The sequence below is a fragment of the Aquisalinus flavus genome, assembly GCF_014640095.1.
Classification (GTDB): domain Bacteria; phylum Pseudomonadota; class Alphaproteobacteria; order Caulobacterales; family Parvularculaceae; genus Aquisalinus; species Aquisalinus flavus.
The window spans coordinates 2024173-2080350 of record NZ_BMGH01000001.1 but is presented as its reverse complement, the minus strand read 5'-3'; the positions used below and the strand labels follow the sequence as shown (position 1 = coordinate 2080350).

Below are 56178 nucleotides of genomic sequence, written 5' to 3'. Positions count from 1 at the left end.
TGCGGCGATGTTCAGCAGCGCCTGCTCCTGGCCAACATGGCCATGCATGTCCCAGATACCGGCCATCAGCGTGCCACCGGCCCCGTCAATGACAACGGCATCATCATCGAACTCAGTCGCGGCAGTATAGACGCCGGTGATCGTGTCGCCTTCGACGACGACATCCATCAGCCCGGTTAGCGCCATCGCCTCCGGCTCGAACAGGTGCACATTCTCGATGCGGACGGGTTTTCCATAATCATGCGCAACCCGGGCCTGGATATCGGCATAACGTTGCGCGGAAAGGTCGGTGGCAAGCGCGTTCAGCATTTCCAGGTTCTGCTCATAGCCCTCGCGGATGATCAGGAAGTCCGGTGTGAACACGCCGAAGAATTCGTCGTCATCCATCAGGAAATAGGTCGGGTCCAGATCGGTGCCCATCAGTGCATAGGCGGTCACGTCCTTGTCGTTGACGTCGTCCTCATTGACCGTGACCGTCTGCAGTTCCTCCAGCCGCAGCGTGCCGCCGGGCAGGGCCGGCATGGACATATCCTCGTCCTGCATCAGCGCATTGGCATAAATCCACAGGGCAAACGGGCTGCCTTCCTGCGCGACATAGATCGTCGGGCCGTCAAGGTCGCCCAAGGTGACCTCGCTGGAGCCGGTTGAATCGGTCCACGACACGATGCCATCGGCAACGGAAAAGCGCTCCTTGACCGTGTTGCCGAAAGTGGTGTTGCCGTCGATCTTCCACATGACCGGCAGGCCATTGTCCTCGTCGATGCGGATTTCTTCCAGCATGGTCGGGCCACGGCCATTATTGCGGTATTCGTAATCGACGGTGAAGGAGCGACCGTCATCGGTCTCCACCACCATGTCGCCAACGACATTGCCGCCATAGATGACGGTCCAGGTTTCGCTTTCGGCCGCTGCAAGTCCTGTCAGCGAGACAGATGCCAGCAGGGTGGCGGCAAGGGTGGTCTTGATGAAGCGCATGATGTTCCCTCCGGTGCGTTTCCAACACTATGGCATGGTGCCGTGTGCTGCGCCATGGTTTAGCGTACCGGGCGTTCCGGCCTGGAGCCGTGTTTGGGTGTGCCTCAATCCTCCCTGATCCGGCTTCCCTTCGGGATGGTGTCGACATTCTCCGGCTTGTTGATCTGATGCGCCAGCGCCCAGCCGCGCCACATCAGCGCGTTCTCGTCGTCAGCGTCCTCTGGTCTGTCGATAGGTCACAAAGACGACTAACGGGCCAGAGGGCTTGAACGTTCAATTGGCGTCCGAGCCTACTTCGCCACGGTCTCCAGCGCGAGGGCGTGGAGCTCGCCGCCCATCCGGCCTTTCAGCGCCTTGTAGACAAGCTGGTGCTGGGCGACGCGGGACTTGCCTTCAAAGGCGGATGAGGCGATGCGGGCCTTGTAATGATCGCCATCGCCGGCGAGATCCTCGATCTCGACATCGGCGTCGGGCAGGGCTTCCTTGATCAGCCTGGTGATATCGTCGGCGGCCATGGGCATGGTATTTTCCTCCGTATGCGGTACTGCCATCAGCTCCGGCAGCGTGTTCTCGTGCAAATCGGCAAGGTCTATCAGGCTCAGCGTGTCGCCGCCGTCGAGGATGATGTCCTCGCCGCCGAAGATGCCGAGGCGGGTCGCCTGGATGCCGGCCATGGAAGCCTTGAGCACGAGAGTGTCTGCTTCCTCCGGCGCGATGGAAACGAGATAGCGGCTCTGGTCCTCGCCGAACCAGTATGCCGCCTTGCGGTCCTTGACCGGCGTCGTCAAAGCCAGGCCCTCACCGGCGCCGAGCGCCATTTCAGCAGCGGCGACGAGGATGCCGCCATCGGCGACGTCATGCACGGCGGTGACCCGCGTCTCCCGGATGATCTTGCGGATGAACTCGCCCGCCATGCGCTCGGCCTTCAGGTCGACCGGCGGCGGTGCGCCCTCGGTCGAGCCGAACAGGTCGCGCATATAGAGCGACTGGCCAAGCCAGCCGCGGGTCACGCCGAGCGCGATCAGCGCGTTTCCGGCGAGCGCCGTGTCCATGCGCGCCGTGTGCTGAACATGATCGATGATGCCGACGCCGCCAATCGCCGGGGTCGGCGGGATGGCGATGCCGTTGGTCTCGTTATACAGCGAGACATTGCCGGAGATGACCGGATAGGACAGCGCCTCGCAGGCCGCTGCCATGCCTTCGATACAGCCGACGAATTGCGCCATGATTTCCGGCTTTTCCGGATTGCCGAAATTGAGGCAGTTGGTGATCGCCTTGGGCTCGGCGCCGACGGCGGAGAGGTTGCGATAGGTCTCGGCGACGGCCTGCTTGCCGCCCTCGAACGGGTCGGCCTTGCAATAGCGCGGGGTCACGTCCGTGGTGATGGCGATGGCCTTGTTCGTGCCGTGAATGCGCACGACACCGGCATCGCCGCCCGGCGCGATGACCGTGTCGCCCATCACGGTGTGATCATATTGCGTCCATATCCAGCGGCGCGAGCACAGATCCGGCCCGGCCATCAGGCTGGCGAGCGCGGTCAGCATGGAATCGCCGCCGGGCTGGTTGGCGAGAGATACCTTGTTCTCGGTGACGTCGGTCTCGGCGCTGTCGACCATGCCGGTTTCGGCGAGGTTCGCCGCAGCGGTCTTCAGTTCACTGACTTCATCCTCGCTGGCGTCCGGCTTCAGGCGCACATAAAGCATGGCGGTGTTGTCGATAACGGTCCAGCCGGCAGCCTCGACGCCCGACATGGCGCAAATCCTGTCGTCGACCAGCGCGTCGGCAATGGCGGCCATTTCCTCGAGCGGCTTCTTCGCGCTCAGGGTGACGAGCGCCTCGCGGATCGTGACCTGCGGATCGGCGAGGGGAGCAGGCTTCGGGCCTGCCTGGTGCGGGCGGTCATAGTTCGGGGCGTCGTCAGCGAGCGGCGGGACAGGAATATCGGCCTGCAATTCGCCCTTGTGGGAGATGCGCAGATGGCCCGAGTCGGTGGTCACGCCGATGACGGCGAAGTCGAGACCCCATTTCTCGAAGATCTTGCGGGCTTGTGTCTCGGCTTCCGGCTTCAGCACCATCAGCATGCGTTCCTGGCTTTCCGACAGCATCATTTCATAGGCTGTCATGCCTTCCTCGCGCTGGGGCACCTTGTCGAGGTCCATGTCGAACCCGCCGCCGCCCTTGGCCGCCATCTCGACGGAGGAGGAGGTGAGGCCCGCAGCGCCCATGTCCTGGATCGCGATGATCGCGTCCTCGGCCATCAGTTCAAGGCAGGCTTCGAGCAGCAGTTTCTCCGTGAACGGATCGCCGACCTGGACGGTCGGGCGCTTCTCCTCGGAGGCATCGTCGAATTCGGCCGAGGCCATGGTCGCGCCATGGATGCCGTCGCGGCCTGTCTTGGAGCCGACATAGACCACGGGGTTCCCGGCGCCGCGGGCGGCGGAATAGAAGATCTTGTCTTTATCTGCGAGGCCGACGCACATGGCGTTGACGAGGATATTGCCATTATAGCCGGCGTCGAAATTGGTCTCGCCACCGATGGTCGGCACGCCCATGCAATTGCCATAGCCGCCAATGCCGGCAACGACGCCGGAGACGAGGTGGCGGGTCCGGGCATGATCCGCCGCGCCGAAGCGCAGCGCATTCATGTTGGCGATCGGCCGCGCGCCCATGGTGAAGACATCGCGCATGATGCCGCCGACCCCGGTCGCCGCGCCCTGATAGGGCTCGATGAAGGACGGGTGGTTGTGGCTTTCCATCTTGAAGATGATGGCGTGCTCGTCGCCCGCATCGATGACGCCGGCATTCTCGCCCGGCCCGCAAATCACCCAGTCGGCTTTCGTCGGCAGTTTCGACAGGTGGCGGCGGGAGGATTTGTAGGAACAGTGCTCCGACCACATGACCGAGAAAATGCCGAGCTCGAGCAGGTTCGGCTCGCGGCCCATGCGGGTCTTGATCAGCTCATACTCGTCCGGGGACAGGCCGTGTTCCTTGACGATCTCGGGGGTAATGGCGGTGTGTTCTGTCATGGGCGCTGTCATGACATGTCCGCCCGTTTTTGCAAGCCCTCCAATGGTCGGGGGAGGGCAATGGGTAAAATGCCGGGCCCTGTCCGGTCCCCTTGGGCTAGGGGATGGTGGTGGGCAGGTCGGACAGGGCCCGGCGGTCGGCGGAGGGGCAGCCCATACGGGTGACCCCCGGGTAGAGGGGCTGGAGACTAGGCTGTCAGCCCTCCGTCGATATTGATCGTCGCGCCGGTGATGTAGCTGGCATCAGGTCCGGCGAGGAACGCGGCCAGACCGGCGATTTCCTCGGGTTTTGCATAGCGTCCGAGCGGCAGCAGCGGCGTCATCCGCGCGGCGATGTCGCCGTCCGCAGGGTTCATGTCGGTATCGACCGGCCCCGGCTGGATGACATTGACGAGGATGCCCCGCCCTGCGAGGTCACGGGCCCAGCCTTTGGCAAGGCCCGCCACGGCGTGTTTCGAGGCGGCATAAATGGCAAAGCCTGGCATCATTGCCTGCTCGCCATTGACCGAGCCGATGATGATGATACGGCCATTGTCGCCCAGATGGGGCACAGCGGCATGAGTTGCGGCGTAAACGCCGTCGACATTGACGGCAAAGACCTTCCGCAACAGACCCGTATCGGCCTCCCCGATCGGGCCGATTTCTGCAATCCCGGCATTGTGGACGAGGATGTCGAGCGGGCCGAGGGCCTCCACGGCGATGGCAACGGCATTGGCAGCTTCCTCCGGGTTACCGGCATCGGCCCTGATCGGCAGGGCGGTGACGCCGAGCGCCTCGATTTCGCTGGCGAGCGCATCGGCCTTGTCCTTGGACGAGTGATAGGTAAAAGCGACATTGGCGCCGTCGGCGGCATAGCGCCGGACGATGGCTGCGCCGATACCGCGCGTGCCGCCGGTGACGAGGGCATTCTTGTCTTTGAGTGTATGGGACATTCGGGTCTCTCCTGTTGTCGGGTGCCCCTGACGGGCGGCCCGGGATAGGGCGGCTCCGTCATCGAAGCTGACAGGCAAGTGGGGAGACATTTCAATAGTTCAAGATATTCGAACAGTTGAAATTTTCTGATGATTGCACCATATTTTCTGACATGAGCACGATGATGCACCCGAGAACCGAAGACCTGACGCTGCCGGCGGTGCTGTATGCGCTTGGCGACCCGGTGCGCCTGCAGATCGTGCGCTCCCTGCAATGCGGCAGCGAGGCGTGCTGTGGTGCGATCCTTGAAGGCGACGACGTGCCCAAAAGCACCCAGTCGCATCATTTGCGCATCTTGCGGGAGTCAGGGGTGATCCGCTCGCGCAAGGAAGGCCGTCAGTACATGAACTGCCTGCGCCGGGACGATCTCGATGCCCGCTTCCCCGGTCTGCTGGACGCGGTGCTGGCGGCACCGGAATAACCTCCCGGTTATCCCTGCGGGGCGGTAGCCAGCTGTGAGGCGAGCACTTTCCACTCGCCATCGCGCCAGATCCAGGTTTCGGTATAGAGCATGCGCACATCGGCGCGCTGGCCCCGGCCGGGGCTGACGAAGGTGCCGGACAGGATCGCCGTGTCGCCATTGATGGTGATCGTGCGCCCTTCCGTATAATGAGAAACCTCGCCGGCTTCGCGCCCTTCCATGTTCATGCCGTTGATCAGGTCCTCGCGCGTGTCGCGGCGGCCATTGGGAAAGGTAATGGTAAACCCGTCGGCGAGGATATCCTCCATGCGCGTCGCGTCGGCATCGCCATAGGAGGCGAGCCAGACCGTTTCGCGCTGGCCAAGCAGGGCGCGGTGATCTTCCTCGCTGAGGCCGGAAGCGTCGCTGTCCTGCCCGTTGCAGGCTGTGAGAATGGCGATCAGTCCTAGAATGGCGGCTAGACGAAACATGGCGGGTCCTCCCTCGAAATTTAGGCGGAAAACGATTGTAGTGATTCCCCGGCTAGTCTGCACAAAGCTGAGAAGGTATTCTGAAAACTTGGCGACAAATTCCGTTCGACGTCAATGTGAGGGGCAATTGTTCTTGCAATAGTAATCTTTTGATTACTAACAATAATCTCTTTCTTCAACAACGCATCGAGTTTTGGAATTGGAGACTGAATAGTATCCGGCTCGCGATACGGCATGTGTCGCTGTTTGTGTGAAATAGCTTTGTCAGCAAGGTTAGCGTCCTCAACAGCCTTCAAGTCTCCTAGAAACCAGCTTTCTAACTCTTGGCACACAATCCTGACCTTACAGTGCTCATGCTTGTTTGCTGCCTCACATAGAGCGAGAATTTTGTTTTTTCGAACCATGCAGTCCGCGGTGTCGTTATCTCGTAAAATAAGAAACCTAGCATGCGGATTTTGCCAACCTTTCAGCTTCCGAGGAATGGATCTTTCAAGGTCTGAAGCGCCTTCATGGACGATACATTTTAAGCTCACTTCTGAACTGTCGGGAACCTTTCCCCATATTTTAAGGATGACCTCTTTAATAGAAGGTTCCTCGGTGAGGACGACAACTTCTGGATAACTCATCACCCAACCTCAGCGAAGAGGCCTTGACGCCACAGAGCTCCTGGCAAATCCCCTTCCTTGTAGAGAGCAACAAGCTGCTCGTCATCAGCCGCTTTTTTAACAGTTGAATATCCGTTCTCTTTCTCGAACCAATAAATTGCATCAAGAGGGACGGCATTCAAGAAATCGGGAGAGTGAGTGGTCACAAAAACTTGGCCTTCTCCCTTTCGACGCTCAGCATATGAGCTAAATTCTTCCGCCAGTACTTGTAAAAGACTCGGATGCAACTGATTTTCAGGCTCTTCAACGCACAATAAAGGGTGAGGCTCAGGATCATGCAAAAGCACCAAATAAGCGAACATTTTGATAGTGCCGTCGGAAACTGCTTTTGCGATGAAAGGAGTATCGAAAGAACCATCTTTGAAACGCAAAATTGTTCGTCCGTCATCCATCGTTTCCGACAATACTTCGCTTACACCGGGGACCCTTTTCGACATCTTCTCAATAATGTTTGCAAAAATTTTCGGATGGTGTTCTTGCAAATACTGAGTAACGAGCGGGAGGTTGTCGCCAGAAGAGCTCAAATGTTCGGCGTATCCATGTTCAGGCGTGTTTCTAGCTTCTGTGATATGAAAATCGCTCACAGACCAATTTTCGATTAAATCCCGAAGTTGACTAGCTGCTTCAAATTTTTTGAATTGTCCAAGGCCTTTGATAGCTAAAATGTCAGGGGAATCCAAGCTCTGGGATTCGCGAACTATGCCCGTATCATCTGTTACATTATCAAAATTTGCTAATGTTTCGGGAGCTGCTTCACCTGCGCCCTCTCTGAAGTCGATAAAATGAAATGGTATCCCATATTCCCCACGTCGATAGGCCAAGATTTCTCGTTTAACAACCGGTCTGTTTGGTTGGTTTTCCTTGGTTCCTATTTCGATTGAATAAGTGACTGTTCTAGATTTGCTTATTAAATCGAGCTGAACCTTAAGTTCAATTTTAATAAGTTCGTTTTCATGACCGCGTGAAACGACTTCTCGAAATCCTCCTCTTTTTTGTAGTGCACTTCTTACATTATCTTTGAGGCAGTCTTTTAAAAAGTCAAAAACCCCTACTAAAGTTGATTTTCCGGTACCGTTGGCTCCCAGTATTACGGCGAACCCGGGGATATCCTTAAGCGTGACATCCTGTAATGCCTTGTAATTTTTGACGGTAATCTGCTTTATTCTCATTAGATATCTCCTACCTAATTAAGTGCCTCGATGATGCCCTTGAAGAAGGCAGCGCCGTCGGTGCCGCCGAGGATCGGGCTGATCACCCGTTCCGGATGGGGCATCATGCCGAGCACATTGCCTTTTTCGTTGACGATGCCGGCAATGTTGCGGGCCGAGCCGTTGGGATTGGCGACATAGCGGAACACGACGCGGCCCTCGCCTTCGAGCCGGTCGAGGGTTTCCTCGTCGGCTTCGTAATTGCCGTCATGATGGGCGACGGGGAAATCGACATAGGACCTGCCCTTGAGACCGCCGGTGAATTTCGTGTCGTCATTGACGACCTGAAGCGTCTGCATGCCACACACGAAATCGAGCCCGGCATTGCGCATCAGGGCGCCCGGCAGCAATTGCGCCTCGGTCAGCACCTGGAAGCCGTTGCACACGCCGAGCAGGGGCACGCCGGCCTCCGCCTTCCTGATGATATCAGCCATGATCGGCGAGCGCGCCGCCATGGCGCCGGAACGCAGATAATCGCCATAGGAAAAGCCGCCGGGCAGGACGATGAAATCGGCATCGGGGACTTCCGTTTCGCCATGCCAGACCATGTGCGGCGCGGTGCCGGTTGCCTGTTCCAGCGCGGTAGCGGCGTCGCGGTCGCAATTGGAAGCGGGAAAAACGATGACGGCGGTCTTCATGGGGCAGGTCTTTCAGGCGGTGGTGCCCGAAGGCACTTTTAAGCAGCGGACGTGAATATCGGCCAGGACACGCCGGTCATGGCTTCCGACATGGCCCATAGCCGACGCCCGGCCTCCTCGTCCAGTGCCTGCCGCTTTATTTCCGCGCGGTCGACCCGCCCGCCCATGCTCTGGAAGCCGGTCGGTCCGTAATAGCCCCGTGCCGGACCGATCGGTTCAGCCTCTGCGGCCGCGGCGGCGAGCACGGTCGGGATCGCGCCGCGCGCGGCGGTCTGGGCGAACAGGGTCATCACCGGCATCATGGCAAAGCGTGCCAGCTGGGACGGCCCGGTGACGGCGATATTGGTGTCGGCAATGCCCGGGTGGCAGGCATGGGACGTCGCCTTGCAGCCGGCGATTTCCAGGCGGCGTTGCAGGTCGACCGCGAACAGCAGGTTCGCCAGCTTCGACTGGGCATAGGCGAGGATGGACGAATAGCGGTTCTCGGCATGGGGATCGTCGAAGTCAAAGTTTTTCATGCCATTGGCGGCTTGCGAGGAAACCGTGACGAAGCGCCCGCCGCTGGCCTCGACCAACGCGCTCAGCTGCGGCGACAGGGCGAAATGGCCGAGATGGTTGGTGCCGAAATGCATCTCGAACCCGTCCCTGGTCAGGGTTCGCGCCGGCACCAGCATGATGCCGGCATTGTTGATCAGCGCGTCGATGCGGTCATGCTCGCTGCGCACTTTCTCCGCCGCGCTGGCAACGCTCGACAGGTCGGCGAGGTCGCATTCGATGGCGGAATAATCGCAGTTTGCGGGCGAGGTGCGGCGCAGATCCTCGATCGCCTCATTGGCCCGGTTCAGGGAGCGGCACAGCAGCACGACGGTCGCGCAGCGCCGGCCCAGCATGCGGGCCGTCTCAAGCCCGATACCGCTATTGCCGCCGGTGATGACAAAGACCTTGCCGTTCTGGTCGGGCAGGCAGCCAGGCGTCCAGCCATATTTGCCCCAATCGTCGCCATTGGGGCCCTTGCCGGTGAATTGCCTGCGTGGTGGTGCCATGTCTCCCTCGTCGATCCCGCTCGATGAATATCGTCCGGTTTTTTACATGGCTATCCGGCCGGCAGATTTCCAGAGTCGACTGGTTGCAAGGGGTGGCTGGCCGGGAGAGGGGCGCTAAGCGCTCAGTTCGATCGTATAGTTTTCCATCACCGGATTGGCGAGCAGCTTCTTGCACATCGCCTCGACCTGTTCGCGGGCCCTGGCCTCATCGGTCTCGTTGACCTGCAGCTCGATCACCTTGCCCTGACGGACCTCGCCGACGCCGTCGAAGCCGAGCCCGTGCAGCGCACTGGCGATGGCCTTGCCCTGGGGGTCGAGAACGCCGTTCTTGAGGGTAATGTGGACTTTCGCTTTCATGGCCGGGCCTTGATGTTTTGAGTGAGTGTCGTGAGTGAATGACAGGTTGCCTCGCGTCTTAGCGGATGTTTCCCGGCATGCCTAGGGGCAAGGCCCTTGCCGGTGAAAGCCTGCAATTGTGAAGCAGCACGGGCAATGATAGGCAGGAGGGAGACCAGAAATGGAGGAGTGTTCATGGCTTTGTTCCTGTTCAAGCGGCCGGCCGCGACGGCCTGCCTGATTGTGTCCGGCCTTCTCGCCGCGTGTTCGGGCGAGCTGCCCGCGGATGAGACAACAGCCGCGACGGTCGATGACGCCGCGTGCGACGCCGGGATGATCGGGCGCTTCGACACTGGCGCGGACCTGTTCATCGCGCAGTTCGATGCGAGGCCCGATGTCGACGATCTGCACGCCATCGCCGCCGTTTCCACCGTGCTGGCCGACGAGGCCTTTGCCTGTGTCGACCATCTCGCCGTTGCCGGGGCCTATGGCCGGCAGGGCGGTCTCTATATTCCCGCACCCGAGCTGTTCACCCTCGCCTTCGGCGATCACTGGCTCGAAGCCCATGACCGCCACGAGGACGCGGCGGCGGAGCTGGCCGGCCTGATCGTCGAGCGCCTGCAGGCCGGCGGCGATGTCTGGATCGCCGAGGCCGGGCAGTCCGACCTGACGGCACTGACGATCCGCGCCGCGCAGGACATCGCCCCGGATCTGGACTTCGCGCAGCGCGTTCACCTGGTCCAGCATTCCAGCTGGAACGAGAGCCAGACCCGCGCCGATGCGCTTGCCTGGGTCAGGGAGCACACGGACTATATACGCATCCCGGACGGCAATGCCGCCGGCAATGGCAGCCCCGGCTTTCGCACCGAAAACGGGGCGCTGTGGCCGCGCATGCTGGCCGACGAGACTGTCGGCGCGACCTGGGCCGAGGCGCAGCGGATTGCCGATGCCAATAACGAGAAAGCCGGCTATGATAATCCTGCGGTGCGGGCCGGCGGGTTCGATTTCTCCGACGTCGCGGAAACCGCCTATATTTTCGGCTTCGAGGACATGGCCGGTGTCGAGGCCTTTGCAGAGCGGTTCATATCAGCCCCGTGACCGGCGGGGACAAGCGCGAGAGGGACACATCATGACGATGGAGCAGTATGAGCTGGCGTTCCGGCTGATCAATCTGGGTGTGCTGCCGGGCTGGCTGTTGCTGATGGTCGCGCCGGGGTGGAAGGGCACGAAATGGCTGGTCCATTCCTCGATCCTGATCCTCGTCTTTGCCGGGCTCTATGTCTTGTGGCTCGGCTGGGCGCTGGTGGGCGGGCAGAACAATCCGGACGGCTCGATGGGCTCGCTCCAGGGCGTGATGGCGCTGTTCGCCCATCCGATGGGCGTGCTGGTCGGCTGGACGCACTACCTCGCCTTCGACCTTTTTGTCGGCGCGTGGATCGTGCGCGACGCGGCCCGCCGCGGGGTGATGCACTGGGCCGTCATCCCGTGCCTGATCCTGACGCTGATGTTCGGCCCTGTCGGGTTGCTGACCTACATCATCGTCCGCGCCGCCAGCGGCAAGGGCGGGCTGGGGCTGGAGGAGGGATAAATCAATCGTTCGTGGTCTGACTGGCAGCGGTTTCTATAAGAAATAACGCCATGCTACCCGCCATATTGACTGCCAATGCTGCATGCCTGGGGGCAGGTCTGACCGGTTTTCTCCCCTGTCCATGGGCATCTCCCATTCTATTCCTTAGAGTACTAAGGCTTTCAACAATAGAAGCGGCACCACCAAGTATTCGTTTGAATGCGTCCTCTGTGTGCTGTGAAGGGGCAATATTGAGTCGCTCTGAAGCAAGTTTGTATAACTTTGGAAGGTCGTCGTTGGGGCTGTAACCCAACTTTCCAGACTCGTCTTCAAGTATGTGTTTGCAAACGCTTTCCAAAAGCGCACGAGCTGATGTGACGGCTCCTGAGGGGTCTGTGTCGCGGCGTTCTAATGCTTTTCCCCATGCCGCCTTAACTTCTTCGGCGCTATAAGCTGACAGGGTGTCCGTAATAACTTCCTCAGCAAAAGGTTTTTTGCGTTCAAGAGCGTCAATTAAGTTATGAAACTCTGAGCGTACAAATTTTCTTCTTGGTTCCCATTGAGGATTGTAATCTTTTAGGAAAGACCATACGGAGTCGGTGTCTTGAGAGGCTCGAACAAACTGGGGCAATAGCGACACTAACGAAGCGTCAGCCATAAACTCACGACGCAACAAGCTGTAATGCTGATTGTTCATTTTGCCGCTACCTTCACACAGAGCGACTAGGCCGTTGCGCAAAAACATTGCACGCTCTAATTTGTCCGTAGGCAAATCTACAGAATAGCGATTTTCTAAGCTGTCAAAAAATGCATCCATTTACGATGCCTGTTTTGAAAAAGTTTTGATTACTTTATCAATCCTCGTCGTTGTTCGACACCAGCACCGGGCCCATCGTGTCCGAGGTTTCCTCATTGTCGCGGATGATGCCGAGGCGGCGGGCGACTTCGCGATAGGCGTCGGTCAGGCCGCCGAGATCCTTGCGGAAGCGGTCCTTGTCCATGCTCTCGCCGGTCGCGGCGTCCCACAGGCGGCAGCTGTCGGGCGAGATCTCGTCGGCGAGCACGATGCGCACCATGTCGCCTTCATACTGGCGGCCGAACTCGACCTTGAAGTCGACGAGGCGGATGCCGACACCGGCAAACATGCCGCACAGGAAATCGTTGATCCTGAGGGCATAGGCCATGATGTCGTCCATCTCCTGCGGGCTCGCCCAGTTGAAGGCGGTGATCATGTCCTCGGAGACGGGCGGGTCGCCCAGCTCGTCGCTCTTCAGGCAGAACTCGACGATGGAGCGGGGCAGTTGCTCGCCATCCTTGAGGCCATAGCGCTTGGCCAGCGACCCGGCGGCGACATTGCGCACGATCACTTCCAGCGGCACGATCTCGACCTGGCGGATCAGCTGCTCGCGCATGTTGAGGCGGCGGATGAAGTGGGTCGGGATGCCGATCTGCTCCAGCCCGACCATGACGAATTCGGAAATGCGGTTGTTGAGCACGCCCTTGCCGTCGATGATGGCATGCTTGGCGCCGTTGCCGGCGGTGGCGTCGTCCTTGAAATACTGGATCATCGTGCCCGGCTCGGGGCCTTCATACAGGATCTTGGCCTTGCCTTCGTAAATCTGCTTGCGACGCGCCATGGCGGTGCTCCTTCAGGGCCAGCCGGCGGCGGTCTATCGCGCTCTTGATGGCTGGCGGATCGTATAAAACTGACACTCTGCACCGGTGGAATCAGTCCCGTAGGGGCAGAGACTTGCGTTAGCACGCGGGCGCGGGCAGCGCAAAGGGTTCGTTGCCGACCGGCGATCCTGTCGAATCCCCGCACAAGGGGTTTGAAACGGCGGGCAAGACGGCATAGATCAGGGGTTACAACCATTTCCAGCAGAGGTGAGGCCCATGAGCACGTTCGAAGACCGCGAAGACCGTTTCGAGCAGGAGTACAAGCACAATGCAGACGTGCAGTTCAAGGTCGAGGCGCGGCGCAACAAGCTGCTCGGCCTGTGGGCGGCGGAAAAGCTCGGCATGAACGCCGCCGATGCGGCCGAATACGCCAAGAGCGTGGTGCTGGCCGATCTCGACGAGCCGGGCGAGGAAGACGTGTTCCGCAAGGTCCGCGCCGATCTCGACAAGGCGTCCACCAAGGTCACCGATGAGGAAATCCGCCAGCAAATGGCCAGCCTGATGCCGATCGCCAAGGAGCAGGTCCGCAAGGGAGAGTAATGGCTTCTGCCCTCGCGGGGGAACGGAACCGCAAACAGCCTCCGTATGGACATGCGGAGGCTGTTTTCTTGTGCGCGGCAGGGTTTAGGGGGCGGGATATCCGTCAAGGTCGAGTTCGACCGCGAAAACATAGTCGCTGCGCATGTCGTCAGTTCCGTTGTCGAGGGGCAGGAATTCGAACTGACCCACGAAATCAAGCACGGTCGGGTTCATGCAGGGGATGGACGACCGCACGATCCTCGCATCGCTGACACTGCCATCGGTCCTGATGTCGATGGAGACGACGACTTTTTCCTCCAGGGGATAGTCGAGGTCGGCTGTGATGCAGTCCGGCGGGTAGCTAATATTGAGGTTTCCGACCGGCATCAGGTATTTTGGGTCGAGGTCTGCCGTAGCCCCTGCTCCGGTTATCACAGTCGCAAGGGCTGTTCCGGTCGCTGACAGGGTCAGGCTCGCCGCCACGATCAGTCCGAGGGCGGGTTTGCGAGCCCTCGGGGCTCGGTCTAGAATATTCATTACTCTCATTTTGGCACTCCTTTCTTCGCTCAAGGTGAGAGCCGCGGACGGGCATGGCACTGCCCGTCCGCGGATACGCGACAACTGGTTGACCAGCAGTTCCGCATACTCCTTGCGTTGCTGCGGTGTACTCTGTGCGAGGATATCGGCATCGACGGCGAGTTCGGCCGACAGGCGCCAGCGGCGCACCAACGCTCTGAGCGGAAGATTGATCCACAGCGCGGCGCAGATCACCTCCAGTACGAGCGTCATCTCCGGATCAAAGCGGACAAGGTGGCGCCGCTCATGGGCAAGCAGGAAGTTACGCTGTGAGTCGTCAAAGCCTGCCGGCAGGATGATGGCGCGCAACGGCCACGGTGTTGCGACCGGGGGAACAGGTTCGGTTGTCTCTATCACGGGCTGGCGGTGGCGGTCTGCAACCTGCCAATAGCGGGCATGGGCCAGCAACAGCCGTGCGAGGATGATCGCGGCGACCGCGATGTAAATCGTGAGCAGGCTAGCCAACAGCCATTGAGCGCCAGTGCGTCTGGAATCGATCCGTTCAAGGAATACAGTGGCAACCGGCAGGTTCATCCCTGCGGTGATCGTTGCTATCGTTCCATCCGGCAAGGTGAGAGCAAGTGGAACAGGCGTCAGGCAGGCCACGATCAGGCACAGCCAGATGCGCGGCCAACAGGAATATTTCTGAGGCAGAAGACGGGCAAGAAGCCAGATGAGGGTGGCCCAGACAGTCATCAGGGCAATGGCTGTCAGTATGACATCGCTCATGATTCGGAATCCTCTTCGAGCAGCTTTCTGACCCGCTCCAGTTCTTCCTCATCGAGGATCTGACTGCCGGTGAAGGCTGACATCGAAACCGGCCGGTCCAGCTCCAGCACGCGGGCAAGAAAATCCTGGGTCAGTCTTGCCAATGTACGCGCTTTCTCCACGGCGGGAATAAAGTGGGCGACACCCTCCCTGCGCTCCATCGTCAGCAGCCCCTTGTCGATCATCCGCTGCACAGTCGTACGCGACGAGGACAGGGACCAGTCCAGTTGGCTGGCACAAGCTTCGTGAAGGGCCCGCATGGGCAGGGGGCCATGCCTCCACAGGGCTTTGAGAACAATGAGTTCTGTATTGCTCGGTTTCAGGTCTTGTGACATGCGTCACACGGTGTGACACATGTCACATGAAGTCAACCCCAAAACCGAAAAGGCGCAGCGTGGTGGTCACGCTGCGCCTTTTCTTTTGCTGCCGGCTTTCTGCGGTGGTCGCAGGAGGGGCGGCCGGCAGTGGAGCGATGGCTTTGGCGGCTACTGCCTAGTTGCACACATTGCGGTTGGCATTGTTGTTCATGGTACACTTTCGAAGGCACCTCAATCAACGCCCCGAACAGGGGCTCAGGGCGAAAGTGTAAGTGTTTTCAAGCAGTCAGGCTCCCCCGTTCGGGGGAAGGGCAGCTCTGATAGCGAGTTCAATCCGGCCTTTCAGGGCGGCCATGCTTGCGCAGGATCTCGTTGATGCGGTCGTCGCGTTGTTCCTGGCGGCGGCGGGCGATGTCGCGGTCGGCTGCGGCGAGGGTGGTGTCGATCTTCTCGTGATGGAAGCGGAAGAGGTCGCGCCTGAGGGCGAGGCGGTCGCGTTTGATCCGCAAGCGGACGGATGCGGGAAGGGGGCTGGAGGCGTGTGCCTTGGAGTGTGATTTGCGGGGCATGGGGTTTCCTTTGGGTAGCGGCGGGTGTCGTGCCGGCATTTCGCTGTCAAGGCGGCACCCGCTTCGCGGCGCGGCCTTAGCCCGCGGCCTTGACAGCGAAACGCCGGTAAGACAATGGGCAGCCATGCCTGTAAGGCACAATGTGCCTTACAGGCACTTGGCGAGACTCTTCTTTTTCAAATCTCGCCTCGTCCTTCGTGGCTCCTTCGGAGCACCTCAGGATGAGGCCTTTTCCTCCTCACCCTGAGGTGGCTGCGCAACGCCCCCGAAGGGCAAGCATCGATATTGCCGCCACTTTTGAGAGTGCGAGCGCTTTGATCTGAGGGGGTCCGTGTGTAGCGGCCATTGCCTCAAGTAAAATAATAATGACTGGCATAGCTCTCGCTACACACGGCGGCGTTCGATGCGGGGCCAAAGTGCATAGCTCTCCCGCCCGGGGGCTACCCCGGGACGCCGTTCCGCCGGACGGTGCAAAGCTGTACACACCCTCAACTGCCGGCAGAAACCTGATACGCCGATGCTCCGTGCAGGTCACACTTTGCGGTCGGCGCCTCCGCCGGATCCTCATCCGGCCTGGGGGAAGTTATACTTGCCTTTCGGACGGCGGGGATAAGTTTATGGAAGGATGTATGGGCAGATTGCGATAAAATCGGTATGCTTGCCTAACAGTGATCCCGTCGCCCACCGATGAAAATGTCTGATACCGCAAAGCCGCACTCCTTCGATCCCGCCCGGCAGAGTTTCGCGCCTTACGGGCTGACCTGCGTGCGCTGGCAGCCCAGCGTGATGACGAGGCCCGATCATCATAACGAGATCGAGGTCAATTTCCTCACCTCCGGCAGCGTCAGCTACCTGATCGGCGGGCGCAAGTTTATCGCCGAAGCGGGGAGGCTTTGTGCGTTCTGGGCGTCCATCCCGCACCAGATAACTCACTATACAGATGATTGCGCGTATCTGGTAGCCACGATTCCCCTGCCCGATTTCCTGTCATGGCGACTGAGAGAGGATTTCGTGCAAGGCCTTCTGAAAGGGGAAGTATTCGTCGAGCCCAATGCGCAATCAGCACCGCTTGACCTGTTGCAGATGGAGCGATGGGTCGTCGACCTTGGCGGAGAGATATCGGAACTGCACGAGACAGTGCTGCTGGAAATGCGCAGCCGGCTGGCACGGCTCGCGCTCGGTGTTTCGACCGGTGCAGGTCGGATATACCTGTCCGGCTTGCCGGATGGCGGCATGAACAAGGTCGAGGCGATGGCATGCTTCATCGCCCAGCACTATGGCGATGCACTGACAGTGCAGGATGTCGCCGATCATGTCGGGCTTCATCCCAATTATGCGATGACGCTGTTCCAGAAGGCGTTCGGGGCTACGCTGGTGCGTTACCTGACGCATTTCAGGGTCAGTCATGCTCAGCGCCTGCTGATCACCACGGATTTGAGCATCACCGACATAGCGCTCGCCTCGGGCTTCAATTCCATCAGCCGGTTCAATGAAGCGTTTCACCAGCTTTCCGGCGTCAGTCCCCGAGCGTATCGCAAGCAAAATGGCGGTTCGGTTACTGCGACGCGTGGGCCTTCTCGATCCTAGAATCCCGGCAATTCCGACGGCTCTGACGGAAGAATTCAGAGCAACGTCGCGCTAGTATGGCGACAGCAAACGATTAAACGCGAGGAACGAGGAATGGGAAAACGATATCTCAAGGCTTTTGCCAGTGGTCTGCTGCTGGTGACGGGCATATCAGCGGCCGTACCGGCTGCCCCGCTAATGGCAGCGGAAACGGCGAGGGAACAGCACCGTGTCATCGTGCTGACCGACATGGAGGCCGACCCGGACGATACGCAGTCTCTTATCCGGCTCCTGCTCTATGCCAACGAGATCGATATCAGGGCCTTGGTCGCGACGACATCGGTCTGGCGCAAATCCGATATCCGGCCGGACTCGATCGAGCGGACGATCAATAAATATGGCGAGGTCCATGACACGTTGAAGCAGCACGCCCCTGGCTATCCGACGGAACGGCACTTGCTGTCGCTGGTCCTGGACGGGCAGCCGGGATACGGCATGGAAAGCGTCGGCGAGGGGCAAGACACTGAAGGCTCAAACGTGATCATCCGTGAACTGGAAAAGGATGACGATCGCCCGCTCTGGATTTCCGTCTGGGGCGGGGCCAACACGCTGGCCCAGGCCCTGCACACGATCCGCGAGACGCGCGGCGCCGGAGAGGCAGCGGAAATGATCAGCAAGCTGCGCGTCTATACGATCTCCGACCAGGACGACAGCGGCATCTGGCTGCGCCGCGAGTTTCCTGACCTGTTTTACATCGTCAGCCCCGGCGATTATGGACGCTCGACATGGGTCGCGATCAACGGGCCGAAAAAGGATTTCGATATCTACGGCACGAACCAGTGGCTGGCAGAGAATATCCAGCAGGATCACGGGCCGCTCGGAGCCCATTATCCGGACACCGTCTGGGGGATGGAGGGTGACACGCCTGCGTTCCTGTCGCTGATCCCCAACGGGCTGAACACGCCGGACCATCCTGACTGGGGCGGCTGGGGCGGCCGGTACGAACTCTATACGCCGGGTGCGGAGGAAATCGGGGCCGGTGACGGGACTACCGGCCCGGGCGGCGTGCCGCTGGAGCCGGAACCGCGTCCGATCTGGACCGATACACAGGATACCTACACGCCATGGGAGCCAAAATCAGGCGGCCGTGCCATCGGACCGGGTGAAGAAACCTATACCGGCAACGACATGACCCTGCTGCGCTGGAAAAACGACTTCCAGCTCGACTTTGCCGCCCGCATGGACTGGACGGTGATGGATTACGAGGAAGCCAATCATCCACCCGAGGTCGTGCTGGCCCATGACAACCGGCTCACCGTCAAGTCAGGTGGCTGGGTATCGTTGAATGCGTTCGGCACGAGCGATCCGGATGGCGACAGCCTCAGCTATCACTGGTTCGAGTATCCGGAAGCCGGGACGCTGGATGAGCCCGTCGAGCTCGGTCATGCTGTCAACGACTACGATGTTGGCGTGCGAATGCCGCAGGTCGAGAAGACCGAGACGGCGCATTTCATCGTGCGCGTGACCGACAAGGGCGAACCGCCGCTGTCGCGCTATGAACGGGTGATCGTGACGATCGAGCCGTAGCCGGATTTACGCGTCCACGGACCGTGCTTCCAGGTCCAGTTTCTTCATCGCCTTTTGCAGCTTCTCGAAGGCGCGGACCTCGATCTGGCGGACGCGCTCGCGGCTGACGTTGAATTCGGCCGACAGCTCTTCGAGCGTCCTGGGGCTTTCGGTCAGGCGGCGCTCGGTCAGGATCTTCTGTTCGCGCTCGTTGAGATCGGCCATGGCCTGTTCCAAGAGGCCCATGCGCATCTCGAACTCGTCGGACTGGACCAGCTTGGTCTCGGCGGAGACGGCGTCCTCGTCGATCAGCCAGTCCTGCCATTCGGACGAGCCCTCGGCATCGTTGCGCATCGGCGCGTTGAGGGAATTGTCGCCGCCGGCCATGCGCCGGTTCATGGACACGACCTCGTCCTCGGTCACGCCGAGCTTGGTGGCGATATGCTCGACTTCCTCGGGCTTCATGTCGCCATCGTCGACGGCGTCGATCTGGCCTTTAATCTTGCGCAGGTTGAAGAACAGCTTCTTCTGGGCGGCGGTGGTGCCGATCTTCACCAGTGACCAGGAGCGCAGTATGTATTCCTGGATCGAGGCGCGGATCCACCACATCGCATAGGTCGACAGGCGGAAGCCTTTCTCAGGGTCGAATTTCTTGACCGCCTGCATCAGGCCGACATTGCCCTCGGAAATGACCTCGCCGACCGGCAGGCCATAGCCGCGATAGCCCATGGCGATCTTGGCGACGAGACGCAAATGGGAGGTGATCAGCCGTTGCGCCGCATCCGGGTCCGCATGCTCCTTGAACCGCTTGGCGAGCATGTATTCCTCGTCCCGTTCCAGCATCGGAAACTTGCGGATTTCGGACAGATAACGCGACAGGCCGCCTTCCGGCGACAGGGCGGCACCACTGGTCGTGGTCAGTGCATTGGCCATGAAAAATCTTCCTCGTCTTTAACGCGAGGCACAAAGATACACCCGCGCCCCAAATACCTCGCTTTAAAAATGGGACATGATTGCCGTATTTGAAGAGGCAGCGGTCAATTTCCTGCTCACGAACGGCGGAAAACGGCCGTGAGTTCGCGAAAACACGCCGGGATTTGTCTTATCCGGCACATTTGGGACACAAACGCGCCTAGAGTGTGTTTGCAGTTTTCCCGATAGACGGGACCTGCCTTGAGATGGTTGTATAGGACCATCTATCAGTTTTGGGAGTATGACATGGCGAAACGTTTCCGGCAGGCTTTGCTGACATCCGGGTGCATTCTCATGGCCAGCCTCGTGGCTGGCTGCGGCGGCGGCGGCGGCGGCGGCTCCTCCAGCGGCGGCGGCACGACCGGGGGTGGCGGCTCCGGCGGCGGTGGTGGGGGCAGCGGCTCCAGCGGGCCGACCTATACGCCGGGCGTGTTCGAACCGTCGTCGCAATTCGTCGATCGCTGCGCCATGCCGCGGCCCGGCACGTCCGACCGGAGCGGCTCTGTCGTGCTGGAGAATTTCTGGCTGCGCTCGTGGAGCAACGAGCTGTATCTGTGGTATGACGAAATCCAGGACCGCAACCCGTATAATTACAGCGACAAGCTGGACTATTTCGCGCTGCTGAAGACGGACGAGCTGACGCCATCGGGTGCGCCGAAGGACCAGTTCCACTTCAGCTACGATACGGCCGAGTATCAGCAATTGGTCAATTCCGGCGAGGATGTTCAGTATGGTGCAGAATTTGTCATCATTCGCGGCACGCCGCCGCGCGATATCCGTATCGCCTTCGTTCAGGAGAACTCGCCCGCGGCGAATGCCGGCCTGACACGGGGCACGCGAATCCTCGCCATTGACGGGGTCGATGTGGCCAATGGCAATGATGTCGATACGCTGAATGACGGCCTGTTCCCGTCGACCGCTGGCGAAAGCCATACCTTCCTTGTGCGGGACCTCGCCACGAATGCGGAGCGTACGGTCACGCTGACGGCACAGACCGTTGCCGTGGACCCTGTGCAGCAATCGACCGTCCTCGACGTCGATGGCGACAAGGTCGGCTATCTGCATCTGACGACGTTCGGGGTCGTCACGGCAGAGGAGCAATTGATCGAGGCGATGCAGGACTTTTCGGACGAGGGCGTGACCGACCTCGTCGTCGACCTACGCTATAATGGCGGCGGGTTCCTCGATATCTCTTCAGAGCTTGGCTACATGATCGCCGGGCCGGACCAGATCGGCAACGCGTTTTATGAGCAACTGGTCTTCAACGACAAATATCCGAATACGAACCCGGTCACCGGGGAGGCGCTGACACCGACGCCGTTCCATTCGACGTCACAGGGCTTTTCGGTCAACCAGGGCCAGCCGCTGCCGGACCTCGACCTGGAGCGGGTCTATTTCCTGTCCCAGGCCGGAACTTGCTCGGCCAGTGAATCCGTCATCAATTCCCTGCTCGGGATCGACGTGGAAGTCGTGCTTGTGGGTGGTACGACCTGCGGCAAACCCTATGGCTTCTATGGCACGGATAATTGCGGTACGACCTATTTCTCGATCCAGTTCCGCGGCGAGAATGCCAAGGGCTTTGGCGATTATGCCGACGGGTTCATCCCGGTCACCGGGGCGCCGACACGCCAGTCCGAGATTCAGGGCTGTGTCGTCGGCGACGATTTCGGTCATCTGCTCGGTGATCCCGACGAGGCGATGCTGCGCGCGGCCCTGAATTACCGGGCCACGGGCTCGTGTTCCGGGGCGGCGACAACGACGACTGCCTCCTCCCGCCTTGCGCCGGAGAGCGTCGAAGACCCGCAGCTGTTCATGGCTGGCGTCGACCGCTACAATCTGCGCGATCCGAACTCGCTCTACGCGTCGGAGGCGTTCCGCGAGCGGCTGGTCCGCAAGCAGCTGCGCGAGATGACGCTGAACCGGCCGCTGACGGCTGAAGAAAAGGAGCGCCTGCAATGATCGGGCGCCGCCATCTGGGCGGGGCGGCGATGCTGGTCCTGACCGGCCTTGCTGCCTGCGCCGGGACCGGCAAGGCCGTGCCGGCGGTGCTGGTCTCTCCGGATGCAGATGATATTCGCGAAGTCGAACGGGCGGCAGAGGCCCTGACCGGGGCCGGCGGCGTGACCCTGCCGGGCGACGTGCTGACCGCCAGTCCGGAGCTGGTGCTCGACCGGCAGTTCCCGCGCTCGATCGAGGGCAATCCGGCAGGCGGGCGGATCATGGAGAGGCCGCCGCGCCTGAGCCTGGTCATGAAAGGCGAACAATGCATTCTCGTCCATGAAGACAGCGGCAAGAGGGAAGTGCTGTCCGGCGTGACCTGCGCGGCGTTCGCGGGCTGATGCGCGCTACAGCCGCCTGAAGCTCGCCAGCAGCCTGGCAAAATCCTCCGGCGGGTCGGTCTCGAACGACATCTCCTCGCCGGTGATCGGGTGGATGAAGCCGAGCTGGCGCGCATGCAGGGCCTGCCGGTGAAACGCCGCGAGCGTCGCGATCGCACTGTCGCTGGCCGGCGTGCCCGGCTTGAGGCCGGCCACACCGGTGCGGCCATAGACCGGGTCGCCGAGCAGGGGATGGCCGAGATGGGCCATGTGGGCGCGGATCTGGTGGGTCCGCCCCGTCTCCAGCCGGCATTCGACCAGCGAGGCGATGGAATCGCCCTCGAGCCTGGCGAGCCCGGTCCCGAATTTTTCCAGCATCTTGTAGTGCGTGATCGCGTGGCGCGCGCTGGAATGCGCCTCGGCATCGACAATGCTCATCTTCTTGCGATCGGCCCCGGCGCGGGCCAGCGCCGCTTCGATGGTGCCGATGCCGGGCCGCGGCGCGCCATGGACGATGGCGTGATAGACGCGTTCTATGTCGTGGACGGAGAATTGGTCGCGCAGGCCGTGATGGGCCTTGTCATGCTTGGCCACGACCATGACGCCGGAGGTATCCTTGTCGAGCCGGTGGACGATGCCGGGCCGGGCGACGCCGCCGATACCGGATAACGTATCACCGCAATGATAGAGCAGGGCGTTGACCAGCGTGCCGGACCAGTTGCCCGCGGCCGGATGGACGACCATGCCGGCGGCCTTGTCGATGACGATCAGGTGTTCGTCCTCATACAGCACGGTCAGGGGGATATCCTGCGGCTGCGGCGTCGCGTCTTCCACCGGTGGCGGTATGAGGGTGTAGGTCTCGCCCTCGCGGATCTTCCACGACGCGTTGGTGAAGGTCTCGCCGTCCTTTTGCAGCGCCCCGTCCTTTTCGATCAGGGACTTGATACGGGCGCGCGACAGCTCCGGCAAATGCAGGACGAGCCATTTGTCGAGACGCATTTTCGCCTCGACATCGCTGACCGTCACGGTTACCGGGTCGCCGCCAATGTCGTCATCTGTTTCTGTGGACTTGTTGTCTGCGCTCGATTTCGTCATAAGCACTGCCTGACCGGTTGTCCCGAGCCTGTCAACAAGTTCAAGGATTTCGCATGACCGACGCAAACAAGCACAACACTTCCCCCGCGCCCCAGCCGCAGCCGCAGCCATCTGACGGCCAGCCGCAAGGGGAAGAGGTGCCCGTGGATAACCTGCTCGGGCTGAAACTGCTCGTCGTGTCCATGGGGGTGCTGCTGGTCGTCGCGGCGATCACCTTCGTCATCCTGCTGGTCGTGAAATCGAACGAGCCTGAGGAGACTGTCCCGGCGCCGGTCACGACGATCGGCCAGACGGGGGAAAATGTCCCCGCCGTGCAGCTCAGCCTGGAGCCCGGCGAGGAGATCGTCGACATGGTGCTCGATGGGCGCAATCTCGCCTTGCACCTGAAAACTGCGGATGGAGAGCGCATCCTGATCATTGATCCCTACACGTCCGATCACAGGGCCGTGATCGATATCGCGCGGGACTGAATCATTACCGGCAGATAACACTATTGTAACCAGAAAAACGCAGGGCGGGCCTTTTTTATCTCCGGTCACGCGCCATCTATTAATCAAGGCAGACGGAGCAATTCCGTTTGCTGGCGGGGTGCCGGAAATATCCCCTCGTTCCCCCTCGACGGCACCCCGCACTTTTATCTCTCGAAACTCCCCCCTTCGTTATCGGTTAACCATGGCTCCCTGCCTGGCAGGGACGTCCGTGGGTTGATTGCCGGGCGAATATACTTTAAAATACAAAGTATATAGTCGCGCTTCGAGAAAGCGCCTTCAGGGAGCTTCCGATGACGATCCATGGCGAGCCAATCACAGCCAAGAAACCGAAAGCCGTAGCGGCGGCAGGTCCGGGCAGCGCCCGGGATGATCTCGCCTATATCAAGGCGATTGCCGAAGAAGGACGCAACACGCCGCTGGTCGGCGGGCGGAATTTCTTCGTCTGGGGCGCGCTTATCGGGACCGCCGCGCTGGCCGTTTTCCTGATGGAGACCGGCGCGATTCCCGCTTTCAACCAGATGATCCTGTGGAGCGGCGCGCTCGCAATCGGCTGGGTCCTGAGCTTCGTGATCAACAGCAGGTCGAGTGAACGCCCCGGCGCGTCCTCGCTGAGCAACCGGACGGTGAATGCCGCCTGGCTGGCCTGCGGAATCTTCGTGACCGTCTACTGGCTCTCGATCGTTGCCGCGTCGCTGCTGGTGCAGGAGGGTGGCTATCCGGTACGGTTCCTGTTCGCGACCATGTTCCCGGTTGCCTTCGGGCTCTATGGCCTGGCCTTCTTTGCCACCGCCGTCGTCGCGCATCAGCCCTGGTATCGCTGGGTATCGGTCGTGTCCTGGGCCATCGCCTGTGCATTGCTGCTGAGCCTGGCCGTCTGGCCGGTCGCCTATATGCTGGTCGCCGCCATCGGCACCTATGCCGTGGTGCTGGCACCGGGCTATGTCATGCTGCGGAACGAGCCGAGCGATATCGTGTAAGCGGGACGACAGGAAAACGTCAGTGGCGAACGATCCACACGAAGAAAGCTACGATTACCGCGAGATAGACGATGTCATTCATGGCCGCGTCCGCCTCGCGCTGATGGCGTTCCTGTCCGGCGCGGGCTCGGCCGATTTCAGCGATCTGAAAAAGCGCATCGGCGTGACCGATGGCAACCTGTCGATCCATATCAAGAAGCTGGAAGAGGCGGGCTATGTGCGCGTGACCAAGCGCTTCAACAACAAGCGCCCGCAGACGATCTGCCATCTGACCGATGCCGGGCGCAAGGCGTGGATCGTCTATATCGCCCGGATGGAAGCGCTGCTGACCCCGCCGGCAGCGGAATAGCTATTTCTTGCGGCGATTGAGCAGGAAGACGACGAGCCACACAGGCACGACTATCAGGGCGCCGAAGATCACATAATTCAGGATCAGGCTGATCGTGCCCCAGCCGATGGAAAACAGGGCGGCGAAGAAATCGCGGACGCCGTCGACGATGCCGCGCCAGAATTCGAGCGGGGCCATGCCGATCAGGTCGAGCAGCACACCGGCAAGAAAACTCGCCAGCACGAGGAACAGGACCGTGCGGATGATGCTGCCATAGCTGCGCCTTGCGCTGCTCTTGCGGCTCGCTGCGCCTGTCTGCTTGTCGCTATCGCTCATGACATTATGCCCTTTCATGGCCTCTCGGCGGAGGGGGACGATGCCATCCCATTATGGCAGTACCGGGGCAGGAAAGGGGGCGTTCGCCCCCTTGCGGCCCCTCTAGGCAGCCGGATCGATCGGCGATTCCGGGGCGGTTTCCGGCGGCAGGGCCTCGGGACGCGGCTTGAACCGGGCCTGGTACTCGATCGTGGTCGGGAAGGGAATGCCGACGCCCTCGCGGTCGAAGGCTTCCTTCACTTTCTGATTGAGCTCCCAGCCCAGTCCCAGATAAGTGCTGCTGTCGCACCAGACGCGCACCGTGATGTTGACCGACCAGTCGCCGAGGCTGGCGACGCCCATGGCAGGGGCCGGCTCCTGATGGAAGCGCTCATCGGCATCAATGACCGAGCGGATCACCGCCATCGCCTTGTTGATGTCGGCGTCATAGGCAATGCCGAAAATCGCCTCGATCCGGCGGGTCGTGTTGGCGGAGAAATTGGTGATCGGCGACTGCCAGACCATGCCGTTCGGGATCATCACGTTCTTGTTGTCGAGGGTCGTGATCTCTGTCGTGAACAGGTTGATGTCCTTGACCGTGCCCATTTCATCGCCGGTGGTGACGAAATCGCCGATCCGGAAGGGCCTGAACATGAGGATCATGACGCCGGACGCGACATTGCCGAGCGTGCCCTGCAGCGCGAGGCCGATGGCAAGACCGGCAGCACCGATCACGGCGGCGAAGGAAGCGGTCGGGATGCCGAAGCGGCCGATCACCATGATGATCACAAGCGCCAGGGCGATATAATAGACGAGGCTCGACAGGAAGCCGGCAAGGGTCTGGTCGATGCGCTCCGACTTGCTCAGCCCCTTGCGGATCGCCCGCTTGATCCAGCCGGCGACCAGCAGCCCGACGACGACGATGACCAGCGCGGCCAGTATGTTAAGGCCGAGCGAGATCGCCTTCTCGCTGAGTTCGGCGATCATCTGGTTGACCGCGACCTGGCTCTCATCGGTCGGTGCGGCGGCAACGACTTCCGTCGCGCCAGCAGTTTCCCGGGCGTCCTGCATGTAAATCCCTCCGTGATTGTATGAGGCGGCATATAGGGCGGCCTCTCCGGATGGCACCCTTAACCGCATTGCCCCCGGTGTCGCAAGGCATGGTCGGCGAGCGTGCAGGCCATCATGGCGATGCCGACCGGCACGGCGCGAATGCCGACGCAGGGGTCGTGGCGGCCCTTGGTGACGATTTCCGTTTCCTCGCCGGTGCGGGTCACGGTCTGGCGCGGCGTCAGGATCGAGGAGGTCGGCTTGACGGCAAAGCGCACGACGATATCCTGGCCCGAGGAAATGCCGCCGAGAATGCCGCCGGCATGGTTCGACAGGAAGCGCGGGCGGTTGGCATTGTCCGCGCGATTGCCGGCGCGCATCTCGTCGGCATTGTCGATGCCGGACAGGGCAGCGGCGTTCATGCCCTCGCCGATCTCCACGCCCTTGACGGCATTGATCGACATCATCGCGGCGGCAAGCTCGGTGTCGAGCTTGCCATAGACCGGCGCGCCGAGGCCGGGGGGCACGCCCTGTGCCACGACCTCGATCATCGCGCCCATGGACGAGCCGTCCTTGCGCGCCTGGTCGAGAATGGCTTCCCATTCCTGCGCGGCGACCGGGTCGGGGCACCAGAACGGGTTGTCGCCGACACTGTCCCAGTCGATGCGCTGCCGGTCGACTTTATGCGGGCCCATCTGGACCATTCCTGCACGGATCTTCACCGCGCCATCGAACAGCCGGTCGAGCACGCGGGCAGCGACGGCCCCGGCGGCAACGCGCGACGCGGTCTCGCGGGCGGAAGAGCGCCCACCGCCGCGATAGTCGCGCACGCCGTATTTCGCCTCATAGGTGTAGTCGGCATGGCCGGGACGGTATTTGTCGCGGATGTCGGAGTAATCCTTCGAGCGCTGGTCGACATTCTCGATCATCAGGCAAATCGGCGTGCCGGTGGTCACCGGGCCTCCCGTGCGATCATCCTCGAACACGCCGGACAGGATGCGGACCTCGTCCGGTTCCTTGCGCTGGGTGACATATTTCGACGTGCCGGGCTTGCGCGTATCGAGTGCGGACTGGATCATTTCCGGCGTAAGCCGCATGCCCGGCGGGCAGCCATCGATGACGCAGCCAATGGCCGGGCCGTGGGATTCCCCCCAGGTGGTGACGCGGAACAGCTTGCCAAAAGTATTGTCAGACATAAGGTTGAGGTATAGCGGGGCTTTGCGTGGGGAGACAAGCGGGTATAAGACCCGCTGGAGAGGTAATCGCGTATGGATAACGAGAACGAACAATCCGGCACGTCCGGTGACGGGCGCGGGGATGAGACCATCATCCCGGCGACGCCGAGCGATGATGATTACGTCCGCGAGGCGGACGCACAGTCCGATATCGAAGCATCCGAGGGCGGCGAGGCCTTCGCGGTCGATGACGACCAGGGCGAGGTCTTCACCGAGGAAGATCCGATTCAGCTGTTCCGCAACTGGCTGGCGCTCGCCGGCAGGCACGAGGTGAACGATCCCAACGCGATGGCGCTGGCGACGGTCGACCGGGCGGGCATGCCGAATGTGCGCATGGTGCTGCTCAAGGATGTCGGCACGCGCGGTTTCACCTTCTATTCCAGCGCCGAGAGCGTGAAGGGGCTGGAGCTGGAAGGCACGCCGAAAGCGGCGTTGTGCTTTCACTGGAAATCAATCCGCCGCCAGGTGCGCGTGCGCGGCACGGTCGAGGCGCTGTCGGCCGAGGAGAGCGATGAGTATTTCGCCTCGCGCTCGCGCGGCTCGCAGCTTGGCGCCGTCGCCTCGTTCCAGTCACGGGTGCTCGATGAGCGCGAGACGCTGGAGCGGCGCATCGAGGATTATGACGCAATCTACAAGAACCGCGACATTCCGCGCCCTGATAATTGGCATGGTTTCCTGATCCAGCCGGTCGAGATCGAGTTCTGGGTCAACCGGCCCTATCGCCTGCATGATCGCAAGCAGTTCACCCTGGGGAAGGGCGGCGGCTGGAAGAGCGTGAACCTTTACCCCTGAGCATCCGTTTCCCTCCTGACGCTGTGCGTGCGACACCTTGGCAAAAATGCTGGTGCCCCGCCGGTGAAGGTTTTACATAGCGCATGGAACTGTTGCGTCTTTTCGTTCTGCCAGAGCCGGGTATATCCCGCACGTCATCGAGGGAGACGGGATCATGACCGAGACGACAACGAATACCCAGACACATCAGCCAAGCGGCGCCCCTGAGCCGGGTGGAAGAGGCCTGACCGGCGCCGCTGCCGCGCTGGCCTATGCCGGTGCGCTGCCGCTGATCTTCATCGCCGTCATTATCTGGGCCCGGCCGCCGGGCGAGGATGTGCTGCTGCGCCAGCTCGCTGCCCTCTATGGCGGGCTGCTGCTCGCCTTTTTCGGTGGCGTGCGCTGGGGCATTGCCGCGATGCGGCGCCAGGGACCGGATTTCCGCAGCCTTGCCGGGGCTGTCGCGCCGCTGTTGCTGGCGATCCCGGTCTTCCTGATGAGCATCGACCCGCTGCGCATCGCGCTGATCGCGGTGGCATTGCCGGTGCTGCTCGTCGATGACCTCGCGGCGACGAAGAAAGGCTCGGGCGCACCGGGCTGGTATCTCGCCGTGCGCATCCCGCTCACCGTGATGCTGGAACTGGCACTGCTCGCCATCGTGATCCGTATACTGCTCTACTGAACCAACACGGCTAACAGGTCGCCGATCAGCGAGGCGCCGCGGCCATATTCTTCGACCAGCTCGTCGATACGCTCCGGCTCGCCGAAGAAAAACAGCTGCATCCGCCTTCCCGGCAGGAAGGTGAGCGCCCCGGCGATGATCAGGGCGCCGATATAGCTGCCGATCAGCGGCCCGCTATGGGCGCGGCGATCTTTCTTGACGAGGATGCCCCACAACCCGCCGAAGATCCCGAACAGGGTTAGCGGGACGAAGATGTGGATCCAGGTCATGCCCTTCAACGACAGATAGTCGAGCCCGGAGACATCGCCGCGGCGCACGAAGAAGGCGGCGATGGCGGTGGTGATCATCAGCACGGCATAGATGGCGCCCATGGTCTTGTGCGGCACCGTGCCCTTGGGCAGGGAGAAGATGATCAGCCCGAGCAAGAAGGCGATCGTCGCCGTCGCCCAGTGCAGCTGGATCTGCAGGTCGGACAGCTCGGTGAAGACTTCCCAGTTCGGCGGCCACTGCATGACATTTCCCCCTCGATCCCCTAGAGAACTTTACAAAGCAAAGCATACCCCCGGCGGAGGGCGCTGAAAAGAGGGCGGGAGCCGATTTTTTCCGGCCGAGGCCAGTTTTCCCGCAGCAGGGCCAATCTTTCCCGCGGCGGAGAAAGGGCCGGCTCGCCAATGGGAGGATAGCGAGCCGGCAGGTCCCTCTGCCCTGGTTTGGTACGACCATGGGTTTCCAGAGGGATGGGAAGCAAAGAGAGCCGGCGACGGGCCATGGACTGGTGGGGCATAGGCCCGCCGCCATCTCGAGGGTCGTCTGCCGGGGCTTCCGGGGTAGGGGCTGTTGCGCCCGGCATTGCCCCTTCAACGCGGCTGCGGACGCTGACCGTCTGTGCCTTTCCGAAGTTTAATCCGGCCGCTGCAACGGCCTCTAGAACATGCCCATGGCGAGGCCTGCGCCGAGGGCGGCGCCGAGATCACGGCAGCGCTGCAGGTCAGTATCGGGGATGGTCTTGGGGGCGAGGATATCTTTTGGCGACTGGGCATGGGTGCAGACGATCAGCGGTTCCTGCACCTGCTTGAGGCGCCAGCCGGTGGCGATCCGCGCGGCCTGGCGCACGGCGTTTTCGCCATCCGACCCGGCGCAGACCATGAGGCCATAGGGCCGGCCCTCCAGCTTGCCCAAAACCGGATAATAGCAGCGGTCGAAGAACTCCTTCATCGCCCCGGACAGGGCGGCAAGATTTTCCGGCGCGGCGAAGAGATAGCCATCGGCGGCCAGCAGGTCGTCCGCTTGCGCCTCGTCGGCGCGCAGGCAGGCGACATCGCATTCCACGCTGGCCGCGTCCTGCGCCGCGCGGGCCATTTGCTGCGTGCCGCCGGTGCGCGAATGCCAGACGATGAGGAGTGTTGCCATGGCGCCGAGGATAGGGCGGTGGCTCGCCTCCGCCAACCGTGCAACCGCTTGTCGCATTTTTTCAGGGGGACTGTTGCAATGCAGCAAAAGCCTCCTCTAGGGTGGGTGCTGGAACGATATACACTGTGGAGTAGCTTCTGATGAATTACGTGATTGCCCTGGCCGCCGGCCTTCTCGCCCTGTCCGCCTGCGCCACGCCGCCGGCCGAGGACGCCATGGCCAGCGAGACTGCCACCCAGACCACCGCCGGGGAAAAATCGGCAGAAAAAGAGACCGGGGAAGAAAACTGCCAGCTGGTCAAATCGGCCTGGTCGAACCGGACCGAGAAGGTCTGCGAATAGATCTTTCCGGCCTGCCTGGAAATTCGAGCGTCGCACGGGATATCCCGGCGGCGTTTTTTATTGGCCGGTTGTTCTGCGGTTGCCTGCCAGTCTAAACTGGCCGGGAGCGAGGAGGATAACATGGGTGATCACAGGTCGAGGCTGACACGGCGCAGCATGCTGGCCGGGACCGGCGCGATGATCGCGCTGACGACGGGCGCGCGGGCGCTGGCGGGACAGCCCGCTTCTTCCCAGGCCCCGTCTTCCCGGCCTCTGCCGCCGCCATGGCGGGCGATGACCCCGCTGCCGCTGGCGGTGCAGGAAATCTATCCGGCGGTCCACCAGGGCCGCATCCATGTCGCCGGCGGCATCATGGCCGAGGGCATGATGGCCGGGGAGGGGCAGATTGCCGGCGCGACGGCGCGGCATGTCAGCTGGGCGTCCGGTGAAGACAGTTGGCGCGAGGAGGCGCCGCTGCCGTCTGCGCGTCATCACCCGAACCTCGTCAGCGCCGGCGGAAATCTCCTCTCGCTTGGCGGGTTCCTGACCAGGGCGGGCGGGCTCGACTGGACGATGACGGATCAGACCCTTGCCTTTGACGCCGAAAATGATGCGTGGACGGAGGGTCCGGCCGCGCCCGAGCCCCATGGCGAGACGGTGTGCGTCGCTGTTGGCAACATTGTCCACGTCATCGGCGGGCGCACGCCGAAGGGCGAGGCCAACATGACCTGGAACGACCATGTCGACAGCGACCGGCACCTGGTGCTGGATGCGGCGGCCGGTACGTGGGAGCGGGCAGCCCCGGCACCGACGAGGCGCAACTCCGCCGCAGGGGCCCTGCTCGATGGCGCGGCCCATGTCGCCGGCGGGCGCACGGTCGAGGGCGGCAATGTGCGGGTCCACGAGGTCTGGGACACCGCCGAGGATCGCTGGCGGACGGCGGCGCCGGTGCCGGAGGTGCCTTATGGCGGGCAGGGCGGCCTCGCCGCGGCCGTGACCGGCGGCAGGCTGGTCGCCATGGGCGGGGAATATTTCGCCGATGGCGGCGGGGTTTATGCAAATGTCTGGATCTACGATCCGTCAACGGATGAGTGGCAGGCCGGGCCTGACATGCTGACACCGCGCCACGGCCTCGGCGCGGTGGCGATTGGCGAGACCCTGTATGCCATTGGCGGCGCGGTCAGGGCCGGCGGCGATGGCACGTCGAGCCTGGTCGAGGCGCTGGTGCTGTAGTGTTTTCGTTAGCGGTGGGTGCCGCACCGTGTTCTGGCTGTCAAGGACGCGGTCGAAGACCGCGCCGCCTCCGGCGGGCTACGCTCCTTGACAGCCAGAACACGGCACGACAATTGGCAGCCATGCCTTTTAAGGCCAAGAGGGCCTTAAAAGGCCTTGGCGAGCTAAAGTAGCGAAACCTCAGCACGACACGCGGCCGATTTTCTTCCCGCACTATCCCTCTTGTCCTCCCGGCCAAGCGAAGCGCGAGCCGGGACCCATTTTCCAGAGGCGGTGAGGCTGGCTTGAGAGAGCAGCGGCAAGGCCTCTGGAAAATGGATCCCGGGTTGATGCTGCGCATCCCCCGGGAAGACAAGAGAGGCAGCACTGAAAGCACCGTCAGATTTCGCTGCGGTGTGAATATGAAATCGAGGGGGTCCGTGTGCAGCGGCCATCGCCTCATTTGTAGTAATAGTATTGGCATAGCTCTCGCTACACACGGCGGCGATCGATGCGGGGCCATATTGCATAGCTCTCCCGCCCGCAGGCTACTGCGGGACGCCGTTCGAAAGGACGATGCAAAGCTGTGCACACCCTCACCAGTCCCGCGAACGGGACTTCGGCCTTCCGAAACCTGATGGGACGGGCCGCCGGCAGGTCACCGGCAGGAGCCATCCCCTCGGCGCCGATCCTCACCGGCGCGTGGAAGGGAGTATGGGGGTGGTGCGCGGGGCGGGGAAAAGATTTTGGTGAGTGGTTTTTAGTTTACAGTTTCCAGAATTCAGCAGCCAGTCATCCCGGGGCATCCGTCAGGGTGCAACCGGCTTGAAACGCAACCGCGACTGTCCGGCTGCAATTGCCCCCGACGGGCAAGCAGTCTATCCTTATGCGCGTTGGGAAGTTATTCCGTTTAAAAGTGCAGTCAATCTACCCCTTCCACCGAAGATGCCGAAAAACGGTCACAGGCCGGGGCTATACTCGGCGAAGACTTTCGCGAACACTCTGCATGCCCGTGACCTGACCCATGGAGACTTTAATGCGACTGATCCTTATTCTTTCCGGTTTGGCGATTGCGCTCGCTGCCTGCGGCGGCAGTGATTCCAGCGCGAACAAGAACAAGGACTTTGTTGATCCGATTGAACGGGTCAAAGCCCTGACCGGGCGCACGGAAGCCATTCGGCAAGAACTTTCCGACGCCGTGGGTAAACCCCTCAGCGCTCAGGGGGTTGAAGAAGGGCTATGGGTGGCTGAAAGATTGGACACCTATCGAGAGCGCTCGGGTGCAACCTCGAGCCGAATACCCCATCTCGTCGTCTCGCCGGTTGGAATGTGGTTTCATCCGGGCAGAGAATCAACTGAGGATCTTGCCCGTATTCTCGGTATTGGTGGGTGTCCGTCCTTTCTGCTTCCAGCTGCCACAGCAGAGCAGGCGGAAGTCATTGTTCCCTGCGGTGAGATCACGGACCTTCGCCTTGCCGGTGCCGGGCCGGAACGCATGCGGGCGAGCTATACACTGAACAACCGGAACGTGGAAACAACGCTGGTAAAGGTCAGGGGACCGGAAGTTCAGCCGACCCGGTATCCGGACCGGACCATAGAAGTGTCCGGGCTTGAGTATGATGTTTCGCTCCAGACGCTTTTTGATCAGTTGAAGGAGGAATATGAGTCGTCATCTGAAAAGGGTATGATTCAGTTTGAGGTGAACGGCATCAATTCATATTATGTCGAAACGACCGATGACTCGGCCACCAATCGCCACATGGTCTCAGGCGTTCTTTATGGTTTCAAACCGGGAACAGCTTTTGGTATACACCGGGAGTATAGTCCAGCGCCGGACAACGAACCGACACTGAACGATTTCCGCGCTGACCTTGCTGAACACTATGGTGAACCATCCCTCGACAATGATCGGCAGATCGGCTGGTCCTTTGACGTTGACGGTAGCCCCCTGTCGGGAGCCATGGCCGAGCGATGCCTGATGGTGGGGAGCGAGCCGACGATTTTCACGGCCCGCGGCTCCTATCAGAATATACCGACCCGGTTGCCGGTGCGATCCGGTTGTGGCCTTCAGCTTCTCGTCAATATCCATGACGTTTCCGGCAGCGGTCAGGGCCAGCGAATTTCCCTGGCAACTTTTGATCTCTGGGATGCCAATTCGATCGGCAATCACATGTACGAAGACGGCCTGCGTCGGCTCCACGATTTCATCGTGAATGCCCATATGAATTATGTCGAGTGGCAGCAAGCAAACCAATAGCTTCCCAAACCCGATAGGCTGTGTAACATCAAGCAACCTCAATTGGACGCGGCACAATGAACGTCTTCACAATGAACGTCTTCCGGTCGAATTCTCTCGGAATAATAGTCTGGTGCCTTGCTGTGCTTGCACTTTCTGCCTGCGCCGGGTTCGAGGAGCGCGCGGAGTACGAACTCTCGGCCAAGCCCGAGGCCCGCATTCTCGTAATCGGCGACTCGGTTATGTGGTGGAATTCTGACAGCGGGGCTTCAGTTGCTGACGGAATCAGCGAGAGCCTTGGAGAACCCGTGGTCAATCTGGCCGTCCCGGGCGCCGCAATCAGTCATCCCGATCCTGCAATGGCCGTCGAGGGGCTCGACATCCGCGCCCAGTATCGCGACCGCGACTGGCAGTGGGTTGTTGTCGAAGGTGGCGCAAACGATCTCGGCGATGAGGGTGGCGCGCGCGGATGCGCGGCGGTTCTGGACGAACTGGTCAGCGAGGACGGCCGACGAGGAGAGATTCCCGAACTGGTCAGGCGTATCCGGTCGACTGGCGCAAGGGTTGTCGCAATGGGATATTACGACTTGCCGTCTTCCGAAGCCAGCGACGGCTATTGTGGTAAAACGCTCTCGACCTTGACACAACGCATCAAAAGCATGGCCAGGCACGATCCTGACGTCCTGTTCGTCGCCATGGCGGATGTGGTCTCCCCCTCCAACTCCAGCGATTATGACCCGGACGGCATTCACCCGTCGGTCCGTTCGTCCCGCGAGATTGGCGGCCGGATCGCCGCGGCGATCGGAGCGGCCGAGCGGCGCTGAAGGCGCGCCGCGAAGCGGGTGCCGCCTTCATCGCCAGCCGCTTCAATGACGAGATGAAAGCCGCCCGGCACAAGCTCGAGGCCGCAGGCAAACCGGTCAAGGCGGCCATCACCGCCCTGGCCAGAAAACTCCTCGTCCAGATCAACGCCATGGCCCGAGAAGGACGGGAATACAGGCCCGAAACAGCGTGAACAACACAGTTGCTACGCCGCTACGCCGCTGAAGCTTAAAAGTGAGATTGAAAAAAGTACATCCGAAAGGAGAAGATCAGAATCTGATCTTCTACCAATCTAAGGTTTCCACAAAAAAGGCTCCGTGAGGAGCCTTTTTTGTGGACTAAACTTGCACCCACCTACTGACAAGCCAGACACTCCTCATAGTCCGTCTTGTTCGCCGCTGCGGCTTTCAGGTTCGCCTCGATGCTGGCGTCGATTTCGGGCTTGTTGGCCGAGCCGGCATAGCCGGCGCGCTGGACTGATTTGGAGCGGCAGTAGTACAGGCTCTTCACGCCTTTTTCCCATGCCGTCCAGTGCAGCATGTGCAGGTCCCATTTGTCGATATCGCCGGGCAGGAAGACGTTGACCGACTGGCCCTGGCAGATATAGGGGGCGCGGTCGGCGGCGAGCTCTACGACCCAGCGCTGGTCGATCTCGAAGGCGGTCTTGTAGATGTCCTTCTCTTCCTGGCTCAGGCAATCGAGATGCTGGACCGAGCCTTCATTCTCGAGGATGGAGGACCAGGTCTCTTCCGTGTCCAGACCTTTTTCGGCGAGCAGGGCTTTGAGCGCATCATTCTTGACGGTGAAGGAGCCGGACAGGGTCTTGTGGGTGTAGACGTTTGCCGGGATCGGCTCGATGCAGGGGCTGGTGCCGCCGCAGATGATCGAGATCGAGGCCGTCGGCGCGATCGCCAGCTTGTGGCTGAAGCGCTGCTTGATGCCGCGTTCCTCGGCATCAAGGCAGGGGCCTTTCTCCTCGGCGAGTTTGACCGAGGCGGCGTCGGCGCCCATGCGGATATGCTTGAACAGGCGGGTGTTCCAGGATTTCGCCATGGCGCTTTCGAACGGAATGCCGCGCTCCTGCAGGAAGGTGTGGAAGCCCATCATGCCGAGACCGACCGAGCGCTCGCGTTTGGCGGAATAGACGGCCTTGGCCATTTCCGGCGGCGCGCGCTGGATGAAGTCTTCGAGCACATTGTCGAGGAAGCGCATGACGTCCTCGACGAACATCGGCTCGTCCTTCCATTCGTCATATTTGACGGCATTGATCGAGGACAGGCAGCACACGGCGGTGCGCTCATTGCCGAGATGGTCATTGCCGGTATGCAGCATGATCTCAGAGCACAGGTTCGAGGTCGAGACCTTCAGCCCGAGATCGCGCTGGTGCTTGGGCATCTGGCGGTTCACCGTGTCGGAGAAGACGAGATAGGGCTCGCCGGTCTGCAGGCGGATCTCGAGGATCTTCTGCCACAGCTTGCGGGCGTTGATGGTGCGGATGACCTCGTTCGTCTTGGGCGAGCGCAGGCCGAATTCCGCGTCCTCGGCGACGGCAATCATGAACTCGTCGGTGATGTTGATGCCGTGATGCAGGTTCAGGGACTTGCGGTTGAAGTCGCCGGAGGGTTTGCGGATTTCCAGGAACTCCTCGATTTCCGGGTGGTGGACATCGAGATAGCAGGCGGCCGAGCCGCGGCGCAGCGAGCCCTGGCTGATGGCGAGGGTGAGGGAATCCATCACGCGGATGAAGGGGATGATGCCGGAGGTGGCGCCGGAGCCCTTCACCTTCTCGCCGATGGAGCGCACGCCGCCCCAATAGGTGCCGATGCCGCCGCCATTGGAGGCGAGCCAGACATTCTCGTTCCAGGTGCCGACAATGCCGTCGAGGGAATCATTGACCGAGTTGAGGAAGCAGGAGATCGGCAGGCCGCGATCGGCGCCGCCATTGGACAGGACCGGGGTCGCCGGCATGAACCAGAGTTTCGAGATATAGTCATAGATGCGCTGGGCGTGGTCGGCATCGTCGGCATAGGCCGTGGCGACGCGGGCGAACATGTCCTGATAGGACTCGCCCTCGAGCAGGTAGCGGTCATCCATCGTCTTCTTGCCGAAATCGGTCAGCAGCGCGTCGCGGGCATGGTCGACGACGACGTCGCGCACGAGTTTCAGCGTCGGGCGCGTGGCAGGACGGCCGCCGGATTTCTTCGCCTGCTGGTCTGCCAGCTCGCTTGCTTTCGCGACGGTTTCAGCGATTTTGGCGGCGGCGTTGATCGTATCGAGTGGCGACATTGTTGCTCTTTCCCTTGCACGCGGTTGTTTCTTCCGGGGGTTGCGGCGAGGGTCTTGGTCCCGCCCGCGAACCCGGGTTCAATCGGCAAATCTTGTCCAGCGCCGGGAACGGTTTTCCTCGCCGCCGGCCCGCTTTTGCCTCTATCACCAGATTGGTGCCAGCGCCCTCGCTGACACAACATATAGTGCTGGTATGGGCCTGCTTCGTCAATATGCAGTTGGCCGGAACGAATCGCTTTTTTGCTAACAGGGGGTTAATGGTAGCGCACAGGATGCGCCTTGTTAACCTTGTGGCGAGGCTTTTGACTATCGTTTCGGATGCGGATTTTCACGCACCCCGTGCATCCCGGACCGGCGCGATTTTTCCCCAATGGTTAGCATAAGGTTACCGCCGGGCGGATCAGGTCCGGAACGAATCCCGGTGCCGGCCTGTCTTCATGACAGAGGTTTCAGAATTTGCCGGATGACGGGGCCGGCAGATATCCCATATTGTGCCGCGGGGGCGCCTGCGGATCACGCGGGCCGCAAGCGATATTCAATTCCCGAGAGGAGCGAACCTAATGTCATTCAGAGAGCTGTTACTGGCCGGGGTGTGTGCCGTGGCGCTGGCCGCCTGCGGCAACGATGCCGGAGAGGATGCTGCCGATACTGCAGAGACCGATGCCGAGGGGCAACTGGCCGAGGTGCCGAACCCGGACGCCCTGAACAGGCAGAACGGGGCCGACCAGACCGATGCCGAGCGCAGTGCCGCCGCGGCCGCCGGCCTGGAAGAGGCCAATGCCTTCCTCGCCGAGAATGCCGAACGCGATGGCGTGGTGGTGACCGAATCGGGCGTTCAGGTACGCACCCTGACCCAGGGCGACGGCGTCTCGCCGACAGAGGAAGATTACGTGACCATGCACTACACCGCCCGTCACGCCGATGGCGAAGTGTTCGATTCCTCGCTCGAGCGCGACGAGCCGGTGATGGAATCCCTCGGCGTGTTCATGACCGGCCTGCGCGAAGGCGTGAAGACCATGCAGCAAGGCGGCAGGGCGGAGATCGTGATCCCGCCGGCGCTGGCCTTCGGCGAAGCGGGCACGCCCGATGGCGAGATCGGCCCGAACGAGGCGGTGGTTTTCGAGGTCGAGCTGCTGGACGTGACGACCGTCGACGAATTGCAGCAGCGCTTTGACGCGCTGGTCGCGGAAAAGGCGGCCGAGGCGCAGGCCTTTCTCGATGAAAACGCCGCCGAAGAAGGCGTGATGGCGACCGGGTCCGGCCTGCAATATCAAGTCGTCGAAAAGGGCAATGGCACGGCAACGCCGGACGCGACGGATATCGTCGAGGTGCATTATCGCGGTACGCTGCTCGACGGGACGGTGTTCGATTCCTCCTATGACCGCGGCGAGACGATCGAGTTTCCGCTGAACCGGGTCATTCCCGGCTGGACCGAAGGGCTGCAGCTGATGAGCGAGGGCGACACCTATCGCTTCTTCATCCCGCCTGCGCTGGCCTATGGCCCGGACGGCAATGGCCGCATCGGGCCGAATGAAGTGCTGGTCTTCGATGTCGAGCTGATCGACGTGAAGGAGCCGCCGGCAACGCCGGACGAGCCGGCTTCCGAATAGGGGGCGAACGGTATCTGACAGATGCAGAGGCGGCTTTTCCGGAAGCCGCCTTTTCTTTATTCTCGCGGTCATGACACAGACCCCTGGCCTTCTCGCCCTTCCTGGCCTGATCCTCCTGCTGCTCGCCGGTTGCGCCGGCACGCCTGCGCCGTATCAGCCGCGCGTGCTCGACGACGCCTATATGCGCGCGAGCGCGGCCTATCTGGACGACAATCTCGTGGCGCTGCCCGATGGCTGGACCTATGCGCGATGGCAGGCGGCGGACGGGACGCGGCTGCGCTGGGGGCTGGCGCAACGTGACGGGGCGTCACGCGGCACCGTGCTGGTGGTGCCGGGCTATGGCGGCACGCTCGACATCTATGGCCAGGTCATCGCTGAGCTGATGGTGCAGGGCTATGACGTCGCCGGGCTCGACCTGCGCGGGCAGGGCGGGTCTGACCGTATGCTGAGCAATCCGGAAAAGCCCTATGTCACCGATTATGCCGTCTACGCCGGGGATCTTGCCGGCTTCGTCGATTACCTGTCCGGGCGTGTCGAGACGCCGCTCCTGATCTATGGCGAGAGTTTCGGCGGCCATGTCGCCCTGCGCGCGGCCGGCGATCATCCGGACCTGGCCGCCGACGGGCTGGTGCTGATCGCCCCGGCGGTGCGCATCAACACGGCGCCCTATCCGGCGGCTGTGGCGCGCTCGCTGGTGGCGGTGACCGTCGCCGCGGGAAAAGGCGAGGCCTATGCCCCCGGCCAGCAAGACTGGGCGCCATGGCAGCCTGATTTGAACCTCGATAATCCGTGCGGGACCAATATCGCAACGATCCATACCAAGGATGCCTGGTTCGCCCATCACCCTGAGGCGCGCGTCTCGAACGGGCCGACCAATAAATGGGTGCTGGAAACGATGCGGTCAGGCGACCTGCTGACGGATAAGACCTATACCGCCCGGATCGACCTGCCTGTCGTTCTCGTCACCGTCGGCGATGAGCGGATCGTTCAGACCGCGCCCGCACAGGCGCTGTGCCGCGACGGGCTCGCGCAATGCATGCCGGTGCATATCGAGGAGGCCCGGCACTGCCTGAATTTCGAGGCACCGGAGACGCGCCAGCCGGTCTTCCGGGCGATGGAAAGCCTGATCGAGGTCAGATGACCCCTGCATCGAGGCAGTCATGGACATGCAGGAGGCCGACCGGTTTTCTCTCTACACAGACGAATAGCGCGGTGATGTGCTTGCTGCTGAGAATGTGAAGCGCCTCGGCGGCGAGCGAGTCCGGCGCGATCGTGATCGGGCTCTTTGTCATGACGCTGCGCGCGGGTTCGGAGAGCATGGCGCTGCTGACATGGCGGCGAATATCGCCATCGGTGATGACGCCGACCAGCAGGCCGTCCTCGTCGATAATGCCGACGCAGCCGAGCCCGTGGCGGGTGATTTCCGAGATGACCGCGTCCATCCTCGTCTCGGGCGCGCAGAGCGGCAGTGCCGAGCGGGCCGACATCAGGTCGGAAACCTTGCGCAGGGTCGCGCCGAGCTTGCCACCCGGGTGATAGGTCTGGAAATCCTCCGCCGAGAAGCTGCGTTCGCGCAACAGGGTGACGGCGAGGGCATCGCCGAGCACCAGCGACATGGTCGTCGTGGTTGTCGGCGCCCGGGTCTCGCTGCAGGCCTCCCTGGCTGGCGGCAGCAGGAGAATGATGTCCGACGCCTTGGCGAGGGAGGAGTCCGCCCCCGAGGTGATGGCGATGAGCGGAATGCCGAAGCGCGAGCAATAGCCGATGATATCGCGCAGTTCCGGCGTTTCCCCGGAATTGGACAGGGCGATGACGACGTCTTCCCGGCCGATCATGCCGAGATCGCCATGGCTCGCCTCGCCGGGATGGACATAGCTGGCCGGCTGGCCGGTGGAGGCCAGGGTCGCGGCGATCTTGCGGGCGATATGCCCGGATTTTCCCATGCCGGTGACGATGACGCGGCCCCTTGAGGCCTTGATCCGGTCGATGGTGTCGATAAAGGCGGCGGCAAGCGGGCTGTCTTGTCCGGGGGTCAACAGGTCGCCGAGCCTGCGCAATCCATCAGCTTCGATATCGACAACGGACCTGGCAATTTCTATATGTTGCGACATCGTGGGTGGCCCCCGAAATTGGCCATGTTCTGGAAAGAGAATGACATGGTTGTTAATAGTGAATATTATTTTTGTCGAGCGAGAATGTCAGGCGCGCCTGAATTCAGGAGATTATCATGAGTACCGTATTGGGCAATTCTACCGTGACCATCAAGGCCGATGCCGGCGATGTGAACATCGGTAACCATCTTCCCTTCATGCTGTTCGCCGGCCCCTGCGCCATGGAAAGCCGGGAGCACGCGCTGGACGTGGCAAGCGCGATCAAGGAGATCACCACGGAGCTGGGGATCGGCTTCGTCTACAAGACCTCCTTCGACAAGGCCAACCGCACCAGCCTGTCGTCCGCCCGTGGTGTCGGGCTTGATGATGCGTTGCCTGTATTTGCCGAGATCCGCGAAACGCTGGGTGTTCCCGTACTGACGGATATTCATGAGCGGGCCCAGTGCAAGCCGGTGGCCGAAGTCGTTGACGTGCTGCAGATCCCGGCATTCCTGTGCCGTCAGACCGACCTGCTGATCGCGGCTGCCGAGACTGGCCGGGTCGTGAAGATCAAGAAGGGTCAGTTCCTGGCGCCGTGGGACATGAAGAATGTCGTCAGCAAGGTGACCGATGCCGGGAACCCGAACGTGCTGATCACGGAACGCGGCGCGAGCTTCGGCTATAATACTCTGGTTACGGATTTTCGTGGTATTCCGACCATGACGCGGGACACGGGCGCGCCAATCATTTTCGATGCGACTCACTCCGTCCAGCAACCGGGCGGACAGGGCGGCACATCGGGCGGCCAGCGTGAAATGGTGCCGACACTGGCGCGGGCGGCGGTCGCCGTCGGCGTTGCCGGCATCTTCGCCGAAACCCATCCCGACCCGGACAATGCACCGTCGGACGGGCCGAACATGATCCCGCTGCATCTGCTCAAGCAGTTCCTGATCGAGCTGAAGGAAATCGATGCGCTGACGAAGCAGCGTCAGAACCTGCACTTTTTTGCCGAGTAGGCGTACAGGACTTCATGAACAAGAAAAGGCCGCCCCGATGGAGCGGCCTTTCGCGTGCAGATAAAACAGGACCTAGAGATAGGTGACGCGATCTTCGTTCATCAGGCGGTCCGGTGTCATGGCGATCATCCATGTCTCGTCATCATTGCCGGGCTGGAGCGCGCTGAAATCGACGAGATAGCGATCGCTGCCGAGACCCGTACTGAGCACGGCATATTCCGTCTTGCCATCGGTGTTCATGATCAGGTCATAGACGGAAGCCGTTTCGGTGGCATCCACCGAGCCAAGCATGACTTCATCGCCGATCAGGTCGGAAGCCATCATCATGTCAGCGCCGAGCGCCGCCTCGTCGAACTCGGTGGCGCCATCTATTCCGTCCTCGGTCAGGGAGGTGACGAAGCGGGCTTCATCCTCGTCCATTTCGATACTGGCCTGGGCGAAGTCGACGGTGATCTGCTTGTCGCCGAGACCGAGGAAGCCGCCGGAAGACAGGACCAGCATTTGTGCATTCCCGTCAGCATCGACGATGACGTCGTCGACCGAGGCAACGACCTCGCCATCCTCGCCGATAACGTCAGCACCCGTCACATCGCGGGCATTGAGCGCCGCATGGGTGATATAGGTGTTGCCATTATAGTCGATGGTCGGCGTCGTGGCGGAGCCGAGGCGCATTTCGAGGTCACGGCGCTCGGTCGCGCTCAGATCGCCCGGCGCGTTGTAGCCGGTTGGATTGGCTACAGTCGCATCCGCGCCATAGCCGCCTTGCGTGTCCTCATCCATCGATGCCATTTCGGTATCGGTGCTTTCGTCATAGGTGTTTTCAGCCGCCATCTCGGTGTCGTCATAGGTGTCGGCGGTGTCCGTCGAGTCACTACAGGCGGCGAGGGCGCCAACGGCGAACAGGGCGGTTGTCATTGTCAGCATCTTTTTCATGGTCAATTCTCCATTCCAGGAACTAGGGGAGAACACGGGATGCTGGCTTTCAGTTCACGGAGGGGGCTATGGCAAGGGCTGAATCCGGCCAAGATGGAGAGAGATTAACCTCCACGGAGTGAGCGCCCGCTTGCGGGTTACTGCGTTGCGCGGGTGCCCCGAAAAGGGCATATTTGCGGCCAATAAATGCCCAAGGGTAAATCGAGGGGAAAGATATGCTCGGCAGTTTCAATGCCTTCCGCTGCGCGACCGGTATAGCGGTACTTGCCGCCATGGCCGTTTCGGCCTGCAGTTCGATGTCCGACGAACCGCCCGTCGCGATGGCCCCGCCACCGCCCGTGGCTGCACCCGCGCCGATGCCTGCGCCAGTGCCCATGCCTGCGCCAGCGCCATCCCGTCAGGACGAGGCGCAGATGGAGGCGGAGGCAAGGGCGCAAGCCGAAGCGCGCCGGAGCGCCGAGGACGCTGCCCGGGCAGAGGCAGAGGCAGAGGCGCGCGCCAGGGCGCAAGCCGAGGCGCAGGCCGAGGCGCAGGCCGAGATGGCGATGGAGTCGGCGCCGCCGCCGCCCACGGAATCAGTCATGGAACCGGCGTTGCGAACCGGGCCGACCGCAAGCGGCGCCTGCATCGACAGTTCCGGCTACGGAACGAATTTCGATTGCGTCGACCTGTTCTTCGGCACGAACCGGAATGAAGAGCCGAGCGAGGCCGGCCAGGTCCTGTTCGGGACACGGGCAGCCGGCCGGTCGACCCTCGGCGTCGTCACCGTGACGGTGCCGATCGAGCGGCTCAACATGCCGGGCTCGCCGGTGAGGAAACTGTCCAACGCCAACCAGACTGTGAGCATGGCCGACCGCGACGCGTATTTCGCGATCTGGGGCTGGGACGAGCAGGACCCGGCCTCGTTCAGGCGCCTGGTCGGGGCCGAGCTTGCCGCCGCGACAGAGTATGAGAATTCGGCACTCGTCTTCGTCCATGGCTTCAACGTCACCTTCCGGTCTGCCGCGTTTCGCGCCGCGCAGATGAAGTTCGACATGGATTATGACGGGCCGACCTTCTTCTATTCCTGGCCGGCCAATGGCTCGACGCTGGAATATCTGTCGGACCAGGACGATGCTGACATCTCGGTTGCGCCGCTGACCGATTTCCTGCAGCTGGTGCGCGAGAGCGTCGGCGAGGAGACGAAGATCTATCTCGTCGCCCATTCCATGGGCACGCGGCTGGCAGCCCAGGCGATCAACCGGCTGGCGCTGATCGAGGGCGATGCGGAGCCGTTCTTCGAACGCTCGCTGTTCGCGGCAGGCGATCTCGACCGCGAGCTGTTCCGGCGCTGGATCGAGCCGGCGCGGGGACTGGTCGGTGAGCTGACGATCTATACCTCCAGCGACGACAAGGCGGTGTTGTTCTCGCGCTTTTTGCGCACGCCGGGATTCGGGTCGTCAGGCGGTGAGGACGCGAAATCCCGCATCGGCCTGGTCGACCAGAACCTGGGGCCGTCGATCTTCGACGAGGCGATGACCATCGACATCACCGATGTGAATACCGGCATCCTGTCGAACTTCTTCGGCGTGAACCATGCCGACTATGTCGAGAGCGAGGTGACGATCGCCGATCTCGAAGCGCTGCTGCGCGGCGGCGCCTTCCTGCCCGAAGCGCGCAACGGCAATTTCGTGCGGCACTGTTATGATGGCCGGCCGTACTGGAAATATGTCAGGGGCGGCGGGCAGCCGGACAATAGCTGCGTGTTGCCGTTCTAGAAACGCCCCACACGAACGAAAAAAGCCCCGCCGGTCTGGCGGGGCTTTTGCGTTGTGCCTTGAGCCAATCAGGCCTTGGCAAGGTTCTCGTTGACGAAGTCCCAGTTGACCAGCTCGTCGAGGAAGGTGTCGATATATTTCGGCCGGGCGTTCTGGTAGTCGAGATAATAGGCGTGCTCCCAGACATCCATGGTCAGCAGGTGGGTGACCGAGGAATCGTCGAGATAGTTGACGGCGTTGGGGGAGTTGGTGATCTCCAGCTTGCCGCCCTTGGCGATCAGCCATGCCCAGCCGGAGCCGAACTGGTTGGCGCCCGCCGCAGCGAACTTGTCCTTGAATTCCTCATAGGAACCGAAGTCCTTTTCGATCGCCTCGGCAATCGCGCCTGTCGGCTTGCCGCCGGCGCCGGGCTTCATGCCATCCCAGTAGAAGGTGTGGTTCCAGACCTGGGCGGAGTTGTTGTACAGGCCGTGATTGCCATCCTTCTTGGCCTGGACGACGATTTCCTCGATCGAGGCGTCGTCGAGGGGCGTGCCCTTGATCGCGTCATTGGTCTTGTTGACATAGGCCTGGTGGTGCTTGCCATAATGGAAGGACAGCGTTTCGGCAGAGATATGCGGGGCCAGGGCATCTTCCGCATACGGAAGCGGTGGCAGGGAAATCGACATGGGATAATCCTCTCTCGTTAGGGTGAAACCGATGGGATATACCTAATCCCGCCGGCTGAAAGGTCAATCGGCTTATGGGCGGGCAACGGGTGTCGGCCCCGCCCGGTTCCGCCTGAGACTCGTTCTCAAATGGCCTCCGCTTCATCGCCGATGCCGGCGGGCAGGAAGCGGTTCGCTGCCGCGCCGACCAGGCTGGAGGCTGCGAAATAGAGCGCGGAAATCCATAGCAGACCGACCGCGCCGGTCTGCGGGACGATGCCGAGACCGGTCAGCAGCACGCCATAGATCGCCGGGCCCGCCGCCGTCGACAGCACCATCATCGAGGAGGTGAGCGAGCGCGCCGCGCCGAGCGTCTGCGCCGGGACCAGCTCGGCGATCACCGCCTGGCGGATCGTGCCGCCAAGGCCGTTGGTGAAGCCGGCCAGCGCCATGTAGATCAGCACCGCCAGTGTCGAATGCCAGAAGATGAGCACGAGAATGCCGGCAATCGCCGGAACGAGGTGGACCGGCATCAGGAAGCGCGCGGAGAAGCGGTCGATCAGCGGCCCGCCGACCAGGGAGCCGGGCACGCGGGTCGCGGCGAAGACGACGAAGGACGCGGCGAACAGCTCCAGCGTCTTGCCGAGATCCGCGGCGATCGCGCCCTGGTGGAAGATCAGCGCGGTCAGGATCATCGGCGAGGCGATATAGAGCGGCAGATTGGCCCAGAACCACGGGATCGAGAGGATGCCGGGGGCCTCGCCGGTGGCGGGTTTCGCCCCCTCGCGCTGGAACGGGCGGCGGAAATCGCCCTGCGCCCTGATCCAGTACAGCGCCGTGCCGGCGACGAGCAGGCCGAGCAAGAGGCCCGACAGCATGAAGGAGAAGCGCCAGCCGATCACCCCGATCAGCGCGACGGCGATGACCGGCAGCAGGCCCTCGCCCATGGCATGGCCGAGCGAGGTCAGCGCCAGCGCCTTGCCCCGGTCGCGCCCGAACCAGCGCGCCGCCGCCGTGATCGCGGTATGGCTCATCAGCCCCTGGCCGAACAGACGCAGCAGGAAGATGCCGCCGATCAGCATCAGGGGGCCGGTGGCAAGGGCGGTGAAGAAACAGGCGAGCGTCAGCCCGATGCCGACCACCGCGCCATAGTGGAACAGGTCGGTGCGGTCGATGAATTTGCCGAGCAGCGGCAGGACGAGGGCGGAGGCAATGGTCGCCCCGGCATAGATGAACGAGAATTCCGCATCGTTCAGCGCCATCGCCGCGGCGATGGACGGCACGAAGACCGAGATGAAAAAGGTCTGCCCGGCCGACGAGCCGAAGGTGTACATGAAGCCGAAAGCGATGAAACGCGGCTCCCGGCGGAGCAGCTCGAACATGCCCATGGGAAGTATCCTGTCGGGAGTGGTGGCAGAAACGGACGCTGGGGCTCTACCTAGACCCGCCGCCGCAGCGCGGCAAGGCGGGGGGAGAGGCATTCCTGCCAGTCCTGCGTGCGCCCTTGCGCACATATAAAGATTTCTTTATATGGTCGGGGCAAAGGAGATCCGCCCATGACTGCCGCTCAATCAGACCGATCCGCCCGCGAGACCCGCAACAAGCAGCTGCTCGAGGCGCTGCAATCCCGCATTCTGGTGCTCGACGGCGCGGCGGGCACGATGATCCAGGCCGAAAAGCTGGACGAGGCGGCCTATCGCGGTGAGCGCTTCGCCGACTGGGACTGCGACGTGCAGGGCAATAACGACCTGCTCAATCTGACCCGGCCGGATGTCATCAGCCGCATGCACAAGGCCTATCTGGAGGCCGGGTCGGACATTATCGAGACCAATACGTTCTCGTCGACCACGATCGCGCAGGCCGACTACCAGATGGAAGAGATCGCGGTGGAGATGAACCGCGAGGGCGCGCGGCTGGCGCGCGAGGCGGCGGATGAATTCTCCACCGGTGACAAGCCGCGCTTCGTCGCCGGCGCGATGGGCCCGACCAACCGGGCCGGCTCGCTGTCGCCGGATGTGAACAATCCCGGCGCGCGCAATATCGATTTCGACGGGCTGCACAAGGCTTATGCCGAGGAAGTCCGTGCCCTGATCGAAGGCGGCGTCGACCTGTTGCTGCTGGAGACGATCACCGACACGATCAACGCCAAGGCGGCGGTGTTCGCCATGGAGGACGTGTTCGAGGAAGTCGGCTTCCGCGTGCCGCTGATGATCTCGGTGATGATCCCCGACCAGTCGGGCCGCACGCTTTCGGGGCAGACGCCGGAAGGGTTCTGGAATTCCGTGCGCCACGCCAGGCCGCTGACCATCGGCGTCAACTGCTCGCTCGGGCCGGATCTGATGCGGCCTTACGTGGCTGAATTTGCCCGCATCGCCGACACTTTCGTGTGCGCCTATCCCAATGCCGGCCTGCCCAACGCGTTCGGCGAGTATGACGAGACGCCGGAAAGCATGCGCACGCATCTGGAGGAATGGGCCGATAGCGGGCTGATCAATGTGCTCGGCGGCTGCTGCGGCACGACGCCCGCGCATATCAGGGCGTTCGTCGAGGCGGTGACGGGCAAGGCGCCGCGCGAAGTGCCCCAACTGGAAACGACCATGCGCCTGTCCGGCCTCGAAGCGTTCAAGATGGCAGGGTGACCGGCAGATCGATGCGGCAGAGCGATGAAGCCTGCCGGATTGCAAAAAAGGGGCCCCGAGAGGCCCCTTTTATTTAAACATATCTGTACTGACGATACCGGTCTATTCGGATGGTTGCTGTTGCTGCTGTTGAGGCGCCTGCCCGGCCGGCACCGAGCGCAGGGCCATTTGCTGGGTGATGCAGCTGATCGAGCCGATATTGTTGCTGCCATAGTCGAGGAAGGGCGAATCCTCGCGCCGCTCGCGGCTGACCTGCGCCGGGATGTAGAGATAGCAGACCGAGCCATCGACCGGGTCGCGCCAGCGCTGGATGACCGTATCCTCGAACGGGCCCTGATACTGGGCCTGCAGCTCCATCGGCTGGAATTGCGGCTTGGGCGGAAAATCGCGCTGGGTCTGTTCGGCGTCCGGCCCGCCGCCGGACGGAGCGGCTTGTTGCGGCGCGGCGCCCTGCGAGCAGGCAACAAGCCCAAGGCTGCCAAGGGCGCCAAGGCTGATCGCTTGGCGCAGTGTTCGGTGGATGATGGTCATGAAAGACTCCCCTTGATATCTGGACGACCATCAATATTACCATCCGCCCCGAATGCCAAGGCGCCCGGCCGTCGTACCGTGATCGAGGCCGACGGCGACACCGGCATCGATCGACCATGTATCGTTGACCCGGCGGGCAAAAGCGAAGGAGGCACCCTGTTCGCTCTCGAACGTCCCCACGCCCGCCGAGACGGAGAAGTCTTCATCCGGATAGAGGATTGCCGAGCCCGCCATGGCCAGCGCCATGGAGACGCCTTCCCGGGTTCTTGAAATGTCGTCGTCGAACGCGGCGAGGCGGTTGTTGACGTCGCCTTCCAGTTCAAGGAACTGGCCGTAATTGACCGCATCCGTCGGGTTGATCGCCGGCGCAACATTGGTCAGGCGGCGCGGATCCTGCGCCGTGCCGAAGGAGACGGTGTTGGCCTCCGTCGCGACCGACCCGGCGCCGATGGCAATTGCGCCGTCGGCAGAGGCGACCGCATTGGACCCGATAGCGACCGCATTGGCGCCGGAGGCATCGGCATTCGGGCCAGCGGCATAGGCATTGGTGCCGGTTGCCGTGGCGGATCGGGCTGCGCTGACTTTCGCCGGCGCGCCGGCAGCCAGGGCGCGGCGTTTGCCAGCAAGCATGGCAGACGGATTGTCCGCCAGCGCTGTGCCGCTGGCCGCGTCATGACTGGCCGGTTCCTGCGCGGCCGGGCCGGAGGCATCGGTATTGCCGCCAGCCGCCGGCTCTGCGTCTGCCATTGCCGGTTGCGGGGCCATTGCCGATTGCGTTTCGCCGGTATCCGCCGTCGCCGGAGCAGATGCCGATGTCGACGTCGCAGCCATCGTTGAGGACGAAGCGCCTCCACCGCCGTCGAGCGCGTCGATACGGGATTCATGATTTGCCAGCATGGCGTGTATCGCGCCGCCATCGGAGGCGAGATTGCCGTTCGCGTCTGTCGTGATCACCCCTGTGACCGTTCCCTGTGCCGAGATCGAGGCGGCCGAGACGATGCCGGGCATGGAGATTACCGACGCGAATGTGCCGAACATCAACTGGTCGGCCCGAGACGTCGTGGCACCGACACCGAAAGCGGCCGAGTTGGCATGGCCGGCAGTGGCGCCGGAGCCGAGCGCGAGGCTGGAATTACCTGATGCCGAGGCGTTGCGCCCGAAGGCGCCGGAGCGATCGCCGGAAGCAGATGCCTGACGGCCCACCGACGTCGACTGCAGGCCGTCGGCGCTGGCCTGGAAGCCGAAGGCGGAGGCACCGGCGCCGCCGGCGCTGGCGACGAAGCCGGCCGCGGTCGCGTTATTGCCGGCAGCATCCGTGTTGAAGCCGATGGCGGTCGAGCGCAGGGCGGACGCCTCGGCATTGCGGCCGATGGCGATGGAGCCCTCGGCGAGCGCCTTTGCCGCCGGACCGACCGCCGTCGCGGCTGCTGCGGCTTGCGTCAGCTCATCGGAATCGACAATGCCGTCACTGTCCAGATCGTACCAGGTGCCGAGGGCGACGGCACTGGTATCGGATGCCCGGGTTCTGTGTCCGATGGCAACGGCATAGTCGCTGACGCCTTGGGCGCCATGGCCGAAAGCAAGGGATGACGCTCCGTCGGCCTGGCTGTTATATCCGTAGGCGGAGGCATAATCCCCGATCGCGTCTGAATACCGTCCGAAAGCCGAGGAACTTGCGCCGCTCGCAATTGACGTACGCCCGGCCGCTGTGGCGCCATCGCCCGAGGCGGTGACGTTGTAGCCAAGTGCCGTGCTGACATAGCCCGAAGCATCGCTGTTGTAGCCAAGCGCTGTCGAATAGGCACCGGCTGAAGAGGATGTTGCGCCTATCGCCGTGCTTGACAATCCGGCGGCGTCGCTGCCGGCCCCGAGGGCCGTGGAATTCGCCTCGTCGGCGGTGGCGTAGAAACCGAGCGCAATGGCTTCCACGCCGTTTGCGCGCGCCGCGCCGCCAATGGCGATGGCACCCTCCGCCTGTGCTTCGGTGTTTTCGTTGAAGCCTATCACATCATCGCCATTGGCATCATCCCAGCCGCCGATCGCGATGGAGTTATCGGCCTGGGCCTCGGCCCAATGACCCTGGGCGATACTGCTGATCCCTTGTGCCCGGGCGCTGCGTCCGACCGCCGTGGCGCGCAGAGCGCTGGCTGTGGCAAAGGTCCCCAGGGCAGTCGTTCCTTGGGCTGTCGCGTCGCTTGAATAGCCGACGGCGACGCCATATCGACCTGACGCGACATTGTACGCGCCAACGGCTGTAGCCTGGTCGGCCGTGGCAACACTGCCTGCGCCGAGCGCCGTGCTCGATGCGCCGGCAGCCTCGCTGTCATATCCGAATGCAGAGGCGTAATTGCCTGAGGCCGTACTGCTCTGGCCGTAGGCAGAGGCCGCAAATCCACTGGCACTTGCACCGCTGCCGGTGGCTGTGTCCGGCGATGCGACGCCCGAAACCGTAGAGGGAGTGCTGCCGGTTGTCCTGTCGTCGGTATCGCTGCCCGTTTCTGCGGTGACGCGGGTCTTGCTGTCGTCTGGTGCCGGCGCTGTTGCGGCAGGGCCTATGGCAAGACTGAGATGACCGAAATCCGTGGAATTCGCGCTCTGCGTGGTGAGGTCCGGCGCGGCGTTTCCGTGCCTGAGCGAGGCGAAGCGCTTTTCGGAGGCGGCAAGCATCGTCGATATCGCGCTGTCGTCATTGGCAAGGTCGCTATAGGCCGGCGTTGCCCAGGCAGGGAACATGGCGTGCGCGGCTGTGAGCGCCAGGGCGGATATCGTGGTCGCGGTTCGCAGCTGGCGCGGCGGACGGACTGGGGCAAGCTGATGGGACACAGCAAGGCGGTTTCGGGGTGCAAGCATGAAATACTCCTCTCGCGGACCATTGCTGGTCCGCGTCATGTGAAAGTCTCTCTCCAATTTTCCCGGTATGTAATGCTGCCAAAGTGACAATTCAGAACTGCAGCACAGATTATCCGTCTACGGTATATCTGGCAGGTCTACAATTCATGTCTGGCCGGGTGGCTGGACGGTAACAGTTGGTGCATGTGAGTCAAGAGATGCCGCTGAGAAAACAGACTGTTTAAAAATATTGAAGGCATCGGATCAACAATGAAGAAAAACCCCGGCGCCAGAAGGCGGCCGGGGCACCTGTATTGTTGCAGAGGTGAGCTGAAACGCTGTTACCAGCCGCCCCTGATACCGAGGCGGCCTGCCGTCGAGCCATAATTGAGGCCTACGGCGACCCCTGCGTCCATCGACCAGGTGTCGTTGATGCGGCGGGCGAAGGCAAAGGAGGCCCCCTGTTCGCTTTCGAACGTGCCCCACCCGGCGGAGACGGAGAAGTCTTCATCCGGGTAAAGAACAGCCGCTCCAGCCATCGCGAGCGCCATGGAGACGCCCTCCTGCGTGCGGGCGATGTCATCGCTCAGCACACCGATGCTCTTGTTCACGGATTGCTCCAGCTCCAGGAACTGGCCGTAATTGACCGCATCGGTGGCGTTGATCGCCGGGGCGACATTGGTCAGCCGACGCGGCGACAGGGCCGTGCCGAAGGAGACCGTATTGGCTTCGGCCGCGATCGACCCGGCGCCGATGGCGACGGAATTGTTCGCGCTGGCAAGGGCATTATTGCCGATGGCGACGGCACCGGCGCCGCTGGCGGTCGCCCCGTTGCCGAGGGCGACGGCGTTGCTGCCGGAGGCGGTGGCATCGGGCGAAGCGAAGCCGGCCGGGGCAGCGGCGCCACTTGCCGCCGCCGTCCGGGTCGCGACGACCTGGTTGTTGACGGCGCTGGCGACGGCCGCGGCTGCAGTGCCAGCCCCGGTGCCGGAGGTGGCGCCGGATTCGACGCCTTCTTCGGCTGTTTTCTCCTGCAGCGGCGTGCCGTCGCTGCGTCTGTCGAGGTCGCGCGCGGCCAACCGGTCAGCGGACGGACTTTCACCGGTCTCGCCGTCGATGGCGACGCCCTGTGCCTTGTCATCGGCAGGGGATGCGCCATCGGCCGGAGCCAGCCGGGCGAGAGTGGTGCCCGCCGGCGCGCTATCGGCAGACGCCGGGCCCGCCCCGTCATCATTGCGCACCCGGTTATCCGTGCCGAAGCCTGCCTTTACCGGTACCGGTCCCTTCGCCGTTGCCGCGGTGCCTGCAGGCGTGCCCGCCGGGCTGCCGGCAGAGGCCACTGACGCCGGCTGGTCCCAGCCATAGGCGGTGGTGCCCGATGTCTCGTCCCGGGAGTTGGCCCCCGACCCCGGTTGGCTTGACGCCGGCTCACTATAGCCTGTCCACGCCGTCGACGTCGCATTGGCCGGCGACCGCATCGACTGCAGCAGGGCTTCGTGCTCGTTCAGCATCGTCATGGTCAGGCCGCCATCATAGGACAGGTTGCCATTGGCATCGGTCGTCAGATAGCCGATGACCGGGCCCTGCGCCGCCGCCGATGCGGCCGAGACGATGCCGGGCATGGTATAGGTACTGACCACCGTGCCGAACATGAACTGGTTGGCACGGGTCGTTGCCGCCCCGAGGCCGAAGGCAAAGGAGTTGTCATAGGCCGCCGTCGCGCCCGTGCCGAGCGCCATGGCGTTGGTTGCGGACGCGGTCGCGCCGGAACCGATCGCGAGGCTGGAATTACCTGACGCGGTGGCATTGCGCCCGAACGCGCCGGAGCGGTCGCCTGACGCCGACGCCTGGCGACCGAACGAGCTCGCCTGCAGGCCGTCGGCGCTGGCCTGGAAGCCGAACGACGAGGCGCCGGCACCGTCGGCGCTGGCGGTAAAGCCGACGGCGGTCGCGTTATTGCCGGCGGCATCGGTGTTGAAGCCGATCGCGGTCGAGCGCAGGGCGGAAGCCTCGGCATTGCGGCCGATGGCGATGGAGCCTTCGGCGAGCGCCTTGGCCGCCGGGCCGACGGCGGTCGCTTCGGTCGTTGCCGTTGTCACTTCGTCGGCATCGAGAATGCCATCCGCATTGAGGTCGACCCAGCCGCCAAGGGCAACGCCGCTGACCCCGGTGGCCTGCGAGCCATAGCCGGCGGCAAGACTGTAGTCGGACAGGGCATCGCTTTGTGCGCCCAAAGCAGTGGCATAGGACCCGACAGCGTTGGCCTGCTCGCCGAATGCCGAGGCAGACCTTCCCGTTGCGGCTGCGGAGACCCCAAGGGCGGTGCTCCGGTACTCGGCTGCATAGGCATTGCGGCCAATTGCCGAGGAATCGCCCCCCGGTGCAATGGCGCCGGAGCCGACGGCGAGCGAATACGAGCCCGTTGCCCTCGATATTCTGCCAAGGGCCATCGCATTGAGAGCAGTTGCCTGCGCCCCTGAGCCAAGCGCCGTGGTGAAGTCGGCAGTGGCAATGGTTTTCTCCTGGGCATCAGCAACAAAATTGTTGTTTGAATCTGTCCAGCCGCCAAGCGCGACGGAAGATTTCCCCGAAGCGATCGTCTGAATGCCGCCGGCAAAAGCATTCTCCCCGGACGCCTCCGCAGCAGTGCCCATGGCGATAGCCTGAGCCGCCGACGCGCTGGCGTCCGCCCCCATGGCAATTGAAGACAAGGCGGTCGCATTCGCCGATGAGCCGATGGCGATGCTGTAATTGCTCGACGCCAGCGCACTCAATCCCATGGCGGATGAAGCATAACCGGTTGACTGGGCAGCCCAGCCCACAGCGCTGGCGCCCACGCCACTGGCAGTGGCGACGCGCCCGACGGCGGTAGAGGCGATACCGCTGGCTGTAGCGCTCGTGCCGATGGCGGTTGAATAGTCGTCGATAGCCTCGGCATTCCAGCCCAAGGCAGTTGCTTCACTGCTTGTCGCCTCGGATGAGTGCCCGAGGGCGATAGAGGCGAAGCCCTCGGCCGAAGAGTTCGATCCCAGGGCGGTGGACCAGACGCCCGCTGCGTTTGTATTTCTGCCGGCCGCCAGCGCATCCGTGCCGGAAGCGGAGGCATAATTGCCAAGGGCCGTTGCGCCTGCCACCACGGCCTCCGAATTGCTGCCGACCGCAGTAGCGTCTGTGGCCGTTGCCACGGCCGCATAGCCGACCGCAACGCCATCCTCTGCGGTTGCCTCCGAAAAAGAGCCGAGCGCCGTGCTTCTCAGGCCGCTGGCCGTCGGGTCATACCCCACCGCCAAGGCATAGGTATTGGACGCAAGCGCAGTGGTGCCGATCGCAGTGGCATAGGCAGAAGCGTCCGTATAGCTGCCGACAGCCAGGGCGCCATAGCCCGTGGCATTGGTAACGGAGCCGATGGCCGTGCTGAAGCTGCCGCTCGCGACAGCGCTGTAGCCATAGGCAGAACTCAGGGCACCGCTGGCTGTGGCCGGGCTGCCGAAGGCGGTCGCGTTGGAGCCGCTGGCCGTGGCACCGGCGCCGGCGACAGCCGCTTGCGGGCTGATCGCGCCGTCGAGGCCGCCAATGGAGGAGGGGGCGGTGCCGCCGGTCGTCGTGCGTTGCGATGAGAAGGCGAGGGTAGAGGTTTCATCCGTAGGCGTCTGATCCGCCGGACCGCTGGCAGGACCGGTCGCGAAGGAAGACAGGACCGGGCCGCCGGACGAGAAGGCGATGCCGCCGCCCTCGAGCGCGGTGATCCGGTTCTCGTGACTGGTCAGCATCGCCTGCATGGCACCGCCGTCGGAGGCGAGATTGCCATTGGCGTCGGTCGTGATGATGCCGGTGACGGCGCCCTGCGCCGCCAGCGAGGCGGCCGACACGATGCCGGGCATGGAATAGGTCGACAACACCGTGCCGAACATGAACTGGTTGGCACGAGATGTCGTCGCACCGACACCGAAAGCGACCGAGTTGTCAAACGCGGCGGTCGCCCCGGAACCGATCGCGAGGCTGGAATTACCTGACGCCGTGGCATTGCGCCCGAACGCGCCGGCGCGGTCGCCTGACGCCGACGCCTGGCGGCCGAACGAACTTGCCTGCAGGCCGTCGGCGCTGGCCTGGAAGCCGAACGACGACGCGCCGGCACCGTCGGCGCTGGCGGTAAAGCCGACGGCGGTCGCGTTATTGCCGGCAGCCTCGGTGTTGAAGCCGATGGCGGTCGAGCGCACGCCCCCGGCACTGGTATCGCCGCCGATCGCCGCCGCGCCGATACCGCTGGCCACGGCACCCGGACCGATAGCGATGGCGCCGTCGGCGGTTGCCTGCGCCGCAGAGCCGAGGGCCGTCGATTGCGCCCCGGAGGCCAGCGTTATTTCATTGTCATCGACGATGTTGTTATCATTTTGGTCCCGCCATCCGCCAAGCGCGAGGCTGCTATCGCCGGTTGCCGTGGCGTAGGAGCCGATGGCAACGTCATTCTCACCGCCGCCGCCACTGATGCCGGCGACGCTGCCGCGGCCGATGGCGATGCTTCTGGAATTCCAGGCATTCGACTCATAGCTCATCGCCAGGCTGAAAAGACCGTGTGCGGTGCTTTCATTGCCGATTGCAATGCTGCTGCCGCCCAGCGCCGAGCTGTCCGGTCCGTAGGCGGCGCCGGCAAAGCCGCTGGCAACACTGCCAAAGCCGGTGGCAACGGTGCCGGTATTGACTGCCTGTGCCGTTGCGCCGATGGCGAT

General features: G+C 62.5%; 50 protein-coding genes and 4 pseudogenes (2 of these 54 cut by a window edge). 23 read left to right on the top strand and 31 right to left on the bottom strand.

Annotated elements, in window-relative coordinates:
• From IEV88_RS09565 to IEV88_RS09545, 5 genes and pseudogenes are all read right to left on the bottom strand, one after another.
• A protein-coding gene (locus tag IEV88_RS09565; RefSeq protein WP_188158662.1) for an amidohydrolase family protein crosses the window boundary here: on the bottom strand, positions 1-975 show its start. 1068 nt of this gene lie to the left of the window's left edge; the window shows 975 of its 2043 coding nt (coding positions 1-975); its start codon is at positions 973-975; its stop codon lies off the left edge, out of view.
• A 290-nt stretch (positions 976-1265) separates the two neighbouring features.
• Positions 1266-1403, bottom strand: a pseudogene (locus tag IEV88_RS15425) (BolA/IbaG family iron-sulfur metabolism protein); the annotation flags it as partial.
• Between the two features lie 216 nt (positions 1404-1619).
• Positions 1620-2570, bottom strand: a pseudogene (locus IEV88_RS15420) (AIR synthase related protein); the annotation flags it as partial.
• A 132-nt stretch (positions 2571-2702) separates the two neighbouring features.
• Positions 2703-4001, bottom strand: a pseudogene (gene purL / locus IEV88_RS15415) (phosphoribosylformylglycinamidine synthase subunit PurL); the annotation flags it as partial.
• Between the two features lie 188 nt (positions 4002-4189).
• Positions 4190-4933, bottom strand: a complete 744-nt coding sequence (locus IEV88_RS09545; protein WP_188158663.1) for an SDR family NAD(P)-dependent oxidoreductase — start codon at positions 4931-4933, stop codon at positions 4190-4192.
• Positions 4934-5097: 164 nt separating this feature from the next.
• Between IEV88_RS09545 and IEV88_RS09540 the strand changes: the two genes are divergently transcribed.
• The gene (locus IEV88_RS09540; protein ID WP_229731446.1) at positions 5098-5394 is read left to right on the top strand and encodes an ArsR/SmtB family transcription factor; all 297 of its coding nucleotides are present in this window, start codon (positions 5098-5100) and stop codon (positions 5392-5394) included.
• A gap of 8 nt (positions 5395-5402) precedes the next feature.
• Here the strand turns inward: IEV88_RS09540 and IEV88_RS09535 are convergent, their stop codons facing one another.
• From IEV88_RS09535 to purS, 6 genes are all read right to left on the bottom strand, one after another.
• On the bottom strand, positions 5403-5864 hold the full coding sequence (locus IEV88_RS09535) for a nuclear transport factor 2 family protein (protein ID WP_188158665.1): 462 nt from the start codon (positions 5862-5864) through the stop codon (positions 5403-5405).
• A gap of 20 nt (positions 5865-5884) precedes the next feature.
• On the bottom strand, positions 5885-6490 hold the full coding sequence (locus tag IEV88_RS09530; protein WP_188158666.1) for a DUF4276 family protein: 606 nt from the start codon (positions 6488-6490) through the stop codon (positions 5885-5887).
• Positions 6490-7698: an AAA family ATPase gene (locus IEV88_RS09525; RefSeq protein WP_188158667.1), complete on the bottom strand. Its 1209-nt coding sequence runs from the start codon at positions 7696-7698 to the stop codon at positions 6490-6492. Before IEV88_RS09525 ends, IEV88_RS09530 begins: the two co-directional genes overlap by 1 nt.
• Before the next feature lie 14 nt (positions 7699-7712).
• Positions 7713-8375 carry a phosphoribosylformylglycinamidine synthase subunit PurQ gene (gene purQ, locus IEV88_RS09520; RefSeq protein ID WP_188158668.1) on the bottom strand — a complete coding sequence of 221 codons (663 nt, stop codon included), beginning with the start codon at positions 8373-8375 and terminating at the stop codon, positions 7713-7715.
• Between the two features lie 38 nt (positions 8376-8413).
• Positions 8414-9418 carry an oxidoreductase gene (locus IEV88_RS09515; RefSeq protein WP_188158669.1) on the bottom strand — a complete coding sequence of 335 codons (1005 nt, stop codon included), beginning with the start codon at positions 9416-9418 and terminating at the stop codon, positions 8414-8416.
• Positions 9419-9532: 114 nt separating this feature from the next.
• Positions 9533-9775 carry a phosphoribosylformylglycinamidine synthase subunit PurS gene (gene purS / locus IEV88_RS09510; protein WP_188158670.1) on the bottom strand — a complete coding sequence of 81 codons (243 nt, stop codon included), beginning with the start codon at positions 9773-9775 and terminating at the stop codon, positions 9533-9535.
• Positions 9776-9949: 174 nt separating this feature from the next.
• Here purS and IEV88_RS09505 point away from each other — a divergent pair, with 174 nt between their 5' ends.
• Both IEV88_RS09505 and IEV88_RS09500 read left to right on the top strand, forming a co-directional pair.
• Positions 9950-10852: a hypothetical protein gene (locus IEV88_RS09505; RefSeq protein ID WP_188158671.1), complete on the top strand. Its 903-nt coding sequence runs from the start codon at positions 9950-9952 to the stop codon at positions 10850-10852.
• A 31-nt stretch (positions 10853-10883) separates the two neighbouring features.
• Positions 10884-11342, top strand: coding sequence for an ABA4-like family protein (locus tag IEV88_RS09500; protein WP_206711216.1), 459 nt, complete (start codon positions 10884-10886; stop codon positions 11340-11342).
• Between the two features lies 1 nt (position 11343).
• On the opposite strand, the gene IEV88_RS09495 is transcribed toward IEV88_RS09500, so the two are convergent.
• A complete protein-coding gene (locus IEV88_RS09495) occupies positions 11344-12138 on the bottom strand; it encodes an abortive infection family protein (RefSeq protein ID WP_188158672.1) in 795 nt (264 codons plus the stop codon).
• Positions 12139-12175: 37 nt separating this feature from the next.
• Positions 12176-12958, bottom strand: coding sequence for a phosphoribosylaminoimidazolesuccinocarboxamide synthase (gene purC, locus IEV88_RS09490; RefSeq protein WP_188158673.1), 783 nt, complete (start codon positions 12956-12958; stop codon positions 12176-12178).
• 256 nt (positions 12959-13214) lie between these two features.
• On the opposite strand from purC, the gene IEV88_RS09485 reads away from it, so the two are divergent.
• Positions 13215-13538, top strand: a complete 324-nt coding sequence (locus tag IEV88_RS09485; RefSeq protein ID WP_188158674.1) for a DUF1476 domain-containing protein — start codon at positions 13215-13217, stop codon at positions 13536-13538.
• Between the two features lie 84 nt (positions 13539-13622).
• Here IEV88_RS09485 and IEV88_RS09480 read toward each other — a convergent pair whose 3' ends face one another.
• From IEV88_RS09480 to IEV88_RS09470, 3 genes are all read right to left on the bottom strand, one after another.
• Complete coding sequence (locus IEV88_RS09480) at positions 13623-14822, bottom strand: M56 family metallopeptidase (RefSeq protein ID WP_188158675.1); 1200 nt, start codon at positions 14820-14822, stop codon at positions 13623-13625.
• Complete coding sequence (locus IEV88_RS09475) at positions 14819-15196, bottom strand: BlaI/MecI/CopY family transcriptional regulator (protein WP_188158676.1); 378 nt, start codon at positions 15194-15196, stop codon at positions 14819-14821. Before IEV88_RS09475 ends, IEV88_RS09480 begins: the two co-directional genes overlap by 4 nt.
• Before the next feature lie 311 nt (positions 15197-15507).
• A complete protein-coding gene (locus IEV88_RS09470) occupies positions 15508-15747 on the bottom strand; it encodes a hypothetical protein (RefSeq protein ID WP_188158677.1) in 240 nt (79 codons plus the stop codon).
• A gap of 693 nt (positions 15748-16440) precedes the next feature.
• Between IEV88_RS09470 and IEV88_RS09465 the strand changes: the two genes are divergently transcribed.
• Both IEV88_RS09465 and IEV88_RS09460 read left to right on the top strand, forming a co-directional pair.
• Entirely contained in the window at positions 16441-17334 is an 894-nt protein-coding gene (locus IEV88_RS09465; protein ID WP_188158678.1) for a helix-turn-helix domain-containing protein, read from the top strand.
• Between the two features lie 93 nt (positions 17335-17427).
• Positions 17428-18900 carry a DUF1593 domain-containing protein gene (locus tag IEV88_RS09460; protein ID WP_206711217.1) on the top strand — a complete coding sequence of 491 codons (1473 nt, stop codon included), beginning with the start codon at positions 17428-17430 and terminating at the stop codon, positions 18898-18900.
• A gap of 6 nt (positions 18901-18906) precedes the next feature.
• Here IEV88_RS09460 and rpoH read toward each other — a convergent pair whose 3' ends face one another.
• Complete coding sequence (gene rpoH, locus IEV88_RS09455) at positions 18907-19812, bottom strand: RNA polymerase sigma factor RpoH (RefSeq protein ID WP_188158679.1); 906 nt, start codon at positions 19810-19812, stop codon at positions 18907-18909.
• A gap of 285 nt (positions 19813-20097) precedes the next feature.
• Between rpoH and IEV88_RS09450 the strand changes: the two genes are divergently transcribed.
• Both IEV88_RS09450 and IEV88_RS09445 read left to right on the top strand, forming a co-directional pair.
• Positions 20098-21810: a S41 family peptidase gene (locus IEV88_RS09450; RefSeq protein ID WP_206711218.1), complete on the top strand. Its 1713-nt coding sequence runs from the start codon at positions 20098-20100 to the stop codon at positions 21808-21810.
• On the top strand, positions 21807-22190 hold the full coding sequence (locus tag IEV88_RS09445) for a hypothetical protein (RefSeq protein WP_188158680.1): 384 nt from the start codon (positions 21807-21809) through the stop codon (positions 22188-22190). Before IEV88_RS09450 ends, IEV88_RS09445 begins: the two co-directional genes overlap by 4 nt.
• Positions 22191-22196: 6 nt before the next feature.
• Here IEV88_RS09445 and IEV88_RS09440 read toward each other — a convergent pair whose 3' ends face one another.
• Positions 22197-23264, bottom strand: coding sequence for an RluA family pseudouridine synthase (locus IEV88_RS09440; RefSeq protein WP_188158681.1), 1068 nt, complete (start codon positions 23262-23264; stop codon positions 22197-22199).
• Between the two features lie 53 nt (positions 23265-23317).
• Between IEV88_RS09440 and IEV88_RS09435 the strand changes: the two genes are divergently transcribed.
• The 3 genes from IEV88_RS09435 (at position 23318) to IEV88_RS09425 (ending at position 25081) form a co-directional block, all read left to right on the top strand.
• Positions 23318-23734, top strand: coding sequence for a hypothetical protein (locus IEV88_RS09435; protein ID WP_188158682.1), 417 nt, complete (start codon positions 23318-23320; stop codon positions 23732-23734).
• A gap of 311 nt (positions 23735-24045) precedes the next feature.
• The gene (locus tag IEV88_RS09430) at positions 24046-24732 is read left to right on the top strand and encodes a hypothetical protein (protein WP_188158683.1); all 687 of its coding nucleotides are present in this window, start codon (positions 24046-24048) and stop codon (positions 24730-24732) included.
• Positions 24733-24754: 22 nt separating this feature from the next.
• Positions 24755-25081 carry a winged helix-turn-helix domain-containing protein gene (locus IEV88_RS09425; protein ID WP_206711219.1) on the top strand — a complete coding sequence of 109 codons (327 nt, stop codon included), beginning with the start codon at positions 24755-24757 and terminating at the stop codon, positions 25079-25081.
• Here the strand turns inward: IEV88_RS09425 and IEV88_RS09420 are convergent, their stop codons facing one another.
• The 3 genes from IEV88_RS09420 to aroC all read right to left on the bottom strand — a co-directional run bounded on the left by IEV88_RS09420 (position 25082) and on the right by aroC (position 27621).
• Positions 25082-25396: a DUF6460 domain-containing protein gene (locus tag IEV88_RS09420; protein ID WP_188158685.1), complete on the bottom strand. Its 315-nt coding sequence runs from the start codon at positions 25394-25396 to the stop codon at positions 25082-25084. It lies immediately after the preceding gene.
• Between the two features lie 102 nt (positions 25397-25498).
• Positions 25499-26446 (bottom strand): mechanosensitive ion channel family protein, encoded by a 948-nt coding sequence (locus IEV88_RS09415; protein WP_206711220.1) that lies wholly within the window; start codon positions 26444-26446, stop codon positions 25499-25501.
• 59 nt (positions 26447-26505) lie between these two features.
• The gene (aroC, locus tag IEV88_RS09410; protein WP_188158686.1) at positions 26506-27621 is read right to left on the bottom strand and encodes a chorismate synthase; all 1116 of its coding nucleotides are present in this window, start codon (positions 27619-27621) and stop codon (positions 26506-26508) included.
• 72 nt (positions 27622-27693) lie between these two features.
• Here aroC and pdxH point away from each other — a divergent pair, with 72 nt between their 5' ends.
• On the top strand, positions 27694-28452 hold the full coding sequence (pdxH, locus tag IEV88_RS09405; protein WP_188158687.1) for a pyridoxamine 5'-phosphate oxidase: 759 nt from the start codon (positions 27694-27696) through the stop codon (positions 28450-28452).
• A gap of 154 nt (positions 28453-28606) precedes the next feature.
• Positions 28607-29113, top strand: coding sequence for a DUF3429 domain-containing protein (locus tag IEV88_RS09400; protein WP_188158688.1), 507 nt, complete (start codon positions 28607-28609; stop codon positions 29111-29113).
• Here IEV88_RS09400 and IEV88_RS09395 read toward each other — a convergent pair.
• Together IEV88_RS09395 and IEV88_RS09390 are read right to left on the bottom strand one after the other, a co-directional pair.
• Entirely contained in the window at positions 29107-29625 is a 519-nt protein-coding gene (locus tag IEV88_RS09395; RefSeq protein WP_188158689.1) for a DUF2306 domain-containing protein, read from the bottom strand. The two genes, IEV88_RS09400 and IEV88_RS09395, sit on opposite strands and share 7 nt — an antisense overlap.
• Before the next feature lie 412 nt (positions 29626-30037).
• Entirely contained in the window at positions 30038-30523 is a 486-nt protein-coding gene (locus IEV88_RS09390) for a flavodoxin family protein (protein WP_188158690.1), read from the bottom strand.
• Positions 30524-30663: 140 nt separating this feature from the next.
• On the opposite strand from IEV88_RS09390, the gene IEV88_RS09385 reads away from it, so the two are divergent.
• From IEV88_RS09385 to IEV88_RS15410, 5 genes and pseudogenes are all read left to right on the top strand, one after another.
• Positions 30664-30864, top strand: a complete 201-nt coding sequence (locus IEV88_RS09385; RefSeq protein WP_188158691.1) for a hypothetical protein — start codon at positions 30664-30666, stop codon at positions 30862-30864.
• A 120-nt stretch (positions 30865-30984) separates the two neighbouring features.
• A complete protein-coding gene (locus IEV88_RS09380; protein ID WP_188158692.1) occupies positions 30985-32076 on the top strand; it encodes a Kelch repeat-containing protein in 1092 nt (363 codons plus the stop codon).
• A gap of 1015 nt (positions 32077-33091) precedes the next feature.
• Positions 33092-34312 (top strand): hypothetical protein, encoded by a 1221-nt coding sequence (locus IEV88_RS09375; protein WP_188158693.1) that lies wholly within the window; start codon positions 33092-33094, stop codon positions 34310-34312.
• Between the two features lie 56 nt (positions 34313-34368).
• Positions 34369-35115 (top strand): SGNH/GDSL hydrolase family protein, encoded by a 747-nt coding sequence (locus tag IEV88_RS09370; protein WP_188158694.1) that lies wholly within the window; start codon positions 34369-34371, stop codon positions 35113-35115.
• Positions 35116-35135: 20 nt separating this feature from the next.
• A pseudogene (locus IEV88_RS15410) lies at positions 35136-35306 on the top strand (IS110-like element ISHne4 family transposase); the annotation flags it as partial.
• Positions 35307-35467: 161 nt separating this feature from the next.
• Here the strand turns inward: IEV88_RS15410 and IEV88_RS09365 are convergent.
• Positions 35468-37399, bottom strand: a complete 1932-nt coding sequence (locus tag IEV88_RS09365; RefSeq protein WP_188158695.1) for a ribonucleoside-diphosphate reductase subunit alpha — start codon at positions 37397-37399, stop codon at positions 35468-35470.
• A gap of 560 nt (positions 37400-37959) precedes the next feature.
• Here IEV88_RS09365 and bamJ point away from each other — a divergent pair.
• Together bamJ and IEV88_RS09355 are read left to right on the top strand one after the other, a co-directional pair.
• Positions 37960-39009, top strand: coding sequence for a BamJ family beta-barrel-assembly machinery protein (gene bamJ / locus IEV88_RS09360; protein WP_188158696.1), 1050 nt, complete (start codon positions 37960-37962; stop codon positions 39007-39009).
• A 70-nt stretch (positions 39010-39079) separates the two neighbouring features.
• Positions 39080-40150 carry an alpha/beta fold hydrolase gene (locus tag IEV88_RS09355; protein WP_188158697.1) on the top strand — a complete coding sequence of 357 codons (1071 nt, stop codon included), beginning with the start codon at positions 39080-39082 and terminating at the stop codon, positions 40148-40150.
• Here IEV88_RS09355 and IEV88_RS09350 read toward each other — a convergent pair.
• The gene (locus IEV88_RS09350) at positions 40143-41120 is read right to left on the bottom strand and encodes a KpsF/GutQ family sugar-phosphate isomerase (RefSeq protein WP_188158698.1); all 978 of its coding nucleotides are present in this window, start codon (positions 41118-41120) and stop codon (positions 40143-40145) included. The genes IEV88_RS09355 and IEV88_RS09350 overlap by 8 nt on opposite strands.
• Before the next feature lie 116 nt (positions 41121-41236).
• Here IEV88_RS09350 and kdsA point away from each other — a divergent pair, with 116 nt between their 5' ends.
• Positions 41237-42115, top strand: coding sequence for a 3-deoxy-8-phosphooctulonate synthase (gene kdsA / locus IEV88_RS09345; protein ID WP_188158699.1), 879 nt, complete (start codon positions 41237-41239; stop codon positions 42113-42115).
• Positions 42116-42187: 72 nt separating this feature from the next.
• Here the strand turns inward: kdsA and IEV88_RS09340 are convergent, their stop codons facing one another.
• Entirely contained in the window at positions 42188-43048 is an 861-nt protein-coding gene (locus IEV88_RS09340) for a PRC-barrel domain-containing protein (RefSeq protein WP_188158700.1), read from the bottom strand.
• 215 nt (positions 43049-43263) lie between these two features.
• Here IEV88_RS09340 and IEV88_RS09335 point away from each other — a divergent pair, with 215 nt between their 5' ends.
• The gene (locus IEV88_RS09335; RefSeq protein WP_188158701.1) at positions 43264-44805 is read left to right on the top strand and encodes an alpha/beta hydrolase; all 1542 of its coding nucleotides are present in this window, start codon (positions 43264-43266) and stop codon (positions 44803-44805) included.
• A 68-nt stretch (positions 44806-44873) separates the two neighbouring features.
• Here IEV88_RS09335 and IEV88_RS09330 read toward each other — a convergent pair whose 3' ends face one another.
• Both IEV88_RS09330 and IEV88_RS09325 read right to left on the bottom strand, forming a co-directional pair.
• Positions 44874-45473 carry a superoxide dismutase gene (locus IEV88_RS09330; protein ID WP_188158702.1) on the bottom strand — a complete coding sequence of 200 codons (600 nt, stop codon included), beginning with the start codon at positions 45471-45473 and terminating at the stop codon, positions 44874-44876.
• Between the two features lie 125 nt (positions 45474-45598).
• Complete coding sequence (locus tag IEV88_RS09325) at positions 45599-46834, bottom strand: MFS transporter (RefSeq protein WP_188158703.1); 1236 nt, start codon at positions 46832-46834, stop codon at positions 45599-45601.
• A 174-nt stretch (positions 46835-47008) separates the two neighbouring features.
• Here IEV88_RS09325 and IEV88_RS09320 point away from each other — a divergent pair, with 174 nt between their 5' ends.
• A complete protein-coding gene (locus tag IEV88_RS09320; protein ID WP_188158704.1) occupies positions 47009-48091 on the top strand; it encodes a homocysteine S-methyltransferase family protein in 1083 nt (360 codons plus the stop codon).
• Between the two features lie 102 nt (positions 48092-48193).
• On the opposite strand, the gene IEV88_RS09315 is transcribed toward IEV88_RS09320, so the two are convergent.
• The 3 genes from IEV88_RS09315 to IEV88_RS09305 form a co-directional block, all read right to left on the bottom strand.
• Entirely contained in the window at positions 48194-48622 is a 429-nt protein-coding gene (locus IEV88_RS09315; RefSeq protein ID WP_188158705.1) for a hypothetical protein, read from the bottom strand.
• Positions 48623-48658: 36 nt separating this feature from the next.
• Positions 48659-51472 (bottom strand): YadA family autotransporter adhesin, encoded by a 2814-nt coding sequence (locus IEV88_RS09310; protein ID WP_188158706.1) that lies wholly within the window; start codon positions 51470-51472, stop codon positions 48659-48661.
• A gap of 320 nt (positions 51473-51792) precedes the next feature.
• On the bottom strand, positions 51793-56178 hold the 3' portion of the coding sequence (locus tag IEV88_RS09305; protein WP_188481213.1) for a hypothetical protein. It continues 3687 nt past the right edge of the window; 4386 of the gene's 8073 nt are visible here — the last part of the coding sequence; its start codon lies off the right edge, out of view — the gene reads right to left on this strand; its stop codon occupies positions 51793-51795.

Bases quoted from the DNA above. Each gene is read 5' to 3' on its own strand.
- IEV88_RS09420 (WP_188158685.1), bottom strand. From the start codon at position 25,396: ATGAGCGATAGCGACAAGCAGACAGGCGCAGCGAGCCGCAAGAGCAGC.
- IEV88_RS09355 (WP_188158697.1), top strand. From the start codon at position 39,080: ATGACACAGACCCCTGGCCTTCTCGCCCTTCCTGGCCTGATCCTCCTG.
- IEV88_RS09315 (WP_188158705.1), bottom strand. From the start codon at position 48,622: ATGACCATCATCCACCGAACACTGCGCCAAGCGATCAGCCTTGGCGCC.
- IEV88_RS09540 (WP_229731446.1), top strand. From the start codon at position 5,098: ATGCACCCGAGAACCGAAGACCTGACGCTGCCGGCGGTGCTGTATGCG.
- IEV88_RS09325 (WP_188158703.1), bottom strand. From the start codon at position 46,834: ATGTTCGAGCTGCTCCGCCGGGAGCCGCGTTTCATCGCTTTCGGCTTC.
- IEV88_RS09385 (WP_188158691.1), top strand. From the start codon at position 30,664: ATGAATTACGTGATTGCCCTGGCCGCCGGCCTTCTCGCCCTGTCCGCC.
- IEV88_RS09525 (WP_188158667.1), bottom strand. From the start codon at position 7,698: ATGAGAATAAAGCAGATTACCGTCAAAAATTACAAGGCATTACAGGAT.
- pdxH (WP_188158687.1), top strand. From the start codon at position 27,694: ATGGATAACGAGAACGAACAATCCGGCACGTCCGGTGACGGGCGCGGG.
- IEV88_RS09400 (WP_188158688.1), top strand. From the start codon at position 28,607: ATGACCGAGACGACAACGAATACCCAGACACATCAGCCAAGCGGCGCC.
- IEV88_RS09435 (WP_188158682.1), top strand. From the start codon at position 23,318: ATGACCGACGCAAACAAGCACAACACTTCCCCCGCGCCCCAGCCGCAG.
- IEV88_RS09310 (WP_188158706.1), bottom strand. From the start codon at position 51,472: ATGCTTGCACCCCGAAACCGCCTTGCTGTGTCCCATCAGCTTGCCCCA.
- purQ (WP_188158668.1), bottom strand. From the start codon at position 8,375: ATGAAGACCGCCGTCATCGTTTTTCCCGCTTCCAATTGCGACCGCGAC.
- IEV88_RS09505 (WP_188158671.1), top strand. From the start codon at position 9,950: ATGGCTTTGTTCCTGTTCAAGCGGCCGGCCGCGACGGCCTGCCTGATT.
- IEV88_RS09330 (WP_188158702.1), bottom strand. From the start codon at position 45,473: ATGTCGATTTCCCTGCCACCGCTTCCGTATGCGGAAGATGCCCTGGCC.
- IEV88_RS09380 (WP_188158692.1), top strand. From the start codon at position 30,985: ATGGGTGATCACAGGTCGAGGCTGACACGGCGCAGCATGCTGGCCGGG.
- IEV88_RS09430 (WP_188158683.1), top strand. From the start codon at position 24,046: ATGACGATCCATGGCGAGCCAATCACAGCCAAGAAACCGAAAGCCGTA.
- IEV88_RS09475 (WP_188158676.1), bottom strand. From the start codon at position 15,196: ATGTCACAAGACCTGAAACCGAGCAATACAGAACTCATTGTTCTCAAA.
- purC (WP_188158673.1), bottom strand. From the start codon at position 12,958: ATGGCGCGTCGCAAGCAGATTTACGAAGGCAAGGCCAAGATCCTGTAT.
- IEV88_RS09495 (WP_188158672.1), bottom strand. From the start codon at position 12,138: ATGGATGCATTTTTTGACAGCTTAGAAAATCGCTATTCTGTAGATTTG.
- IEV88_RS09460 (WP_206711217.1), top strand. From the start codon at position 17,428: ATGGGAAAACGATATCTCAAGGCTTTTGCCAGTGGTCTGCTGCTGGTG.
- IEV88_RS09440 (WP_188158681.1), bottom strand. From the start codon at position 23,264: ATGACGAAATCGAGCGCAGACAACAAGTCCACAGAAACAGATGACGAC.
- IEV88_RS09390 (WP_188158690.1), bottom strand. From the start codon at position 30,523: ATGGCAACACTCCTCATCGTCTGGCATTCGCGCACCGGCGGCACGCAG.
- IEV88_RS09480 (WP_188158675.1), bottom strand. From the start codon at position 14,822: ATGAGCGATGTCATACTGACAGCCATTGCCCTGATGACTGTCTGGGCC.
- IEV88_RS09515 (WP_188158669.1), bottom strand. From the start codon at position 9,418: ATGGCACCACCACGCAGGCAATTCACCGGCAAGGGCCCCAATGGCGAC.
- IEV88_RS09365 (WP_188158695.1), bottom strand. From the start codon at position 37,399: ATGTCGCCACTCGATACGATCAACGCCGCCGCCAAAATCGCTGAAACC.
- IEV88_RS09545 (WP_188158663.1), bottom strand. From the start codon at position 4,933: ATGTCCCATACACTCAAAGACAAGAATGCCCTCGTCACCGGCGGCACG.
- IEV88_RS09350 (WP_188158698.1), bottom strand. From the start codon at position 41,120: ATGTCGCAACATATAGAAATTGCCAGGTCCGTTGTCGATATCGAAGCT.
- IEV88_RS09500 (WP_206711216.1), top strand. From the start codon at position 10,884: ATGACGATGGAGCAGTATGAGCTGGCGTTCCGGCTGATCAATCTGGGT.
- IEV88_RS09485 (WP_188158674.1), top strand. From the start codon at position 13,215: ATGAGCACGTTCGAAGACCGCGAAGACCGTTTCGAGCAGGAGTACAAG.
- kdsA (WP_188158699.1), top strand. From the start codon at position 41,237: ATGAGTACCGTATTGGGCAATTCTACCGTGACCATCAAGGCCGATGCC.
- IEV88_RS09530 (WP_188158666.1), bottom strand. From the start codon at position 6,490: ATGAGTTATCCAGAAGTTGTCGTCCTCACCGAGGAACCTTCTATTAAA.
- IEV88_RS09450 (WP_206711218.1), top strand. From the start codon at position 20,098: ATGGCGAAACGTTTCCGGCAGGCTTTGCTGACATCCGGGTGCATTCTC.
- IEV88_RS09470 (WP_188158677.1), bottom strand. From the start codon at position 15,747: ATGCCCCGCAAATCACACTCCAAGGCACACGCCTCCAGCCCCCTTCCC.
- purS (WP_188158670.1), bottom strand. From the start codon at position 9,775: ATGAAAGCGAAAGTCCACATTACCCTCAAGAACGGCGTTCTCGACCCC.
- IEV88_RS09445 (WP_188158680.1), top strand. From the start codon at position 21,807: ATGATCGGGCGCCGCCATCTGGGCGGGGCGGCGATGCTGGTCCTGACC.
- IEV88_RS09375 (WP_188158693.1), top strand. From the start codon at position 33,092: ATGCGACTGATCCTTATTCTTTCCGGTTTGGCGATTGCGCTCGCTGCC.
- IEV88_RS09415 (WP_206711220.1), bottom strand. From the start codon at position 26,446: ATGCAGGACGCCCGGGAAACTGCTGGCGCGACGGAAGTCGTTGCCGCC.
- rpoH (WP_188158679.1), bottom strand. From the start codon at position 19,812: ATGGCCAATGCACTGACCACGACCAGTGGTGCCGCCCTGTCGCCGGAA.
- IEV88_RS09335 (WP_188158701.1), top strand. From the start codon at position 43,264: ATGCTCGGCAGTTTCAATGCCTTCCGCTGCGCGACCGGTATAGCGGTA.
- aroC (WP_188158686.1), bottom strand. From the start codon at position 27,621: ATGTCTGACAATACTTTTGGCAAGCTGTTCCGCGTCACCACCTGGGGG.
- IEV88_RS09535 (WP_188158665.1), bottom strand. From the start codon at position 5,864: ATGTTTCGTCTAGCCGCCATTCTAGGACTGATCGCCATTCTCACAGCC.
- IEV88_RS09370 (WP_188158694.1), top strand. From the start codon at position 34,369: ATGAACGTCTTCACAATGAACGTCTTCCGGTCGAATTCTCTCGGAATA.
- bamJ (WP_188158696.1), top strand. From the start codon at position 37,960: ATGTCATTCAGAGAGCTGTTACTGGCCGGGGTGTGTGCCGTGGCGCTG.
- IEV88_RS09395 (WP_188158689.1), bottom strand. From the start codon at position 29,625: ATGCAGTGGCCGCCGAACTGGGAAGTCTTCACCGAGCTGTCCGACCTG.
- IEV88_RS09320 (WP_188158704.1), top strand. From the start codon at position 47,009: ATGACTGCCGCTCAATCAGACCGATCCGCCCGCGAGACCCGCAACAAG.
- IEV88_RS09340 (WP_188158700.1), bottom strand. From the start codon at position 43,048: ATGAAAAAGATGCTGACAATGACAACCGCCCTGTTCGCCGTTGGCGCC.
- IEV88_RS09465 (WP_188158678.1), top strand. From the start codon at position 16,441: ATGTCTGATACCGCAAAGCCGCACTCCTTCGATCCCGCCCGGCAGAGT.